The 53,418-nt window shown below is 55.9% G+C and carries 47 protein-coding genes, 1 tRNA gene and 1 riboswitch; of the genes, 16 read left to right on the top strand and 32 right to left on the bottom strand.

Annotation, left to right across the window (positions count from 1 at the left end):
• Positions 1–169 precede the first annotated feature (169 nt).
• The 7 genes from Abci_RS07990 to Abci_RS07960 form a co-directional block, all read right to left on the bottom strand.
• Positions 170–1,429 carry an NAD(P)/FAD-dependent oxidoreductase gene (locus Abci_RS07990; RefSeq protein WP_048838638.1) on the bottom strand — a complete coding sequence of 420 codons (1,260 nt, stop codon included), beginning with the start codon at positions 1,427–1,429 and terminating at the stop codon, positions 170–172.
• A gap of 100 nt (positions 1,430–1,529) precedes the next feature.
• Positions 1,530–1,778 (bottom strand): DUF3297 family protein, encoded by a 249-nt coding sequence (locus Abci_RS07985; RefSeq protein ID WP_048838637.1) that lies wholly within the window; start codon positions 1,776–1,778, stop codon positions 1,530–1,532.
• A gap of 134 nt (positions 1,779–1,912) precedes the next feature.
• The gene (locus Abci_RS07980; RefSeq protein WP_048838636.1) at positions 1,913–5,254 is read right to left on the bottom strand and encodes an efflux RND transporter permease subunit; all 3,342 of its coding nucleotides are present in this window, start codon (positions 5,252–5,254) and stop codon (positions 1,913–1,915) included.
• A gap of 168 nt (positions 5,255–5,422) precedes the next feature.
• On the bottom strand, positions 5,423–6,247 hold the full coding sequence (locus tag Abci_RS07975; RefSeq protein WP_146806979.1) for a hypothetical protein: 825 nt from the start codon (positions 6,245–6,247) through the stop codon (positions 5,423–5,425).
• 80 nt (positions 6,248–6,327) lie between these two features.
• On the bottom strand, positions 6,328–7,290 hold the full coding sequence (locus Abci_RS07970; RefSeq protein WP_048838634.1) for an efflux RND transporter periplasmic adaptor subunit: 963 nt from the start codon (positions 7,288–7,290) through the stop codon (positions 6,328–6,330).
• A 15-nt stretch (positions 7,291–7,305) separates the two neighbouring features.
• Complete coding sequence (locus Abci_RS07965; protein WP_048838633.1) at positions 7,306–7,512, bottom strand: DUF1656 domain-containing protein; 207 nt, start codon at positions 7,510–7,512, stop codon at positions 7,306–7,308.
• Positions 7,512–9,596 (bottom strand): FUSC family protein, encoded by a 2,085-nt coding sequence (locus tag Abci_RS07960; RefSeq protein WP_048838632.1) that lies wholly within the window; start codon positions 9,594–9,596, stop codon positions 7,512–7,514. Before Abci_RS07960 ends, Abci_RS07965 begins: the two co-directional genes overlap by 1 nt.
• A 315-nt stretch (positions 9,597–9,911) precedes the next feature.
• Between Abci_RS07960 and Abci_RS07955 the strand changes: the two genes are divergently transcribed.
• Positions 9,912–11,060, top strand: a complete 1,149-nt coding sequence (locus tag Abci_RS07955; protein WP_048838645.1) for a metallophosphoesterase family protein — start codon at positions 9,912–9,914, stop codon at positions 11,058–11,060.
• Complete coding sequence (locus Abci_RS07950) at positions 11,057–13,750, top strand: AAA family ATPase (protein WP_048838631.1); 2,694 nt, start codon at positions 11,057–11,059, stop codon at positions 13,748–13,750. The genes Abci_RS07955 and Abci_RS07950 overlap by 4 nt, the downstream gene beginning before the upstream one ends.
• Here Abci_RS07950 and Abci_RS07945 read toward each other — a convergent pair.
• Positions 13,734–15,194: a carbohydrate porin gene (locus Abci_RS07945; protein WP_048838630.1), complete on the bottom strand. Its 1,461-nt coding sequence runs from the start codon at positions 15,192–15,194 to the stop codon at positions 13,734–13,736. The two genes, Abci_RS07950 and Abci_RS07945, sit on opposite strands and share 17 nt — an antisense overlap.
• A gap of 193 nt (positions 15,195–15,387) precedes the next feature.
• Here Abci_RS07945 and moaB point away from each other — a divergent pair, with 193 nt between their 5' ends.
• From moaB to Abci_RS07930, 3 genes are all read left to right on the top strand, one after another.
• Positions 15,388–15,942: a molybdenum cofactor biosynthesis protein B gene (gene moaB / locus Abci_RS07940; protein ID WP_048838629.1), complete on the top strand. Its 555-nt coding sequence runs from the start codon at positions 15,388–15,390 to the stop codon at positions 15,940–15,942.
• The gene (locus tag Abci_RS07935) at positions 15,935–16,513 is read left to right on the top strand and encodes a DJ-1/PfpI family protein (protein WP_048838628.1); all 579 of its coding nucleotides are present in this window, start codon (positions 15,935–15,937) and stop codon (positions 16,511–16,513) included. Before moaB ends, Abci_RS07935 begins: the two co-directional genes overlap by 8 nt.
• 65 nt (positions 16,514–16,578) lie before the next feature.
• A complete protein-coding gene (locus Abci_RS07930; RefSeq protein ID WP_048838627.1) occupies positions 16,579–17,235 on the top strand; it encodes a POTRA domain-containing protein in 657 nt (218 codons plus the stop codon).
• A 587-nt stretch (positions 17,236–17,822) separates the two neighbouring features.
• Here the strand turns inward: Abci_RS07930 and folE are convergent.
• The 8 genes from folE to Abci_RS07890 form a co-directional block, all read right to left on the bottom strand.
• Positions 17,823–18,437 carry a GTP cyclohydrolase I FolE gene (folE, locus tag Abci_RS07925; RefSeq protein WP_048838626.1) on the bottom strand — a complete coding sequence of 205 codons (615 nt, stop codon included), beginning with the start codon at positions 18,435–18,437 and terminating at the stop codon, positions 17,823–17,825.
• Positions 18,438–18,471: 34 nt separating this feature from the next.
• Positions 18,472–18,945: a Co2+/Mg2+ efflux protein ApaG gene (gene apaG, locus Abci_RS07920; protein ID WP_048838625.1), complete on the bottom strand. Its 474-nt coding sequence runs from the start codon at positions 18,943–18,945 to the stop codon at positions 18,472–18,474.
• Positions 18,946–19,118: 173 nt separating this feature from the next.
• The gene (metZ, locus tag Abci_RS07915; RefSeq protein WP_048838624.1) at positions 19,119–20,321 is read right to left on the bottom strand and encodes an O-succinylhomoserine sulfhydrylase; all 1,203 of its coding nucleotides are present in this window, start codon (positions 20,319–20,321) and stop codon (positions 19,119–19,121) included.
• A gap of 109 nt (positions 20,322–20,430) precedes the next feature.
• Positions 20,431–20,510, bottom strand: a riboswitch (SAM riboswitch).
• A 112-nt stretch (positions 20,511–20,622) separates the two neighbouring features.
• Positions 20,623–21,597: a hypothetical protein gene (locus tag Abci_RS07910; protein WP_048838623.1), complete on the bottom strand. Its 975-nt coding sequence runs from the start codon at positions 21,595–21,597 to the stop codon at positions 20,623–20,625.
• A gap of 68 nt (positions 21,598–21,665) precedes the next feature.
• Positions 21,666–22,640: a bifunctional GNAT family N-acetyltransferase/(deoxy)nucleoside triphosphate pyrophosphohydrolase gene (locus Abci_RS07905; protein WP_048838622.1), complete on the bottom strand. Its 975-nt coding sequence runs from the start codon at positions 22,638–22,640 to the stop codon at positions 21,666–21,668.
• Complete coding sequence (locus Abci_RS07900; RefSeq protein WP_048838621.1) at positions 22,633–23,736, bottom strand: aromatic ring-hydroxylating oxygenase subunit alpha; 1,104 nt, start codon at positions 23,734–23,736, stop codon at positions 22,633–22,635. The genes Abci_RS07905 and Abci_RS07900 overlap by 8 nt, the downstream gene beginning before the upstream one ends.
• A 115-nt stretch (positions 23,737–23,851) precedes the next feature.
• A complete protein-coding gene (locus Abci_RS07895) occupies positions 23,852–24,346 on the bottom strand; it encodes a DUF2721 domain-containing protein (protein ID WP_048838620.1) in 495 nt (164 codons plus the stop codon).
• A gap of 41 nt (positions 24,347–24,387) precedes the next feature.
• Positions 24,388–25,272, bottom strand: coding sequence for an ATP-binding protein (locus tag Abci_RS07890; protein WP_048838619.1), 885 nt, complete (start codon positions 25,270–25,272; stop codon positions 24,388–24,390).
• Positions 25,273–25,389: 117 nt separating this feature from the next.
• Between Abci_RS07890 and yajC the strand changes: the two genes are divergently transcribed.
• Positions 25,390–25,746 carry a preprotein translocase subunit YajC gene (gene yajC / locus Abci_RS07885; protein ID WP_048838644.1) on the top strand — a complete coding sequence of 119 codons (357 nt, stop codon included), beginning with the start codon at positions 25,390–25,392 and terminating at the stop codon, positions 25,744–25,746.
• A gap of 97 nt (positions 25,747–25,843) precedes the next feature.
• Here yajC and Abci_RS07880 read toward each other — a convergent pair whose 3' ends face one another.
• Positions 25,844–28,108: a primosomal protein N' gene (locus tag Abci_RS07880; RefSeq protein WP_084597583.1), complete on the bottom strand. Its 2,265-nt coding sequence runs from the start codon at positions 28,106–28,108 to the stop codon at positions 25,844–25,846.
• A 121-nt stretch (positions 28,109–28,229) separates the two neighbouring features.
• Here Abci_RS07880 and Abci_RS07875 point away from each other — a divergent pair, with 121 nt between their 5' ends.
• The 3 genes from Abci_RS07875 to Abci_RS07865 are packed head-to-tail and all read left to right on the top strand — an operon-like array spanning position 28,230 to position 31,141.
• Positions 28,230–29,192 (top strand): tyrosine recombinase XerC, encoded by a 963-nt coding sequence (locus Abci_RS07875; RefSeq protein WP_048838618.1) that lies wholly within the window; start codon positions 28,230–28,232, stop codon positions 29,190–29,192.
• 29 nt (positions 29,193–29,221) lie between these two features.
• Positions 29,222–30,184 carry a prolyl aminopeptidase gene (pip, locus tag Abci_RS07870; protein WP_048838617.1) on the top strand — a complete coding sequence of 321 codons (963 nt, stop codon included), beginning with the start codon at positions 29,222–29,224 and terminating at the stop codon, positions 30,182–30,184.
• A gap of 3 nt (positions 30,185–30,187) precedes the next feature.
• Entirely contained in the window at positions 30,188–31,141 is a 954-nt protein-coding gene (locus tag Abci_RS07865) for a retroviral-like aspartic protease family protein (RefSeq protein ID WP_084597582.1), read from the top strand.
• A gap of 27 nt (positions 31,142–31,168) precedes the next feature.
• On the opposite strand, the gene Abci_RS07860 is transcribed toward Abci_RS07865, so the two are convergent.
• The 3 genes from Abci_RS07860 to Abci_RS07850 form a co-directional block, all read right to left on the bottom strand.
• Positions 31,169–31,690 (bottom strand): hypothetical protein, encoded by a 522-nt coding sequence (locus tag Abci_RS07860; protein ID WP_084597581.1) that lies wholly within the window; start codon positions 31,688–31,690, stop codon positions 31,169–31,171.
• Between the two features lie 132 nt (positions 31,691–31,822).
• Complete coding sequence (locus tag Abci_RS07855) at positions 31,823–32,209, bottom strand: ribosomal maturation YjgA family protein (RefSeq protein ID WP_048838615.1); 387 nt, start codon at positions 32,207–32,209, stop codon at positions 31,823–31,825.
• Positions 32,206–33,099 carry a LysR family transcriptional regulator gene (locus Abci_RS07850; protein ID WP_048838614.1) on the bottom strand — a complete coding sequence of 298 codons (894 nt, stop codon included), beginning with the start codon at positions 33,097–33,099 and terminating at the stop codon, positions 32,206–32,208. The genes Abci_RS07855 and Abci_RS07850 overlap by 4 nt, the downstream gene beginning before the upstream one ends.
• A 100-nt stretch (positions 33,100–33,199) precedes the next feature.
• Between Abci_RS07850 and Abci_RS07845 the strand changes: the two genes are divergently transcribed.
• Positions 33,200–34,303: a YeiH family protein gene (locus tag Abci_RS07845; RefSeq protein ID WP_084597580.1), complete on the top strand. Its 1,104-nt coding sequence runs from the start codon at positions 33,200–33,202 to the stop codon at positions 34,301–34,303.
• A 56-nt stretch (positions 34,304–34,359) separates the two neighbouring features.
• Here the strand turns inward: Abci_RS07845 and Abci_RS07840 are convergent, their stop codons facing one another.
• From Abci_RS07840 to Abci_RS07825, 4 genes are all read right to left on the bottom strand, one after another.
• Positions 34,360–35,754 (bottom strand): ammonium transporter, encoded by a 1,395-nt coding sequence (locus tag Abci_RS07840; protein ID WP_084597579.1) that lies wholly within the window; start codon positions 35,752–35,754, stop codon positions 34,360–34,362.
• Positions 35,755–35,891: 137 nt separating this feature from the next.
• Positions 35,892–37,304, bottom strand: a complete 1,413-nt coding sequence (locus Abci_RS07835) for an O-fucosyltransferase family protein (protein ID WP_133058363.1) — start codon at positions 37,302–37,304, stop codon at positions 35,892–35,894.
• 20 nt (positions 37,305–37,324) lie between these two features.
• Positions 37,325–38,131: a glycosyltransferase family 2 protein gene (locus Abci_RS07830; protein WP_048838611.1), complete on the bottom strand. Its 807-nt coding sequence runs from the start codon at positions 38,129–38,131 to the stop codon at positions 37,325–37,327.
• A gap of 189 nt (positions 38,132–38,320) precedes the next feature.
• Positions 38,321–38,659, bottom strand: coding sequence for a P-II family nitrogen regulator (locus Abci_RS07825; protein ID WP_048838610.1), 339 nt, complete (start codon positions 38,657–38,659; stop codon positions 38,321–38,323).
• 217 nt (positions 38,660–38,876) lie between these two features.
• On the opposite strand from Abci_RS07825, the gene Abci_RS07820 reads away from it, so the two are divergent.
• Both Abci_RS07820 and cysE read left to right on the top strand, forming a co-directional pair.
• Entirely contained in the window at positions 38,877–40,127 is a 1,251-nt protein-coding gene (locus Abci_RS07820; RefSeq protein WP_084597585.1) for a UbiH/UbiF/VisC/COQ6 family ubiquinone biosynthesis hydroxylase, read from the top strand.
• Between the two features lie 40 nt (positions 40,128–40,167).
• Entirely contained in the window at positions 40,168–41,022 is an 855-nt protein-coding gene (cysE, locus tag Abci_RS07815) for a serine O-acetyltransferase (RefSeq protein ID WP_048838609.1), read from the top strand.
• A 170-nt stretch (positions 41,023–41,192) separates the two neighbouring features.
• Here cysE and groL read toward each other — a convergent pair whose 3' ends face one another.
• Complete coding sequence (gene groL / locus Abci_RS07810) at positions 41,193–42,833, bottom strand: chaperonin GroEL (RefSeq protein ID WP_048838608.1); 1,641 nt, start codon at positions 42,831–42,833, stop codon at positions 41,193–41,195.
• Between the two features lie 54 nt (positions 42,834–42,887).
• On the bottom strand, positions 42,888–43,181 hold the full coding sequence (groES, locus tag Abci_RS07805; protein WP_048838607.1) for a co-chaperone GroES: 294 nt from the start codon (positions 43,179–43,181) through the stop codon (positions 42,888–42,890).
• 212 nt (positions 43,182–43,393) lie between these two features.
• Between groES and Abci_RS07800 the strand changes: the two genes are divergently transcribed.
• Together Abci_RS07800 and Abci_RS07795 are read left to right on the top strand one after the other, a co-directional pair.
• Positions 43,394–44,059, top strand: a complete 666-nt coding sequence (locus tag Abci_RS07800) for a dienelactone hydrolase family protein (protein WP_048838606.1) — start codon at positions 43,394–43,396, stop codon at positions 44,057–44,059.
• A 126-nt stretch (positions 44,060–44,185) separates the two neighbouring features.
• A complete protein-coding gene (locus Abci_RS07795; RefSeq protein ID WP_048838605.1) occupies positions 44,186–44,389 on the top strand; it encodes a cold-shock protein in 204 nt (67 codons plus the stop codon).
• Positions 44,390–44,489: 100 nt separating this feature from the next.
• Here Abci_RS07795 and Abci_RS07790 read toward each other — a convergent pair whose 3' ends face one another.
• A complete protein-coding gene (locus tag Abci_RS07790) occupies positions 44,490–47,489 on the bottom strand; it encodes an ATP-dependent DNA helicase (protein ID WP_048838604.1) in 3,000 nt (999 codons plus the stop codon).
• A gap of 153 nt (positions 47,490–47,642) precedes the next feature.
• On the opposite strand from Abci_RS07790, the gene Abci_RS07785 reads away from it, so the two are divergent.
• Complete coding sequence (locus Abci_RS07785) at positions 47,643–48,707, top strand: NAD(P)-dependent alcohol dehydrogenase (protein WP_048838603.1); 1,065 nt, start codon at positions 47,643–47,645, stop codon at positions 48,705–48,707.
• Between the two features lie 81 nt (positions 48,708–48,788).
• Here the strand turns inward: Abci_RS07785 and Abci_RS07780 are convergent, their stop codons facing one another.
• A complete protein-coding gene (locus Abci_RS07780; protein WP_084597584.1) occupies positions 48,789–49,616 on the bottom strand; it encodes an inositol monophosphatase family protein in 828 nt (275 codons plus the stop codon).
• A 40-nt stretch (positions 49,617–49,656) separates the two neighbouring features.
• Positions 49,657–50,223: an elongation factor P gene (efp, locus tag Abci_RS07775; RefSeq protein WP_048838601.1), complete on the bottom strand. Its 567-nt coding sequence runs from the start codon at positions 50,221–50,223 to the stop codon at positions 49,657–49,659.
• Positions 50,224–50,380: 157 nt separating this feature from the next.
• Here efp and Abci_RS07770 point away from each other — a divergent pair.
• Positions 50,381–50,470 (top strand) — tRNA-Ser (locus Abci_RS07770).
• A 279-nt stretch (positions 50,471–50,749) separates the two neighbouring features.
• Here the strand turns inward: Abci_RS07770 and Abci_RS07765 are convergent.
• The 3 genes from Abci_RS07765 to Abci_RS07755 all read right to left on the bottom strand — a co-directional run.
• Positions 50,750–51,562 (bottom strand): hypothetical protein, encoded by an 813-nt coding sequence (locus Abci_RS07765; RefSeq protein WP_048838600.1) that lies wholly within the window; start codon positions 51,560–51,562, stop codon positions 50,750–50,752.
• Complete coding sequence (locus Abci_RS07760; RefSeq protein WP_146806977.1) at positions 51,559–52,257, bottom strand: hypothetical protein; 699 nt, start codon at positions 52,255–52,257, stop codon at positions 51,559–51,561. The genes Abci_RS07765 and Abci_RS07760 overlap by 4 nt, the downstream gene beginning before the upstream one ends.
• Before the next feature lie 174 nt (positions 52,258–52,431).
• A partial coding sequence (locus Abci_RS07755) for a DUF927 domain-containing protein (protein ID WP_048838599.1) occupies positions 52,432–53,418 on the bottom strand: 987 nt, incomplete at its 5' end.

Raw genomic sequence — 53,418 nt, 5'->3', positions numbered from 1 at the left:
CGACAGTTTACTGCCGCACAGGCAGCTCAGAAAATCCCATCCAGGTTTCCCCTCTGAGACTCTTGGTTCACTGCCGCACAGGCAGAAGGCATCCGTACTCACCCAAAAACCCCCAGCCCGGAAAGGCTGGGGGTTTTATTGTCGCTACTCACCATAGAGTATTGAAAAATCAGGATTTAGACCATTCCGGGTGGTGTGGCACGGTAATGTCCCGGCCTTTCAGCATCATGTCCCAATAAACGCGGGGGAAGACTGTTGTCTTCAGGAACCATGCAAAGCGGCTTGGCTTACGCTGGTCATAGGGGAAGCTGGGGGCTGGTTTGCCACCGTAAAGGAATTCAGCCAGAACAATTTTGCCATAACCAACCGTAAGCGGGCAGGCGCCGTAACCATCATAAGCACCGCTGAATGGTTTGCCATCAAGGGACGCCAGCAGGTTGGCCACAACAATAGGGGTCTGGGCACGGGCGGCGGCCATGGTTTTGGCATTGGATGTGCCAATAACGTCCCCCAGCCCAAATACCAGCGGATATTGCGTGTGCTGGAGCGTTGCCGGGTCTACAGCCAGCCATCCGCCCTCGTTCGCCAGTGGGCTTTGCTTGATAAAGTCTGGCGCACTCTGGGGTGGGGTCACGTGCAGCATGTCAAAGTCTTTGACAACATGCTCCGTCTTGCCTTCGGGGTTGGTGACGGCAAATGTGGCTTTGCGTTCCGGGCCGTTCACGGCAACCAGTGTGTGCTTATATTGCAGGTTGATGCCGTAGTAATCGACAGCCTCCTGCAAAGCCGGGCGGAAATACGCCACGCCAAACAGGGCGTCACCCGCAAGGCAGAATTCTACATTCGTGCGGAACAGCGTTCCGTGCTTGCGCCAGTAATCAGAAGCCAGATACGCAATTTTCTGGGGAGCACCAGCGCATTTGATCGGCATGGGCGGTTGGGTAAACAGCGCTGTACCACCAGAGAGGGACTGGATGCACGTCCAAGTATAGTCCACCGTATCTTTGGAGTAATTGCTGCACACGCCATTGCGGCCCAGCGTTTCCTTCAGGCCTTCAATCTTGTCCCAATCCAGTTGCAGGCCGGGGCAGACAACAAGGCGGTGGTACGCAACGGTACGGCCATCAGCAAGTGTTACGGTGTTATCGTCCGGCTGGAATGTGGCTGCTGCCGCACGGATCCATGTGCACCCTTTGGGAATAAGCCCGCCTTCCTGCCGGAGCGTGCTTTTAAGGGACATGGCACCCGCACCAACCAGTGTCCAACCGGGCTGGTAGGCATGGGTGGTTGAGGGTTCAATCAGCGCAACATCAAGGGAGGGGCGCTCATGCAGCAACCGTGCGGCAACGGCAATGCCAGCGGCACCACCCCCTACAATAACAACAGTGTAGCGGAGGCCCGGCGTTTTGCCGGGTTCTGGCTGGGCCATGTGCGGTCTCCCTTGAATGGTGCTTTAATAGTTAATGATTCAACCTAACACACCTCATCAGTTAATGTAATTCGTTAATTGATGGGGTGCCCTGCGTTTATCAGGCTTCGTCTTTAACCCAAACTTCAACCGGGCCTTGAAGTTTCATGGTCAGGGGGTTGCCTTTGCGGTCAACAGTCTTGCCAACGGCAACACGCACCCAGCCTTCGCTGATGCAATATTCTTCAACATTGGTTTTTTCTACGCCTTTGAAGCGTACACCAATGCCGCGTTCCAGCAGCTTTTCATTATAAAAAGGGCTTTCCGGATTAACGGACAGACGGTCTGGCATTGTTGGGGTGTCTGACATGGTAGGCTCCTGATCTCTGCACTGCCTGAGGGCAGTTTGATATGGTGTTCAGACTGTCCGGCATGGACCATGCCCCGCCGGACTGCTGCACTGCCTTTAGCCGTTTTTGAACGGAAACACCAATGCCCCGGCGGCTAAGCGCGCGGAAGAGGCTTGGCCCCGGTCATACGCCCAAAAAGCCGCCCAATACGGTGCAGTGTGCGGCTAAACCAGGCGCTCAGCCTATGCATGAGCAGATAGACCACCGGTGTGGAATACAGCGTAAGCAACTGGCTGGTAGCCAGCCCGCCAATAACGGCAATACCTAAGGGGCGGCGCAACTCCGCCCCGTACCCGTGCCCAAACACCAGAGGAACCGCCCCAAAAGCGGCGGCCAGAGTGGTCATCAGGATAGGGCGGAAGCGCGTCAGGCAGGCGGAGTAAATTGCCTCATACGGCGGCAGACCCTGGTCGCGCTCAACATGCAGGGCAAAATCGATCATCAGAATGGCGTTTTTCTTCACAATACCAATCAGAAGAATAACGCCAATCATGGCGATCAGGGAGAAAGGTTGACCGCAAACCCAAAGGGTCAGCATGGCTCCCACTGCGGCAGACGGCAGGGTGGAGAGAATGGTAAGGGGCTGAATGTAGCTTTCGTACAGCACACCCAGTGTAACATACATGGTGACCAGTGCGGCCACAAAAACCAGCAACTCGTTAATCAGGTTTTTCTTCATGTCACCGGCCTGGCCGGTAAACCCGCCATGCAAGGCCAGTGGCGTGTGCAGCGAGACCATGACCTTCTGGATCTCCTTTTCTGCCTCATCCACAGTTTTTTTGTTGGCAAGGTCAAAGGAGATACTGCCGGAAATAAAGCCGTTTTCATGGCTGACTTCCAGCGGGGTAGGGGTTGTAACCAGCCGGGCAATTGTGGGCAGCGGCACCATTGTCTCTGATGAGGAAGACACGGCAGACCCGTTAGAGGCACCAGCACCGCCGCCAGCCAGCCGGTTGGCAATGGAGTTGCGGAAAGACTGCTCGCTCAGCGTTGTCGCGCGGGATGCAGATGCCCCGGTGGGCATTTTTACCCGCACGGTGTTGGAGGCTATTGCCCCGGACGCTGTGCCCCCAGCCGTTGAAACCCAGAGCGTTTTGAGAATTTCCGGGTTTTCACGGAAGGCTTTTTCTACCTCCATGACCACATAATATGTGGTCAGCGGGGTGGAGATGGCCGATGCTGTTCTCTGGCCGTATGCATCATACAGCGCGTTGCCAATCAACTGTGGGGTTATCATGTAGCGGGCGGCTGTATCACGCTGGATCAGCACATGCATGGCCGCACCTTTGCTGGATAGGTGGCTGCTTACCCCAACAAGCACAGGGTTTTTGCGTAGCGCCTCTGTAATGCGGGGCACCCAAGTATAAATATCGTCATCATTATCGCTCTGAAACACATAGCTATATGTGCCTTCATGCTGGCGCTGGCCGCCCCCATTGATATCGCCCGAGTTGGAGATGCTGGCTGTAAGCCCCGGCACATCCTTAACGCGGTTACGAACACGGGCCGCAATTTGCTCCGGGGTGGAAGAGCGGGAGGCCTTATCGGTCAGCTGCGCAAAAACCTGCGCATTGTTGGCAGCATCTTCCCCCGCAAACCCCAGAACGGCTTCCACATCCGGGTCCACCATCATGGCGTCAATCACTTTGCGCGCCTTGCCGGATGTTGCGGTGAAGGAACTGGTCTGGTCCGTACTCAAAAAGCTTTCAATCAGCGAGATATCTTCAGCCGGAAGAAGGGTTTTTGGCATAATGACCAGAATGGCAATGGTCGCAAAAAAGCTGAGCGGCAGGGTGGAAAGCGTAATCCATGGGTGGCGCAAGGCCCAGCGTAGGGAGGACCTGTAGCCGCGCAAGACCCATTCAAGGCCTGCATCTGTAGCATCTGCCAACCCATGCGCGGCACGGACCATAACGTTGGGGCGGGCAGGCTGTGCGGCTGCCTCTGCGTCCTCATGATGCACGGTGAGCATATAGGCGCACATCATTGGCGTGAGGGAGATGGACAGAAAAAAAGACACAGACACAGCCGTTGTCAGCGTCATGGCGAATTCAAAAAAGATTTTCCCCGGCACCCCTCCCAACAGCAGGAGCGGCAGAAAGACCGCAATAAGTGAAATGGTGATGGACAGAATGGTAAATGCAATCTCGCGCGAGCCAAGAAGCGTGGCTTCCATCCGGCCCATGCCCTGCTCCATGTGACGGGCAATATTTTCCACCACCACAATGGCATCATCCACCACAAAGCCTGTGGCGATGGTCAGCGCCATCAGGGACAGAGTATCCAGCGAGAACCCCAGCAGGTGCATGATGGCAAGGGAACCCGCCAGAGAAATAGGCACCGTAATGGCCGGAATAAGAGTGGAACGCCAACTGCGGAGGAACGCCAGCACCACCACAACCACCAGCAGGACGGAGATAAGCAGCGTATATTGCGTATCCTCCAGTGCCCCACGAATGGAGACCGATCGGTCGGACACCAGTTTGAAGCTGACATCGGCTGGCAGGGCATTGCTCAAAAGGGCTGCGCGGGCACGGATGGCATCTGTCACCTCAATGACATTCGCGCCGGGTTGCGGGCGAATGACGGTAATGATGGCGGGCTTGTTATCGTACCACCCCGCCTTCCGCTCATCCTGCGGGCCATCCCGTATTGTGGCTACATCGGTCAATCGCACCGGGCGGGCATTGCGGTAACCAATCACCAGTTCCCGGTACTGCTCGGCTGTCCGTGCCTGGTCATTGGTGTCCAGCGTAAAACGCTGCCCGCCGGATTCAATAAACCCTTTGGGCGTGTTGGCATTGGCAGATGCCAAGGCGGACCGGACGTCTTCAAACCCAATACCGTATTTATACAGCATGGCGGGGTTCATTTCCACGCGCACGGCGGGTTTGGATGCACCGACCAGCTCTACCCAGCCAACGCCTTTAACCCCGGCCAACAGGGGTTTCAGCCGTGTTTCCGCAAGGTCTCTCAAGGCTGTGGGGGAGCGTGTGTCGGACGTCATGGCGGCCAGCATGATGGGGCTGTCAGACGGGTTGGCCTTGAAGTATTGCGGCGTCATCAGCAACGTGTTGGGCATATCCCGTCGGGCGGCCTGCAAGGCGGCCTCAACATCACGCGCGGCACCGTTAATGTCCCGGCTATCATCAAAAAACAGCAGGACGAAGGAGTCTTTGTCTGTCGACTCAGAGCGCATGCTGCTCAGGCCCGCTATCTGGCCAAGGTGGCGTTCCAGCGGTGTGGTGAGGGAACTGGCCATTTGCTGCGGAGAACTGCCGGGCTGGGTGGCCACAACATAGATAACCGGCACGGAAATATTGGGCAGGTCAGCAACCGGCATGGCCCTGTAAGCAAAAGCCCCTGCCAATACAAAGGCCATAGCCATAAGAATGGTGCCGACGGGGCGCATGATGAAAAGCCGGCAAAGAGACAAGCCTGAGTTTCCTTGGATAGAAAAAAAGCCACCCCACAAGGCGCAGCACAAAACACCCCATGTGAGAATATGGGGAGGTCTGCGCTTATCTCACACTCTGCCTAATGTTGTCATTCAGGAACAATAAAAACGTGGCCGCCGTGCTAAAAACACCACATGGCCAATGGCTTACTGGGATGCAGGAATAACCGTAACATGCGTGGAGCGCGCAGGGGACGGAGGGGCGGCGGCATCAGGAATAATCTTGCCGCTCCCGTCCCGTTGTGTCGCCAGTGTGTCTCCCACCTTGTCCACAATAATATTGCCGCTGGACATAATGTGGAACACGCCAACATCCGTCTCACCATGCATCACGGCATCTCCCGTGCTGTCGGACGTAATTTCCAGTGCCTGTAGATGGCCTGCCTGTCCGTCAAATGTGGCGGAACCTCCCAGATAGAGGGCAATGGCGGGTGCCGTTATTTTCCGGATTGTAACGGGCGCTGCTTTTTCTGAGCGAATGCGGGCGGAGTCAGAAAGGGTGCGGATGGTCAGTGGGCCTGTGGAGGCTGACACCAGCCCCAGTTCTCCTGCCTTACCCATTTCAACAGGCCCTGAGCCTGCACGGATAAAAACGGTTCCGGTTCGGTCGTCCAGCAGAACAGCAGAACGCCCAGCCTCTGCTATGGTTAGGGGGAGGTCCGGGCGCGTGGTGATGGTCAGACCCGTGGTAAGGGGGGCTGTCGCTGTGCAGCCATTCTGGGCAACGGTGATTGTGCCATCTTGCCCCACAGTCGCACTGATACCATGGGGGAGGGGCTGATCAATCAGCACAGCCCCAGACAGGGTATCGGACGTAGTGATATGCAGCTTGCTCAGGCAGGGGGCGGTGATGACCAGCGCCCGCCCCTTAAGGGGTGTGGCGGCCTGAGTGGGGACGCTGAACGTTAGGAGCATGGCCACACCACACAAGCCCCATGAGGCTGACCAGAAACGCGAAAATGAGCACATCATGACAGTCTCCGTGCCAGCCCCGTTCTGCATTGTCCAGAGGCTGCAAGACGTGTCATGCGGCCATGTCATGGAGCAGCGGGTTAATTCCTGTTACCGCTGCCTCCGGTGCCACCCAGCAATGTGTCATGCAGGCGGTCAAAGACTTCGGTCAGGGTATCGTGCGCGCGTTTGCCTTTGCTGCCAACCACAGTCACGGTGGTCGTCATGCCTGCGGCTAACTGGGTGCCGGGAGGAATGCTGTCTATATGCACACGCACAGGAATACGCTGCGCCAGCCGGACCCACGTGTACACAGGGTCAACCGATGGCAAGCCCTGAGTAGAGGGCGTGGCGTTAGGTGTAGCAATACCACGGGTGATACTAACCACGTGGCCCCACATGGGAGCGCGGTAGCCCATCAGGTCCATACGGACCCGATCACCAATATGAATGGCCCGTATTTTTGTTTCTTCAAAATAGCCATCCACCCAGTAGGAGGACGCATCAATCACCTGCACGTTGGGTTTGCCAGCGGTTGCAAAGTCACCCACACGCATAATCAGGTTGTTCACATACCCAGTAACGGTGCTGCGCACTTCCGTACGGTCAAGGTTGATTTTGGCTTGGGATAAAGCTGCCATGGCATCCGCATATTGGGCCTTGGCCATATCGGCGGTGGCTTGAAAAACCTGCTTTTCCTCGCGGGAGGCAGCAACTTCCGTCAGCCTGTCACGGCGGTTCTGCTGGGCGTCTTTCAGCACCATATCTGCCTGCCGCTCATTCACTTTGGCTGTGGCGGTGGCAACGGCTACTTTGAAGTCGAACGGGTCAATTTCATACAGAATATCACCCGCGTGAACGAACTGGTTATCCTTCACGCGTACGGCAATAATCTGGCCGGACACACGCGGGGCAATATCCGCCACCTGTACGCGCACCTGCCCGTTACGGGTCCAGGGGGCAGCGGTATAGTAGTCCCATAAAACAAGGCCAACAACGGCAGCTACAGCAAGGATTGTCCCGGTCGTAACAAATTGCAGGGCGCGGCGGGCGCGTTCAAACACGGTCGGAAAATCCTCTCACAAGACAAGCGTATAAAAGCCGATCAGGCACACAAGCAGCCCGAATTCAGCCAAAGGCACATTCCAGATCACCCGCCGTGCCCCCACTTTGGCCAGCAGGGGGTTAAGCACCAGCAGCGTGACAATAGCCAGCCCGGCATGCACCACAAAAGACGAGACAAGCAGCCCCCCGATATCCAGAACAGGTCTCAGACTGTCTTCCATCAGAAGGCTTTCCAGCGTTGATCAGGCACAGGGAGCAGATCATACAGGTGTATGGCCGAGCGATTGTGTTCCAGCAGACGAATGGCCCCCACCATGGCGGATACGGCAGCAAGTGCTGTAGCCATCTGCCCATGTGGCAGGTCAACACTGTGGTCCAGCAGTAACCGTGCCTTGTGGCGCATACGGTAGAGTGCGGCATCAATATTGTAGATAACGGTTGACCGGTACGCAGCCTCCGCGTCCGCACGAATGGCGGGAATGGTGGCGGCACGCTGAAGGTGTCGGCGTGCCCGCGCTAGTTCCACATTCAACTCATCAAGGCTGGAGAGGCGTGTGAAGACGCGGGTTTTTGCGGCATTGGAGGGGAGGTAGCTGTTCCATTCCAGAATACGGCAGAGGCGATGATAATGGCGGCTGATCAGGGCGGACCCAGCCTGTTCTCCTTGGCCTTCAAACTGTTTGCGCAGATCATGCCCGATTGTGATGGCTACCCGGAAGCGCCGCTTGTTGGCGGAGGGGGGCAGCAGCAACACGAGAGCAATAAAAATAACAATGGCTGAAAACAGATAGAGCACATTGCGGTCAATAAAACCGGCGGGTTCGTAATTCTGTTCGTTGGCAATGCCGAGAATAACAAAAAAGAACACCCCGGCGTTAAAGCCTACCGTTGCGGTCTTGGGGTTCATCATCAACAGGCAACCGCCGAAAATAACGGGGATGATGGCCATGGCCAGAAACGGCATGTCCGCCCCGTGTGGCAGCACCGCAAAGTTCAGGACTGCGGCGACCGCAATTGCCAACGGGGTGCCAATAAGAGCCCCCATGCCATACCCCCGCGCATTGTAGGTGGTTGCCGCGAGCGTGAGGATAATTGCGACCTGGGAAAGCGCCGTGAAGGTGCTGGGAATGTTGGAAATAATGCATAGGCCTGCGGCAACACTAAAGCCAACCAGGGTGCGCAGCCCGGCCAGAAGCCCGGCTATCACGTCCTGATGCTGCTCAATCTTGAGGTCAGGGGCGGTAGTGCGGGCACGGCGGCCATTTTCAAATGCGTCAATGCCATCCACGGCCCAGCGCGTGTCAGACAGGAGTGCCATGGAGCGTTCAATCAGCCAGGCCTCATCCAGCGTGGGGCCACGGCCGCCTTCAGTGGCGTGCGCTTCCCGTGCCAGATCCTCAAGGTCTCTGACGGCCTGGCGCGTGGTGGTGGTAGGCGTGCCGTCCCCATACGCCGTGCGGATATGGTTCAGCACCGGGCCGGAAATTTCGCCGCCCCGCAGCACATAGGCAATGGCCCGGCTACAGCTTAACATTTCCAGCAGGGCCACCATGGCGGAGCGGGCACCCGCAAGCCTTATGTTGGCGTCCGGCAGTTCCGTCTTGGCGTAGGAGACCTGAGTGGTCAGGGCAATAATTTCGCCGGCCAGCCCGGCGCAGGCGGCTTCGTCCGGTATGCCGTGGCCAGCTATGGCCTCCTGCGCAATACGGCGGACCATGCTGGCGGTGCGGTTAAGGTTTGCAGCCAGCTTTTCCCATGCGGTCGGGGAGCCGAAAAAGTCATTCACGGCAGCAGTGGCTGCAATGCCCACAACAATGGCGGACACACGGTTAATGGTGACGTCAAAAGCATTTTGGGGGCTGTCTATGCAGCTAATGGCCACAATGGCAACCGTATAGCCGGACAGCATGGCAGCGTAAGCCCGGAAGTCTTTTTCCAAGGTGCCCACAATGGTGCAGAAGGCCAGCCATAGCCCCACGCCACCCAACAGCACTCCTCGTTCCTGATTAAAGCAGGCGGTCAGAAACAGCGCGACAAATGCCCCGACAAATGTGCCAACCAGCCGATACACGGCTTTGGAGAGCACCTGCCCACGGAGTGGTTGCGCCAGAATCATGACCGTTACAGCAGCGGAGCCGGGCGAGGAAAGCTGTAGCCAGAACGCAGTGGCCAGAGCGAGCACCACGGAAAGCCATGTCCGCAGGCAAAACTGAAACCAGCCGGGCGGAAATACCCCGCGCGGCAGGCGCATGCCCACACCACTCCAGAAGCCGACTGTTGATGCGGCTGGGTGTCGTATTGTCATCCTCTCCCCGCCCGTACCGCTTGCAGTGGCATGATCTGTAAAAACAGCCTGCCATGTGCCTTCTGCTCCGCAAAGGATGCCGAATCCATGAAAGGTCTTAACTTCTTAAAATAAAATATAATGTTCTGCGTGTCGTATCTGGTGCGTGGCAGCCTTGCAATGGTTGCAAGGGATCACTGTTCTGATCGTTTGCAAAGGGCGGTTGAGTGGGCCTGCGGCCTGCTTTCCACTATGCCGTTCCGGGCATGGCCGCATGGCCTTTGTCCTGAAAATGTGATGTTCCTGATAGGCTTAGGCAGCAGCAGGACACAGGGCATGAAGTTCGTTCACACCTCAGACTGGCAGATTGGCCGTACTTTCCGTTTTGTGGATGATGAAACACAGGGAGCACTTCAGGCTCAACGTGTGGATGTTATCCGCAGGCTCGGTCTGCTGGCCCGTGCGCAGGGGGCTGCGCATGTTCTGGTTGCTGGTGATATTTACGAGCACGAAACCCCCACTGAGCGCACACTGTACCAGCCTATGGAGCGGATGCGTGATTTTGGAGACCTGCACTGGCACCTGATACCGGGCAATCATGATGCCCATACCCCCGATGGTGTGTGGCACCGTTTGATGCGGGATGGCGGTGTGCCTGAGAACGTAACAGTCCATTGCCAGCCCGGCGCGGTACAAATCGATAGTGCTGAAAATGTCTGGTTGCTGCCCGCCGTGCTGGAACGCCGCCATGTGCTGACAGACCTTACGGCTTATATGAATGACGCCCCGACCCCGCCCGGTGCCGTCCGTATTGGTCTGGCGCATGGGTCTGTTACGGGTTTTGGGAATGGGGAAGAAGCACAGCATAACCCTTTGGCACTGGACCGCGCAAAGCAGGCGGGGCTGGCTTATCTGGGGCTAGGGGACTGGCATGGCTTCTGCCAGATTGATGCCCGAACCTGTTACGCCGGAACCCCTGAAACAGACCGTTTTACAACCGGTGGTGGTGGAGGCGGTGAGGCTCTGGTCGTGACCGTGCAGGGAGCACATGCGGTGCCAGACATTCAACGGCATCGTACCGGGCATTATATCTGGAAAAAGCTGGATGCTGTTACGCTCACAACGGCGGAAGACATTCAGGCGCTGGAAGCCCGCGTGCGGAGCATAGCGCCGGATAATCCCGGTGCCGTACTGGCGTGGCTTACAGTGACGGGCCTGCTGAGTGTGGATGATCTGGCACTCTATGAAAGCACGATTACGCGCAGGCTGCGTGCAGCCGTTGCGTGCCTGCGGGTTGCGGGTTCCCCTCAACTCTCGGCCGGGTTGGATGATCTGGACCGCTTCGGCTCCTCCGGGGCAATACGGAGTGCCGCGCAAACGTTGTTGAAACAGGCCGAGGGCGGAGGGGAGGAAGGAGCAATTGCAGCAGATGCCCTGCAACGCCTGTTCCTGCTCTGGAATGACGGGAAAGGAGCGGCAGCATGATTCTGACCGAATTACAGGTTGAAGGGTTCCGCCGTTTTACAGCTCCGGTCACGTTGGGTGGGCTGAAGCCCGGCCTGAATGTGCTGGCCGCCCCGAACGAGGCCGGAAAATCCACCCTCCTTATGGCGCTTCGCGCCGCCCTGACCCTGCGCCATACCTCCAAAAGCCAACCGATCAAGGATCTAGCTAGTTATGGCGGGAGCGCCCCGCATGTTCTGCTACGTTTCACATGGAACGGCGTACCGTGTGCCCTTGAAAAACGCTTTCTGGCCAGAAGCTGTATGCGGCTGACGCGCGGCCCGGACCGCTATGAGGGAGACGAGGCAGAAGAGCAGCTTCGCCTTATGCTGGGGCTGACGGAAGCAGGCCGTGGAGAGGCCGCCGGGTTATGGAATGCCCTGCTTGTTGGGCAGGGCGAAAGTTTTGCATTGCCCGCGTTGAGTGAGGCCGGACACGCCAGTATTCGCTCCTGCCTGTCACAAGGGGTAGAGGTTGTAACCGGGGGCGCTGCGGCCTCAGCCGTGTTGGGAAGAGTTAAGGAGCAGCTTGGTTTGTTGCAAACGGCCACTGGCCGTCCAACAGGTCTTTATAAAAAAGCCATGGAGCAGGAAGCCGAAGCGGAAAACCTGCTGGCGCAGCTTGAAGCCCGCAAAAACAGGCTGGAAGAAGACCTTGTTGCTCTGGCACAGGCACGCCGTCTTTTGCAGGAGCAGGCCAACCCGGACCGGAAAATGCAGGACGAGGCCGCTTTGGCCGCCCTCCGCGTGGAACGGGACAAAGCGACCAAACTTGAAGCAGAAGAACAGGCAGCCCGCGCCACGGTCAATGTGGCTCAGGTTCACTCCACTAACCTGAAGCAGGAGCAGCAGAGCCGCCAGGAAAACAGGGAGCGCATACAACAGCTGACTAAAAGCCAGACAGCAGCGCAACAGGCGTTGGACGCGCTAGAACCGCGTATGCAACAGGCCCAGCAGCGTGTGGAACAGGCGCGTCAGGCGCGGGAGGCTGCGGAGGCAGCTCAGGAGTTGGCCCGCAGGCAGCGTGCCCTGTCTGCCCAGCAAGCAGGGCTTGCACACCAACAGCAGCGTTTGGGGCAGGAGCAGGCTTCCTTACGCCGGGTTGAAGCTGCTTACACACAGCTTGAACAGGCAGAAGCCGTGCTGGCTGCTCTGCGCTGCGTTGACGATGCCTGTATGGACCGTTTGCACAAGGCGGACCGCCTGTGTGCCCAGTTGCAGGCCCAGAGGGAGGCTCAAGCCCCAACGCTCACGCTCACCTTGCTGCCAGAGGCTGCCGAGCAGGTTAAGATTAACGGAGCCGCCTGTAAGGAAACGTCCCAGCAGGTCTTGCAGGAAACCGTGTTGGAAATAGCCGGGGTAGGCACGGTAACCATCAGCCCAGCCCAGCAGGACCAGACCGGGCTTGCTGGCAAGTGGGAGCAGGCGGCAGCACAGAGAGCTCTGTTGTTACAGCAAATGGGCTGCCAGACCATGGCAGATGCGGCAACGCATTATGCCCGCTACAGGCAGGCACAAACGCGGGTGACCGAGGCGCGCGCAACCTACCACGCCAGCTTGCCGCACGGGCAGGCAGGGAAAGAGCAGGGGGCCGCGCATCTGGTTGCCTTGCGTAAAGCGGTGGCGGAACAGGAGGCTCAGTGTGCGCTGTCGGAACAGGCTGTAGCCGCACTTCAAGTCTCCGGTGTGGCGCAGGATGCAGTGAGCCCGGAGGCCGCAGCAGAGGCGGAAGATCAGGCTGCGCGTCAGGCAGAGGCCGCAAGGCAGGCGGAGCGGGAGGCGCAAACGGTTTTTAGCACAGCGCACACGCAGCAGCAGGCAGCCCTTGTTGCTGTGCGGGAAGTAGGACAGGCACTTCAGCAAGCCCAGCGTGAGGAAACCGTTTATCTGAGCCACAAAACAGATGATGCCTTGGCCGCAGACCTGACGCAGGCCCGGGAAGATCTGGCCGTTGCCACGGCCAGACTGGAGCAGCTTGAGCAGCACCGTGCAGAGGCCAGACCGCTTGCAACACTTGAAAGTGGCATTGCCCGGTACGAGCAGAAATTGGAAGCCAGCCGTACCCGTATCAGCCAGTTGCAGATTGAGATTCGGGAACGGGAGGCGCATGTGCGCTTTGCCGAAGGTGACGGGCTGGATGAACAGATAGCCGCCACGGAGCGGACGGTCGAGCGCCTTAAACAGGACCGCGAGGGGTATGAGCGGAGCCGCGCAGCACTGGCCTTGCTTCAGCAGACGGTGAGTGCGGCAGAGCAGGAACAAACGGAGCGTTATCTTGCGCCGCTTGTCAAAACCATGCAGCCCGCATTTAGCAGTCTGTTCCCCGGTGGGGCGTTGACCCTGAACACGCAGTTTGGGGTGGAAGCCATTACGCGGCGGCAGACAGAAGAGTTTTCAAAACTGTCTGACGGCACGCGTGAGCAGATTGCCGTGCTGGTCAGGCTGGGCTTTGCGGAACTGCTGCAAAGCCAGACTGGCAACAGCCTGCTTGTGCTGGATGATGCCTTGAGTTTTTCAGATTCCCAAAGGCTGGAGCGGCTGTTTGATGTGCTGACTGACGCAGCCAGCCGTTTCCAGATTCTGGTTCTGACCTGCCACGCAGAAAGCTTTGCAGCGCTTGGGGGTAACCTCCTAAGCCTGCAATCGCTGGAAAGTTTTACAGAACTACGTTGAGCTGAAGCGCCATCACTGCTGCATCATGGAAGGTGGTGGTGGCGCCGGGGCGGTTGATGTACTGAAAGTCTGGCTGGAGTGTCAGGCCATTGGCAACATGAGCATTATAGAAACATTCGTATATGGACTCATGCGTCTGAATACCCCAGGCCGTGCCCCACTGGTTGCCCTGAAACGGCAGACCTGCGGCAAGAGAGGCCTCCTGCTGCAAGGCAACAGTACGGCTCATTTTTAGCCACTGGTACATGACACCAATACTATCCAGCGGGCGGCCCCACACGGCTCCGGTTTCCAGAAAACCACCCCAGATATGGTGAGACATGGCCGTGGTGCGGCCATCGGTCCACATATAGCCAGCATGGGCTATCAGGCCATTGGTCGGTCCCTCACCATTGCGGGCAAGCATCTGGTCAGCATGTACCCAGGCGCTGGAACGGCCCGCATGGTAACGGGCAGGTTGCCCACTGGTCACCCATGGGTCACCATTCTTGTCAGCATACAGGTCAATATATTTGGAGTTATCGTAGCTGTAGCCAGCCTTGTAATGGCCTACGAGGTGATTTTTCCCGAAAGAAGGCATCCACCCCACTTCAACGGGGGATGAAAATTTGCCCAAGCCATCCTGTGCCCATGCCCACCCCGAAATACCGCCGTTGAAGGCGTGAGGGGAGACGGCAAAAAGACCTCCCATGATGTAGGTCTCGTTCGTAGGCATGACCCGCACAACAGCCCCGAGGTTTCCTGATGGCCAGTCGCGGTTGCCTTCCGTGTATTTGTTAGGGGCGGGGTTACCGCACACGGCTACGTTCATATACATGCAGTAGAGGGGGGATGCCGCAAAGAAGCTTCCTACCGGAATCCAGCCTGCACTAACGTCAACATGGTTGTTCAGCAGAGCCTTTTCACCATACAGGTAAACAAGATGGGCCACCACGTTGCCGCGGGCGCCGTAAATCTGCTGCACACCGCCCAGTGAGTCGCCAATATAGTCGGTACTCAGGTTGCGGCCATGCCCGTTCACAACCATCATGTGGCTCCAGAAGCCCTGCATGAAGCTGGTGCGTGTCAGCTTGCCCCAATCCACATCCAGCTCCACCCCAACCTGACCGGCATTGGTAACACCTTGCCTGCGGCCTCCCCGGAAGTTGCCTGCCAGCTCTTCATGAACGTCGGCCAGAATGTGAATACCGTGATCCAGCAGCCACGGCTGGGCACCCCACCAGTCACCAAAAAAATGGTTGTGCCCGTAGGGCGCAGAAAATAGCGGGCCGGGATCTTCCACCGGGTTTGCTTCATTATTCGCCTCCAGGCTGGGCCACAGCCCTGCAGCGCTATTGCCCCCAGCCAGTAACTGGGCATGGGCCTGAGTCGAGAAGCCAGCAGCCAGTAGGCAGGCAAGAGGTAGAGAGCGGAATAAAGAAAAGCCGGGAGAAGATGTGTGCATGATCTCTGTATTGGTTCTAGTGGTATCTGAATAACGGAAAGGTGTAGGGGCCGAGTATAAAAATATTAAAACATTTTTATGTCACCTGGTTCCGTAAAGAGACGTTTTCATAGTGATTTTGTAGCCTTACCCTGTATTTTAATAAAAGAGTGATGCCTCAAAGCATCAGAAAACGAGGTAGTAAAAGCGTTCCATGAGCAAAATAGATACAAACCGTCCTTTTCTGCCCGTGCGTATTGCCGTGATGACTGTATCAGACACACGCACACTGGAGACGGATACGTCTGGTCAGGCGCTGGTGTCTCGCCTGGAGGCTGCGGGGCACATTCTGGCTGACAGGGCCATTGTGTCAGATGATGTGGCCAAGATTGCCGCCAAGCTGAAGAGCTGGATTGCCGACCCTACAGTTGACGTTGTTATAACCAGTGGCGGAACCGGGGTGACTGGCCGCGATGTGACCCCTGAAGCATTCGATACCGTTTTAGAAAAACGGATTGAAGGCTTTGGTGAGCTCTTCCGGATGCTGTCCTACAAGAAAATCGGCACATCCACAATCCAGTCCCGGGCTTTGGCTGGTGTTGCGCAGGGAACCTACCTGTTTGCGCTGCCAGGCTCAACCGGCGCTGTAAAAGACGGCTGGGACGACATTTTGCTCTTCCAGCTTGATAGCCGCCACCGGCCCTGCAATTTTGTTGAACTCATGCCCCGCCTGCGTGAAGGGCTGAAGGAAGGAGGTCACCATGACTGAAGATGTCAAACTGCTGATGCTGGCAGGTGATTATGTTGAAGATTACGAAATTATGGTGCCGTATCAGGCTTTGCTGATGCTGGGATACAAGATTGACGTTGTAAGCCCCGGTAAAAAAGCTGGCGATACGGTTATTACCGCTATTCATGACTTTGAAGGCGCGCAGACATACAGCGAAAAACGGGGTCATAATTTTACGCTGAATGCCACGTTTGAAGACATTGATACGGATGACTATATCGGCCTGATTATCCCCGGTGGTCGTGCGCCGGAGCATTTGAGCATGCACAAGCGTGTGATCGAGATTGTGCAGGCGTTTGCTGACCGGCCCCTGGCCGCAATCTGTCATGGTGCGCAGCTTCTTGCCGCAGCCAATATCATCAAGGGGCGCAAGGTCTCAGCGTATCCGGCCTGTCGGGCGGAAGTTGAGCTTGCAGGCGCAACCTATGCAGACATTGCAGTAGATGCCGCCATAACCGATGGTGAGTTGGTGACAGCTCCAGCATGGCCCGCGCACCCGGCGTGGCTGGCGCAGTTTTTGAATGTTCTGGGGGCAACCGTCTCCATTTAAGGCATTGGCCTTCAGCGTCCTGTTGTGCATCATGCGGATGATGTTCAACAGGATGGAACCGTTTTATGCGTCAACACCTTTTCTGCGCCGCGCTCGGGTTTGCTCTTATAGGGGGCAGTGTTACGGCGCATGCACAAGTGCCGACGTCCGTTCCACCTTCTGATGCCCCAACACAAACGCCGGGCAATGTTGCTGCCAAACCCTTTGAGCCCGTTTCCGCTCCTTTGAAAATTGAAAGCCTGACCCTTACGGGTAACCAGCGCATTCCGACCGCCACGCTGCTGGCGGCTGTGCCGTTCAAAGTAGGGGATAAGGTGCCGCAGGCCCGTATTACGGAAGGCCTGCAGGCAATCATGAAAGTTTATCAACAGCATCACCTGACGGGTGATGTGCATCAGCAATTATCGCTCAATGGTCAGTCCGTGAAGGTAACATGGCAGATCAAAGAGGCAGCGGCAGATGCGGCTGAGCAACAGCTTGTGCTGGATAGTGTGTCGTTTGACGGGAATTTGCATGTTTCTAAAACTGCACTTCATGACGCAACGCGTCTGCGCCCTGGTCAGACAGTAACACCCGTGGCTATGCTTGCAGATGAAAAAGCCATGCAATTACTCTACACCAAGAAGAATATTGGCATCAGCATCAAACCTGAAGTCACGCATCCCCATCACGATAACCGCGTAAAAATTATTTACCATCTGGATGAGAAAGCACCTGACTGAAGAGAAGTTAGGTCAGAGTGTGCGGCATAAGGAAAAAAACGACTGCTTAAGGTGGGACTGGTAAAAATTCTTACTTAAACAGAAGTGTTGGAGGTTAAATCAGAAGAGCATATTACCTATAGAAATGTAGGGTATAAATTGCCTTCTGATATAAAAAATTCTCTTGTAGTCAGTGGTTGTCCCATAAAAGGGAAGAGTGATTTTACTGGGCATAGAGATCATCAGTGCACTTTAGGACTTCCCAGAAATAGACTTTGGTTTTGTGGGGTGTTCTGTGTGTGATTAGATGGTCTCTGGTACGATCAATAAATTATCTCTTGAAATAAAGATGTGACAGGATAGAGCTGGATAACTTTGGAAAAAGCATGATTTGAAATATAGTTTTATGTTTTGGTCTTATTTTTGCAGAGCCCGGTTCAAATTCTCCACACCAAATCTGGTGTGTACGGACTAGCATTTTAAGCAGCACATGCGGGCTGACAGGTGAATTTATCACCGCAATGACTAAGGCGTCCTGAAAGATAAAGCATTAAAAGGCGATAGTCTGGTATTTTGCAGCCGGTTAGACCACCGGCTGCAAAGCTATATTATACGCCGCAGGCAGAAGGGCGGTTAAGTAGGGCCAGAAGTTCCTGACGTGTGTCAGAGTTATCGCGGAACACACCCAGCATGGTGCTTGTAACCATAGACACACCGGGGCGGTGTACGCCGCGTGTGGTCATGCACTCATGGGCAGACTCAATCAGAACTGCCACCCCTTTTGGCTCCAGCACGTCATTAATTGTGTTGGCAATCTGGGCTGTCAGGCGTTCCTGAATTTGCAGGCGGCGGGCGTAGGCATCTACCACGCGTGCCAGCTTGGAAATTCCAACTACTCGTTTGTTGGGCAGATACGCCACATGGGCACGCCCAATAATCGGGGCAAGGTGGTGCTCGCAATGGCTTTCAAAACGAATGTCACGCAACAGAACAATTTCGTCATACCCTTCCACTTCAGAGAAGGTGCGTTCCAGCAGGGTATGGGGGTCTGTGTTGTACCCTTCAAAAAACTCTTCGTAAGCCCGTACCACACGTGCGGGTGTGTCCAGTAGGCCTTCACGGTCCGGGCTGTCACCTGCCCAGCGGAGCAGGGTGCGTACGGCACGTTCTGCGTCCTGACGAGAGGGACGGTCGGTGTTGTCGGGCAGAGGGTCTTTGCTCATGCCATTCTCCTGCGTGGGCTGATCGTCAAGTAGTTCAGTGGATCTGTCTGATCTGGAAAGGGCTGTCCAGACTGAAAGCGGGAATAGCAATGTCAAACCGGCGGCCAGTCTTGAAGTCCCGCATCTGATAAGAACCGGACATGAAGCCGCTGGCCGTTGTGAGGGAGACGCCCGATGTATAGTCAAAACCGGACTGGGGGCGGATCACGGGCAGTTCACCCACCACGCCTTCACCATGCACGTATTCTGTGCGGCCGCCTGCGTCCGTAATGTGCCAGGTCCGCTCCATGAGCTGTACCGTGGCAGGCCCCGCATTTTCTATACGGATGCGGTAAACCCAGCAGTAGATATTATCATCAGGTTCAGACTGGTCAGGAAGCCAGAACACCTGCACCATAACGCGCACACCATCCGTCTCGGCCTCATACGCCGGAACGGAGGCAAACAGTTCGTTGAGTGCATCTTCCGGGTCCTGAGACATGGGCGGAGAAGCCGACCAATCGGGCATAAGGCGCTCGTGCTCCTGCATGATGGAAACTGTGTTGCTGCACAGGGAAAAGTCAGTGTGTGCAAACACAATGGGCAGTTGGACCCTAGCCCCTATCATGAAGTGGAAAGCCAGAAAAGCCGTCCGCGCCCTTTCTACCTTACGAGCGTGGCAGAAAGGGCACGGAAAACGGTTTAGCCCTGCGGGAGTGCCGCAATGCCGCGTGCCAGATCGTCGATCAGGTCAGCGCTATCTTCCAAGCCGACTGAGAAGCGGATGGCCCCATCGGAAATACCAAGGCGTGCGCGCTCTTCCGCCCCAATTTTCATGTGGGTGGTGGTGGCGGGATGGGTAACCAGAGAGCGGGCATCACCCAGATTATTGGAAATTGCGATCAGTTGCAGAGCGTTCATAAAGGCAAATGCGCCTTCCTGGCCGCCAGCCACTTCAAAGGCGATCATGCTGCTGCCACCGCTCATCTGCTTCTGGGCCAGAGCGTATTGCGGGTGGTCTTTGCGGCCTGGGTACCGCACGCTGAGAATGCCCGGAGCATCCGCCAGATAATCCGCAACAGTTGCAGCATTGCGGGCCATGGCATCTACACGCAGGGAGAGGGTTTCAAGCCCTTTCAGCATGACCCATGCGTTGAAGGGGGAGAGCGCATTGCCGGTATTGCGGGTAAACGGCTGGAGTGTTTCCGTAATCCAGTCTTTCCGGCCCAGTACAGCACCCCCAAGCACGCGGCCCTGACCGTCAATGTGCTTGGTACAGGAATACACAACAACGTCTGCGCCCAGTTCCAATGGCTTCTGATAAAGTGGAGACGCAAAAACGTTATCAACCACAACCAGCGCACCAGCCTTATGGGCCAGATCAGAAATAGCCTGAAGGTCCAGCACATCCAGCATGGGGTTGGACGGGCTTTCCAGCAGTACCGCTGCGGTGGGTTGGGAGAGGGCTTCAGCCCAAGCGTTCAGGTCTCCGCCATCTACAAATACGGTTTCTACACCATATTGCGGGAGCAGGTTGGCAACAATCCAGTGGCAGGAGCCAAAAAGCGCGCGGGATGCAACAACGCGCTGGCCAGCCCGCACATGGGAAAGGAGTGCGGAGGACACAGCGCCCATGCCTGTAGAGGTTGCAACGCACGCTTCTGCCCCTTCAAGGTCAGCAAGGCGGCGTTCAAGGGCGGTGACGGTCGGGTTGGCAAAGCGGCTGTACTGGTAATGCTCTACTTCGCCCGTAAAGGTTTTGGCCGCCTGTTCGGCGTTGTCATAAACAAAGCCAGAGGTCAGAAAGAGGGCCTCGCTGGTTTCCCCAAACTCGGTACGTTCCAGTCCAGCATGGAGCAGGCGGGTGGCGGGGCGCCATGCAGAAGGTGTTTTATGGTCGCTCATAACGAAATATCCGGTTCTTTCCTGCGCATAATGGGCCGAAGAGAGACACGGAGGGGTGTGTTTCCGCTTCAGTCATTATGCTCACCTGACCGTGGAAACAATGGGCAGAATACCGCTGCCCAAAGCCTCTTTAGCGCGCTTGTTTAACCTCGCCGCAAGCCGGCCTTACAAATCACGAGGGCGGGGTGCAGAAAATTCAAAGCACCAAACTGAACTGTTTATGCGAAAGCGGCCCTGTTTCGTCAAGAGTGGATTGTTTCTCATCTGGTGCGCTTGGTGTGCAGGACCAAGATGCTTGCCGTCAGTTGTCCAATAGGAAGCGCATTTTAAAGATGTGAGCCAGATTAGGTGGGAGAGAGGCGTCCGATGCTGGCGGCTTCACCTTATCACTTTCCAAATACGTTACGACCGAGAGAGCAAAATCCTGGCCGCCAATGGTCTTGGTGGCCTTGCAGTGCCACGTTTTGTCTGTGGGATTAAGGAACTGGCATGAGACGGAAACAAGCCCTTCACGTCCATCCTGAAGTGCTGCGAACGGGTAGAGATGCTGATTACCGCGAGCGCGCAGGAAGTCCATCATATTCTCTGTTTTAACAGGGTAGGCGAGTTTGTTTTTGCCATAGAACTCTGCATCGTCCTTGGCTTCCGCCTGGAGCAGCCACGCGCGGAAGAGTTTTATGCGTTGGCGCAGACTTTCGGTCATAAAGGGGACGATGTAAGGCGCATGCCCCGGAGATGTAATCTGGAAACTGAAGGTAGGTTTTTTGGCGAGGGTATAGCCATCATCAAAAGAAACAAGCAGAGGGTTTGCCGCCGGAAAAGGCGGATAGATAAGAGTGGAGTTATTATTTTTTCCGGCAGGCAGAAAAGCAAGTGTCTCTTCTTTTTGTCGTGCTGGTGTGTCCGTGTTGGTTGCTGAAAGAACCAGACGGTTAAAGAGAAGGGAGTTCACGGCAATAGCGCTTTCCCGCCCAGCGCCTGTTTCCGGCACATGAATGGCAGACACAGAAAGTTTGTAGCGCGATACGGCAACAAACCCTGAAGGCAAGGCTGTTGCCTGAAACGTCATGGCCGTTGCTTCAGGTAGGTCAGGCGGAAGCTGAAGGTTAAGCTGCGCAAACAGGGTTTCAAGTTTTGCACGTGGATAGGGAGCAATTGTAGCGGGCGCATTCCATGTTGAGGATTGGTTGCCGTATAAGGCCCGTTCTGTTGAGTCGGGCAGTTTACAAGCACTCAGCAGCAGGAGGGGTAAGAGAAGACGATAATATGCAGTCATGAAAAAGATCTTGTCTGAACTGGTGTTATAAAAAGAGGCCAAGCAGAAAATATTGTGACAAAACTATTTTATAGCAGTTCCTGCAACAGGGGCACAAAAGGCAGGTCCGCCTCTGGCATGGGATAGTTGCGTAAGTCGCTGGTTGGCACCCACGCCAGTTCCTGCCCTTCACGCCCCGTAGGGGTGCCGCTCCAGCGGCGGCACAGGTACAAGGGCATTAAAAGATCAAAGGTGGCGTAGCTGTGCGATGCAAACGTGAACGGCGCAAGGCAGGAGCGGGAAATATCAACCCCAAGTTCTTCCTCCAATTCCCGAATGAGAGCCGCTTCCGGAGATTCCCCAGGTTCAATTTTGCCACCGGGAAACTCCCATAAGCCAGCAAGGCTTTTCCCCTCCGGCCGACGGGCCAGCAGAATACGGCCATCCTTATCCACCAGAGCAGCGGCAGAAACGAGCACCAGCTTGCGGGTAGGGGGGGCGGATGCGGGTAAGTCCGTTTCTGCGCGTGTCATTTCAAAAACCTTGACGGGGTGGTCTGTGCCACGGGCAACAAACATCTGACGGTCTGTGCCAATGGGCTTGAAGCCTGCATGCTCCAGCACACGGGCGGAAGCCTGGTTATCCTCAGCCACTATCCCGCGCAGGCAGGTAATATCCAGGTTGGCTAAGGCCCACCGTGCAAGGCGGGAAGCTGCTTTTGTGGCAATACCTTGCCCCCAGTACGCCCGCCCCACCCAGTAGCCGAGCAGGCCAATGCGGCCCATCTGCGGTTTATCTTCCACACGCAGACCCACGCAGCCGACAAACTGCCCTTCTGCATCCAGAATGGCAAAATGATAGCCCTGTTTGGCCCGATGCATGGTGATGGTCGCGGCAATCCAGTCATCAGCCAGATCACGCGGGTAGGGGAAGGGGAGGCGGCTGAGCATACGCACCACTTCCCAGTCGTTCACCAGATTGTGGAGGGTTGCAGCATCGTCGGGTAACAGCGGACGCAGCCGATAAGGGGCTGCGTCCAGAACCAGCGTTGTCAGTTCAGGCATTTTTGGCAGGAGCAGGCGGCACGCCACATTCTGCTAACAGACCACGTAGCGCGTTAATAACCGGGAAGACTTCCACATTGTGGTCTCCACCCAGTTCACGCCATGCTTTCTGCTCAAGTTCCACAATCTCGCGGTCTTCGGCAAAAATCCGCTCGGTAAAGGCCACAAGGAAAGGCCATGCCAGTTCCAGAACACCGGGAATTTTGGGGCGCTTGACCGAAAGCAGACCAAAGGTGCGGTTGGTGAGTTCTGCTTCATCCTGTGGCGTATAGACAATCCATAAATCCATCACAGGGTCTTCATCCCCAGTCTGGATGCGGAGGGTCTGGTAGGGATATTCCGTCCGGATGGTCATGACATCCCGATGCTGGAATTTTTCGGAAGCATCTCGGCGTTCCCCAAAAATCAGGGCTTCCCCAAGTGGCTGCTTGCCGCTTGTGCGCGCAAAGGAATAGCGGGCCTCAACCAGTCCGGCTTCCCGTTTCTGACCTAGAAAACGCGGGCGCATCTGGCCCATTTGCTTCATGTGCATGAACTGATGGTTCATATCCATCAGGTTCTCATGCATGAAGCTGTAATGGCAGCCCACTTCCTGCCCGAAGGACCGGGTTTTGTAAGCAGGGTCTCCCACACGGGCCAAACGAGGTGCTAGTGGCGTTGTGTCAGCCTTGTCCGGATCTCCGGGGAAAATGAAAATTAGGCCATCCTGTTCGCGGCACGGATAGGTCCGCACACCGTTAGGCAGCTTTCCCTTGCCCAGATAAGGCACATCAATGCAACGGCCGGAGCGACCATAGGCCCAGCCATGGTAGCAGCACTGTACGGCGTGGCCGGTTACCTTGCCTTTACTCAGTGGGACCTGACGGTGCGCACAACGGTCTTCCAGCGCAAAAACAGACCCTTCTTCCGGGCGTACCAGCGCTATGGGCTGGCCAGCATAACGGGTGCCAATGGTCTTGCCGGGTTTCAGTTCCTTGGACCAGGCAACAGGGTACCAGAAGTCCGGGTTGGATCTGACGCGCCGCAAGTCAACCTTGGGTGGCACCGCGTCTGACGGGTGCGTCTGGGCTTGGGTGTCAGTCTGCGTCTGGTCCATCTCGCCTCGATTGCTCTGCCTGCCTGATGGTATGCCACACCGGCACACCATTAATAGGAGCTATGCAACCCTATATTAGGGAAAGAGGCAAGGCGCACGCAAAAGGAATGCGTGCTCAGACCGCCTTGGGCATGGGGCGCGGGAGCGGGCCTTCGCGTTTGAGGCCGTGCCAGGAAATAAGGCTATCCCCCAAAAACAGGGCCAAGGCACCCACTGTGCAGCTAAGCGCCAGACCAAACATGACAACCAGCCAGGTAGCGACGGAAGAATCGCGTACACTCCCCAGAAACAGCACAAAAGCCGCACCGCAGGAGGAAGCGCCCCCAAGGCCACCTGCCAGAATGGCAGCATCAAGCATCAACGTGCGCCGGTGCAGGCGGACAAGGTGGCGCTCAAGCGTTTTGTTGCGTTCCACGTCGTCATTATCGTCGATCAGCAGAGCATTCGCCTGCTCAATATGGTCAGACACCCGCGCCAGACGCGTGTTGAAGAGGTTCAATAACGTCCCGATACCCGACAGCATAAAAACGGGCGTAAGAGCAACTTGGATGATGTGAGCGACACTATCAACTGGTTCACCAGAAATGCCTCCAAAAATGGGGAGGGCCATAAGCAAGACGTCCTTGGTCAGTGTTTAAAGCGAGGAAGGCATCACAGTGAGCGGCCTTGGGCGAGTTGGGCGGTCAGGTCTTCAATGAACTGAAAAGCAACACGCCCTGAACGGCTGCCACGGGTAATAGCCCATGTATTGGCGCGTGCCGTCAGCTCTGCATCATCCAGAGGCAGGGTGCGTTCTTTTGCGTAAGTGCGGACCATATCCAGAAATACGTCTTGCGGGCAGGCATGAAAGCCAAGCCAGAGACCAAAACGGTCTGAAAGAGAGACTTTTTCTTCTGTGGCTTCAGAGGGATTAATGGCTGAGGCGCGTTCGTTCTCAATCATGTCACGCGGCATCAGGTGTCTGCGGTTGGATGTGGCGTAAAACAGCACATTGTCTGGCCGACCAGCAATGCCACCATCCAGCACGGACTTGAGGGCTTTGTAGTCCCGGTCCTCTTTTTCAAAAGACAGGTCATCACAGAAGATAATGAAGCGGCGCGGGCTTTCGCGCAGCAGAGCCAGCAGTTCCGGCAGAGTGGCGAGGTCTTCGCGCTGGATTTCGAGGAGAACAATGCGTCCCTGACCCGGTTGGCAGGCTTTGCCGCCAATTTGGTTAACAAGGGCATGCGCCCCTTTGACCAGGGACGACTTGCCCATGCCGCGTGCGCCCCAGAGCATGGCATTATTGGCAGGCAGGCCGCGGGCAAAATTCTCCGTATTGTCCAGCAGGGTCTGGCGCTGGTGATCTACACCTTGCAACAGGCTGGCTTCTACATGGGCAACATGGGGCACAGGCAGCAGGCGGCCTTGCTCGGGTAGCCACACAAAAGCGTCTGCCTTGTCCACTCCGTTCAGGGTAGGGGCGGGGGGTGACAGGCGTTCAAGGGCTGCGGCAATGCGGTCCAGCACAGAAAGTTCTGTTGGGTCTGTTACCATGAAACATTGCTCCTGCTGGCTGTTTTGCTTGGTGTGGACGCGAAAACTAAACCAGATGGCAGCCAGAAGAAAGGGCTGGACAACAGACAGGCGCTTGACGCACCTGTAGCTAAAATTATGGTCTGCCCGTTTGTTGGTGCAACCAGTGTTAGTTTGAAAGCCGTTCCCATGTCCGACGTTATGTCATTTTTGCCATTTGTTGGCGTTTTCGCCATCATGTATTTTCTGCTTATCCGTCCGCAGCAGCAGCGCCAGAAGCAACTGCGGAACGAGCTGAAATCCCTTCGCCGGGGTGACCGCATTGTAACAGCAGGCGGTGTTATTGGTGTGGTGCAGAAAAGCCGCGAAGACACGAACGAAGTGGAAGTGGAAATTGCTCCCAACGTGCGGGTCATGGTTCTGCGTGACACCATCACAACCGTTCTGACCAGCACGGCAAAACCGGCGAACGATATAGAAAAAGCCAAGAAATAAGAGTGTTGTTCCACAGGCCTCCTGTGCCGCCAGTTTAACACTCAAAGAGAAGGAGCCAGATTGGCTCCTTTTTTATAATGCCAGCACAACCCAGCCGTTACAGGAACGAGATCGGGTCTATATCCACATCTATGCGCACGGTTCTGCCGGGTTTAACCATGCCAAGCCACCGCCGAAGAATAGGCTGTACGGCAATGGTGCGCACAGTCCTTAACAACAGACGGCGGCGGTGTCTGTTACGGAGCACGGCAATGGGGGCAGGAACAGGGCCGAGAACTTGTATTCCCTCACCATAAGGGGCCACGCGGGCTAGCGCTGCGGCTGTGGCATCAGCCTCTTTTGCATCATCCGCACTGATAATCAGGGCAGCCAGTCTGCCATAAGGGGGCCAGAAACCCGGCCGCCGCTGTTCGGCCTCCTGCGCCATGAAGGCATCAAAATCACCTGAAACAAGGGCCTGCATGACAGGGTGCATGGGGGTATAGCTTTGCAGCAACACGCGCCCCGGCGTGCTGGCCCGCCCCGCACGGCCTGCAACCTGATGCAGGAGCTGGATGGTGCGCTCCCCTGCGCGCAGGTCTGCGCCCCCGAGGCCCAGATCAGCATCCACAATGCCAACAAGGGTCAGGTGCGGAAAATGCCAGCCTTTGGCCACAACCTGCGTGCCAATAATCAGGTCAACCTCTCGGCGGGAAATTTTGGCCACGGCTTCTGCCGTGGTCGCCGGGCCGCCCAGCGTATCACTGGCCATGACCAGAATACGGGCATCAGGGAAAAGCTGTCTGGCTTCTTCGGTAATACGTTCAATGCCGGGGCCAATGGCCGTCAGGCTGTCGTCTGACCCACAGGTGGGGCAGGCTGCGGGCATGGGTTCCGTATGGTCGCAATAATGGCAGGAGAGAAGCTTTTTGGCCCTATGTTCAACCAGCCATGCGGTGCAGTGTGGGCACTCCATACGGTGCCCGCAGGTGCGGCAAAGGGTTAAAGGCGCATAACCTCTCCTGTTCAGGAACAGCATGGCCTGTTCCTGCCGCGCAAAAGTGGCTGATAATTCTTCTGTCAAAGCAGGAGATAAAAATAGCCCGCGCGGTGGAGGGTGCTCGCGCATGTCCAGAATCTGTGTGTCCGGCAGGGACGCTCCGCCATGGCGGGACGGGAGTATCAGGTGCCGGTAACGTCCCGCTTCCGCATTAGCCAGCGTTTCCAGGCTGGGCGTGGCAGAGACCAGCGCCATGGGAAAGCCGGAAAGCCTTGCCCGTACCACGGCCATGTCCCGTGCGTTGTAAATGACACCTTCTTCCTGCTTGAACAGGCTTTCGTGCTCCTCATCCACAATAATAAGGCCAAGATTGGCAAAGGGTAGAAAGAGAGCAGAGCGTGCGCCGACAACAACAGTCGCACTGCCGTTGGCCGTGCTGTGCCACGTCAGACGGCGGGCCCGCTGGCCGATTTCCGAGTGCCAGACGGCAGGTTCTGCCCCAAAGCGGCGTACAAAGCGCTGCATCCATTGGGCGGAAAGAGCAATTTCCGGCAACAGCACCAAAGCCTGTTTGCCCTGCTCCAGACACGCGGCAATGGCTTCCAGATAAATTTCTGTTTTGCCGGAGCCTGTTACCCCTTCCAGCAACGTGACGGAAAAGCCCCCATCGCGCACGGTCTGACGCAACGCTGCGGTTGCAGTCTGCTGCTCGCCTTCCAGAACGGGTGGGTTATGGTGTGGGTCTGGTGCCGCAAATATCCGTTCGGGCCCAAGCTTCACGCTTTGCAGGGCCTTGGCATCAGCCAGACCCTTTACCACGCCGGGACCAACGCCCGCCGCAGAGGCTAGGTCTGTTGTGGTGCGGGCAATACCATCTTTTAAGCGATCAAGAATTTTCTGGCGGGCAGGGGTGATGCGGAGTGTTGCCGGTAAAGGGTCTGCCAGTAGCCAGCCCATACTGGGTACTGGTACGCCACGCATGTGCAGCCGCAGGGTCATGGCCAGCACCATGCCGGGCGGAGACAGCGTATAGGCTGCCACCCAGTCAATAAAGTGCCGTAATTCCGCAGGCAGAGGCGGCAGGTCCAGCAGTTCGGCCACTGGCCGTAGGCGGTTGGCGTCTACACTGCGTTGCGGGGGCGGCGCAAAGTCAGCCGGTAGAGAGGGGCTGCTTTCCCACACCACGCCGGTTTCCTGCCTGCGGCCAAGGGGCACCACCACAATATCGCCCGGCTGCAAGGGCATGTCAGCAGGTGCTGCATAGTCAAACGGGCCGGGGAAAGGCATTGGCAATAGCACAGCCACACGTTGCCGCACCTGCTTTGGGGCGGGCGGCGGGGGCGCATCATCATGCAGGAGAGATGAGAACGAGGCAGGCTCCATACCTCTCTTTGTAAGCGGGTGAGGTCTTAAAGAACAGTGCTTGCGTATTCAGAAAAACTCTGAACAACTAAAGCGCTGTTCGTGGTAGATGACCGGCAGAAGGTGAGTGGGAGAAGTGAGCATGACAGCGGAGCAGGCAGTTCAGGCCTTTCTGGCATGGATGACCGCTGAGCGCAGAGCTTCCCCACTGACTATTGAGGCTTATCAGAATGATCTGGCCCGCTTTATGGCGTTTATGAGCGAGCATCTGGGCGGCCTCCCGGATATGGCAGGGTTGGCCAAGATAAGCCTGCGGGATATGCGGGCATGGCTTGCACATGAGCAAACATGGGCCATGAGCACTACTGTCCGTAAAACCACACCGGACCGCGCAGCCCGTACCCGCTCCCGCCGCGTGTCTGCTGTACGGTCATTTTTCCGGTATCTGGCACGGCGGCAGGGGGTGGAAAATGCCGCCGTGAGCCTGTTGGCCACACCACGGACCAAAAAGCCGCTCCCAAGGCCTTTGAGTGTGCCGGACGCCAAAGCTGTGCCGCAGGATATAGGGGATGTTGCCCACACCGAAATGGCACGCAGGCGGGATGCCGCCCTGTTTCTGCTTTTATACGGGTGTGGACTGCGTATTTCTGAGGCCTTGAACCTGAACGTGGCTGATCTTGCCACCATGCGCGGGAGTGGGGTGCTGAGAATTACAGGAAAAGGCAACAAGGAGCGTCTGGTGCCGGTTCTGCCGCAGGTGCAGCAGGGGCTGGAGGGTTGGCTCAAGCACCATCCGTCCCCTCATGCGGCTGACCCTTTGTTTCCCGGTGTGCGCGGCAAGCGCTTACAGGCCGGGGTAGCCCAAAAAGCCATGCGAGAGTGGCGGGCGTTGGCCGGGTTGCCAGATACCGCAACGCCCCATTCCCTCCGCCATTCTTTCGCAACGCACTTGATGGAGGGTGGCGCAGACCTGCGTGTTATTCAGGAACTATTGGGTCACGCCAGTCTGTCCACAACCCAGCGTTATACCTTGGCGGATGAAGCACGCTTGCTGGACGTATGGGTGCGGGCCCACCCACGGGCCCAAAGCGGCAGCAAACCCTAATCTGGTGACTATAAAAAGGAGCACGCCCTATGTCTTTTCCTTACCGCGACCCATGGCCAGCCATTCAGCCTTACGCCTATGGGTACCTTGATACCGGAGAAGGACACCAGGTTTACTGGGAGGAATGTGGCAACCCGGATGGTATTCCAGTCGTGTTTCTGCATGGTGGGCCGGGCGGCGGGTGTAACCCTGCACAGCGGCGGCTGTTTAACCCGTCTCTGTATCGCATTGTTCTGTTTGACCAGCGCGGATGTGGGCGCTCCAAACCGCATGCGTCTCTGGAAAACAATACCACATGGCATCTGGTTGCCGATATTGAGCGACTGCGGGTGCAGCGCGGTGTAGAGCAATGGGCGGTCTTTGGTGGGTCATGGGGGTCCACTCTGGCACTGGCTTATGCTCAGTCCCATCCTGATCGTGTGACTGCCCTTATGTTGCGTGGTATTTTCACGCTGCGCCGCGCAGAACTGCTCTGGTATTATCAGGAAGGCGCATCGTGGCTCTTTCCGGACAAGTGGGAGGAGTTTCTGGCCCCCATTCCGGTGGAAGAGCGGGGAGACCTTATGGCAGCCTACCGCAAACGCCTGACGTCTGAGGACAAAGAGGTCCAGCATGAGGCAGCGGTAGCATGGAGTATGTGGGAAGGCCGTACCCTGACTCTGCTGCCTGCTCCGGAAATTGAGAGCCAGCATGAGGAGGCAGGATATGCCCTCGCATTCTCACGCATTGAAAACCATTATTTTGTCCATGCGGGATGGCTGGAAGAAGGGCAGCTTATCCGGAATGTGGACCGTATCCGTCATATTCCAACCGTTATCGTGCAAGGGCGGTACGATATGGCAACACCTGTACGGACGGCATGGGACCTGCATAAGGCATGGCCTGAAGCAGAGTTTCACATTATTGATGCCGCAGGCCATGCCCTGTTCGAACCCGGTATTCTTGCGGCCCTGCTTGCCACAACAGACCGCTTTGCGCGTGAGTTAGCGTAAGCCATGCGCCTTATACGCCTGATGCAGGCTGTCGGACTGCTGGCGGGTGCTGTAATGGTGCCCATAGCAGGGTATGCAGCGGAGGGCGTATGCAAGCGCCAACTTCTGGCACATATCCCCCTGCGGAATGATGCAGGGTTTTTGAGTAGCCCGGTCCAGCTGAATGGCCATGCTGCCAGCATGATTATAGATACCGGGTCCGAAGGCAGCCTGATTTCCCCTGAAGGCGCAGATGCCTTTGGCCTGCCGCTAGACCCTGCAAGGCACACAGTGGTGCAGGGGACAGGCGGGAATGGGCGATTGGTCCCCAATGTTCTGGTTAGATCGTTTGTTATGGGGGGCGTAGAAAACGGCCCGGTGTCAGTGCCTGTTGGGTATCTGCCCAGCAAACCGCCCGTGCAGCCGCCTATTGAAGGTCTGGTTGGGGGAGATCTGCTCTCCCGTTACGATGTGGAATTTAACGTGGCGGAGGGATGGCTCAATTTCTGGGCTCCCGATACCGCATCACCTCTGTGTGCAGGGCCACAAAACTGGCATGTGATCTATCGCGCTCTGCCCATGCAGTTTGATGGCCGCCGTGTTTCCATTCAGGTCGAGTTGGATGGGCACCCGCTCAAAGCCCTTGTGGATAGCGGTGCGCGTTCCCGTATTGTGTCAGAAGCTGCTGTAAAACGGCTTGGGGTGTCCGCAGCAACGCTGGCGGCGGACCCAGGCGGTGTGACCAGCGGCCTGGATGGGCGCGGGCAGGTGTACCACTGGCACAAATTTGAAACCCTGAAATATGGTCTGGAAGAAGAAAAACAGCCAGTTCTGACTGTGGTCAGTATTCATGACGCAGCAGACATGCTGCTGGGGGCAGACTGGTTTGCAGCTCATAGGGTCTGGATTTCTTATCGCACAGGCAAGCTGTATGTCATGCCATCCGCTGTGCGTTTGAAAAAACCGGAGCACCCGTAAAGGTACTCCGGAAAAACACAGTGTATTTTATTCGCCTTTAAGACGTGTATTGCACTGGCTGTAGTAGCCGCCGCCTTTCTGAATCCATTTCAAAGACCCGTTGCCGCCTTTTTCCTTGTTGGCATTATACTGGTCCAGACAGGTTTTCATGCGGGCCTTGCCGGCTGACAGTTTTGAATACTGGTCAGCAACAGCGCTGGGGAACACAACGCCAGCGGTAGAAGCAGCCGGGGCAGCAGATTTAGGTGCTGCGGCAGGTGCTGTAGCAGCAGGTGTGGTGGCAACTGTTGGCTTTTCAGCTTTCGGCGCAGTGGCTGGGGTGTCTGCTGCCGGCGCTTTGGTAGCGGCATCAGTCGTGGCAGCAGCCGCGTCACAGCTTGCAGCTTTGTATTCTTTGTAGCTCTGGCCAGTTACCGTGCCCGCTTTGCGTGCAGCGGTATAGTTCTGGTGGCATTCTTTGGATGTCAGAGCATGGGCAGCAGGCGCTGAAAGGGCGGTTGCACAGCTAAGGGCCAGAGTGGCCAGCATAATGCGAGTAGAAGAGGTCATACTCATAATACCTTGTTGCGTATCAGGCTATTCGGGCGGCCCCATGCCGCCATAACCTGCTACATAGTTCTTAAATCATAAGCCTATGCCTGTAGATGGAAAAGGGGAGAAAGAAAATTAAGATTTAAAGTATTATAGACGCCCTAACAGACAAGAAAAAACAAGAATTGCGGCTGTATAAACACCAATATTAGCCCAGGCAAAATGATGGCCGAGCAGAAAACCGCCCAGAGCGGTCATACGAACATGGTCTAAGGCGGGTGTGTGCAGTAGCTTAAGCCCTTCTGTCAGCGCGGCACATAGGCACGCAGTCACGGCAATAAACCATCGCGGTTTGGCGGGGATACAGAACGCGACACAGCACCAGATCATGCCGCCCCATAACGCAGAACCACCCCACTTTGTGACAAAGAATGGCAGCCCGAGCGGTATCTTGCGCAGGATAACGCCCGCCAGAATACAGCCCACCAACCACAGCAGAAGCGTTAGGCGTGGGGGAGGGCGCGAAAGGAGCGTCATGCGTTTGTCCGCCCGGTTTGTAAAAGGGCCAGAAAAGCCTGAGCTGTGCGAGTATGGTAACGTTCCCGGTGGCGGAGGCTTTGAAAAAAACGGGGTGCCAGAGGCACATCAAGCGCCACGACCTGTCCGGCAGCCAAAGCTGTCCGCACGACGTATTCCGATAATCCTGCAAGACCTACGCCGTTCTGTGTAGCGTTCAAAACAGCCTCGTTAGAAGGAAGGGTCATGCCAACGTTCAGGCTGGCAGCGCAACACCCTGCCTGCATAAGAGCATCTTCAAAGCTCGAGCGGGTTCCGGACCCTTGTTCACGCATCACCCAGACTGCCTGTGAAAGATCATCTGCTGTTATAGAGGTTTTATGCACCAGAGGGTGCGTGGGATACGCAATAATTGTCAGATGGTCTTGCCCTATACACTCCTGTTGCAGTAGCGGGTGAGAAACAACGCCTTCTACCAGCCCCACTTCGCACTGGCCCTGAATAACGGCCTCTGCGACCTCATGCGAGTTGCCGATCTGCACATCCAGCGTAATCGCAGGATAGAGCAGACGGAACTGTGCCAACCGTTCTGGCAGCCAATAGCTGGCAATTGTCTGGCTGGCGTAAATACTCAAATGGCCGGTTTTGAGTGTGCCCAGATCGGCAAGCAAAGCCTCTGCCTGACCTGCTCGCGCCATGACGGCACGCGCTTCTGCCAGAAACAGCCGTCCATATTCGTTCAGCACTATACCTCTTCCCACGCGGTCAAACAGCTTCAGGCCGTAGCGCTCTTCCAATGCCGCAATGGCATTGCTGACGGCAGACTGCGTGAGGTTAAGGGCCTGACTTGCCGCGGTAACATGCTCTCGCTCCGCAACGGCAATAAAAATACGGAGTTGTTCAAGGGTCATAATATCAATCTCAAAATCAGATTGTTTCCATAGATATAATCCGTTGGAATTATCAATACCAAAAATTCAGTGTGCTGCCAGTATCAGGAGGCGAGGCAGCATGAACATCACCAACCAGTTTTTTACACCCGTCATGGTGCAGAGCCGCACAATAGCAAGCCATGCTGGAAGGCTTATGCCCGGCATTATGTTGTGCCTTGGGGTGACGGCGGTGGCTGTTGTGGGAGCGTGGGCGCAACGTGCCGCGTTTGGTACTGTCTGGCTGGAAGAACTGGTGCTGGCAATTCTACTGGGCATAGTGGTGCGGGCGCTATACGCCCCCACCGCCGCCATGCTGGTCGGTATTCGTTTTTGTGCCAAGCAAATGCTGGATGTGGCGGTTATGGTGCTGGGGCTTTCCATCAGCACACATATGCTGTTTGGCAAAGGGGTAGCGTTACCTCTGGGCATTGCTCTGTTTGTTGTTATGGCTATTGCCACATCTTACGCTATTGGCAGGCTCTTCGGGCTGCCGTCCCGTATGGCAACCCTGATTGCTTGTGGGAATGCCATTTGCGGAAACTCCGCCATTGCGGCCATTGCACCCGTTATTCATGCAGAGGGGGAGGATGTCGCCGCGTCCATCTCGTTTACGGCCGTGTTGGGCGTAGCACTGGTTCTGCTGTTGCCGTTGTCTGTCACGCTTCTTCATATGCAGGCGCTGCAATATGGGGCATTGGCCGGTTTAACGGTGTATGCCGTACCACAAGTATTGGCCGCCACAGCGCCCGCAGGCGCTAGCGCTGTTCAGTTCGGGACGTTGATCAAACTGACACGTGTTTTCATGCTAGGGCCTGTAGTCATTTTTCTTGCCTGTCTTGTGCAGACAACAGCAAAAAACAGGACGGACGTCATAAGCGCCTCACGCACTAGCGCAGATTTGCCAGCAAAAACTTTCCTGCTGCATCAGTGCGTGCCGTGGTTTATCCTTGGTTTTCTGGGCTTGGCGCTCATGCGGTCCATGCATCTGGTGCCACTTATTGCCATTCAGCCAGCTTTGCAGGTGAGTAGTGCTCTGACCGTTGTGTCCATGGCTGGTTTGGGGCTGAGCACAGACCTACAAAGCCTTGCCGGGTGCGGCTTGCGTGTGAGCATAACCGTACTGCTGTCCCTTCTTCTGCTGCTTTTAGCGGGACTAGGACTTATCTGGATTTTGGGGGTGTAATACGCAAGAGCCATATGCCGCTCATAGATAAGAGCGGCATATGGCGAATGATAGTCTTAGTTAATACGTTCGCCGTGCAAGGACATATCCAGCCCTTCCAGTTCCTGATCCTGCGTGACGCGCAGACCGATTGTCATGTCGATCACCTTCAGAAGCACGAAGGAGACGGCACCACACCAAAGAATAGTCACCAGCACGGCTTCACTCTGCACCATAAGTTGGTGAAGCGACCCGACAACGCCGGTTGGGTTTGCGTCTGTCGCAGAGAGCGGGCCATAGGCGAAAATACCAGTAAGAAGCGCCCCGACAATACCGCCTACGCCATGCACCCCGAAGGCATCAAGGCTATCGTCATAGCCCAGCAGGTGTTTGAGAGACGTTGCACTCCAGTAGCAGATGACGCCGGTAATCAACCCGATAATCAGGGCACTGCCCGGCAGAACAAAACCGGCAGCAGGTGTTATGGCAACCAACCCGCCAACAGCACCTGAAATCACACCCAGTACGGTTGGTTTGCCAGAGCGTAGCCACTCAACCAGCATCCAGGCCACGCCGGCACCAGCAGCGGCAATCTGGGTTGTGGCCATGGCCATGCCAGCACGGCCATTGGCCCCGACCGCAGACCCGGCATTGAAGCCAAACCAGCCTACCCACAGGAGAGACGCACCAATAATTGCATATGTCAGGTTGAACGGGGCCAGATCATCCTGCCCGAAGCCTTTGCGGCGGCCCAGTACCAAGGCGCACACTAAGCCCGCGATACCTGCATTGATATGCACAACGGTGCCACCGGCAAAATCAGCAGTACCCAAACCTGCCAGCCAGCCGATAGGGCTCCATACCCAGTGGGCAATAGGGGCATAAACGGTCAGTGACCAGATAATGGAAAAAACGCACATGGCGCTGAACTTCATACGTTCAGCATAGGCACCCGAAATAAGTGCAGGCGTAATGATGGCAAAGGTCATCTGGAACATCATGAAGATGCTCTCAGGAATAGTCATGGTCGTAGCGTTGGGGGAATCTGCCCCCAGCGTAAAGCCAATATCCGCCCCATTATGAATATGCGCACCCAAGCCGTTCAAAAACAGCCGCGAGAGCCCACCAATCCAGGGAGACCCAGTGGTAAAGGCAAGAGAATAGCCCGCAACCATCCACACAATGGACATGATGCAGCAGAGGGCAAAAGACTGCATAAGGGTTGCAAGAACGTTTTTCTTGCGCACCATGCCAGCATAAAACAGGGCAAGGCCAGGTATGGTCATCATGAGCACAAGCGCCGTGCTCATCAACATCCAAGCTGTGTCACCACTATCAATGGCGGGGGCGGCATCGGCCGCGTGGGCCAGTCCGGACGGCAGAAGTAGCACTGTGCCAGCCAGCACTGCGCCTACTGCCTGCCTGTTCAAACCGCCCTTTGCAGACGGAACCATGCAAGACCGTGAGGTCATGGATTCGTATTCTCCCCTGTTACACTGCCGCTTTTGTGGCAGAAACATCTACATTGGGAAGGGAATACCACGTTTTCAGTTCTGTTCGTAGCCTTTGCGCAACGAATATCTCAAGATCTCACAAATAATGGTTTTTGTCAGGTCAATCCTTTGGGGCGGAACAGTATGTGCATTCCAACTAGTTTCTGCCCGTATCCAGCGCTACACCAAGCTCCGTTCTCCGCCGTCAGCGCATCCCGCTGCCCTTCAAATCGTCCTGCGTAAAAACAGTCGGTGGTAAGAAAAGCAGGCCCGGTTAAACGGACAGCAAAACCCGTTAAAGGACGGCTCTGGCCTTTGGAACCGCAAAAATGATCATGTGGCATCCACGATGTTTGGTGGCCATCCACATCTCTTGCTCGGTATTCAAAGGGAAGAGGCAGGCCTGCGCTAGTGATCTGGAAGCCTTCCACACATCTCCCGCCAATCCCTGCTGTGTCAAAGGCAAGGTCTCCAGATGGTATGCCGTGCAGCATTTGGGTTTCACTCGTAAAGTCACCCAGGCACGCTATGTGCGCTGTCAGGCTGAGAGGCCACTGTAAATCCCCCCGATGCACAGGGATAAGCGGTTCATGCCCATAAAGGCGGTCTGTTGCCTGTTCAGGTACCATCATGGCACCGTTGTCGTGGCGTAAGCCTAAACCTTGGCCGGGAATATTATAAATATAATGATGCTTGGGCATCTGGCCAGTCCGGCAGAATTTTTCAAACGAAACGAAACCAGCAAAAGTGGAGCGGCTGTTCCCTGCAAAAAATGGCGCATGCACGGCAATTTCAAAGTCTAGCATGGAAGACACAAGATTAGACTTGAAAGTTTCTTGTGGGAGAAAATCTGATTTCCAAAAAAGCTCGACACCTAGCTCTTTAAAAGTATGCTCGCGGATTGTCTCTTTAGGAACAGGTAGACAAGTCTCATCACTCAGAACATAAGCTTTTTTAAAGTCGGCACCCCATGTGGTTTGAGCTTTTCTGACAATGTCCAGAAAAGGCGGGCAATACTCTTCATTCTGCCCTGCAAAAGTTGGAAGTACGTCACGCGAGTATCCTTGCCAGTCGTTTTCTATACGTAACTGCAGCACGTGGCGAATATTGTTGTTGTCTAATTTAGCTCGTAAAAGGTCCGCAAAATCCGCTAGCATAGGTACCGGGCGCAGATGCCTTATAATCTGTGCAGTCAGGTTGGTCCATGATGCCTTGCCCGCTCGTCCGGCCTCTCCCCAGCGGTCCGCTCCCTCCCAAAAACATTGCCACCCATCAACCAGTGTTGCGTCTGCCTGAGCAGGACCAGGTGTGTAAGGAATAGAAAAAGCTTTCAGGAGAGCCTCAAAGACAGATTTCTGGTATACTTGAGCGAAGTCGCAGACTTCGTGTTGACCGTCCTGTGGTCGGAAAGAAACCATGTCAGGCAGAGAAAAGGGTGTGTTCTCACGCTGCGCCTTGAAGACGAGGCCGATCAAAGCAATCTTCTGATTTGTCAGGCCGACTTGGAGGGCAGGGTAGGTAATTGTCACGGATGCATCCTTTGAAGCCGTCATAGACATTGTAAGAACATGTCTGGAATACGTCTGAGTTTACTGGTCTCACCATGAGCAAGCATATGTGTAAGAGGTAGCGTGCCCAGGGTATCGCGTTCCTGCTGCTCTATAAGCGTCTGCATAAGCTGCAACATATCCTCGTCCCGGTAGCGCTGATGGTGTCCAAAGGCCGCACCTTGTTCGCTCCAGGTCATTGAACGTGTCAAATTAAGGCGGGAGAGGGCGCGCTTCTGATCACAATGCTTGAGATGAAAAAGCCACAAGTCCTCATCTAGAATAGAGGGTGCGTCACAGTTGTGAAAGCCAGGGGTCCAGTGCGGGGGTGTTTTAGCCACCAGAGGCTTAGACTCCCATGGAGTAATAAAGCCATGTGGACGCTGAGGTAGAATGTCGTGTGAAAAATTGACAGGGGGAAGGCCTAGCGCGTGGGGCATGACGTCCACTCCCACAGCACGCACCACGTTACCATGAGGTTGGTGCTTGAGGTATGACGCTAGGCTATTATAGCGGTCGGGGCGCGGAACGAGATATTCATCACAATCTGTGTAAATAACGCAGTCAAAATAATTTAAGAGTGACGTATGTAAGTTATTAATAAAAGAAGTCCGTATAACATCATCAAAGTTATCTCGAGGTATTTTTATGATATTTCCCGGGATCCTAACGGTCGATCCGTCATCTGAACCATGGTCTATTATGTAGAGATTGTCATAACCTAGGTTTTTGCCGTAATAATCTAACCATACTGGTAAAAATACGCTCTCATTATAAACCATTGTAATTGCAGCAGAACGGAAAGTCATTTTATGCCCTCAAATCCATACGGAGTGAGATTAGCATAGAGGAAAGATTTTGCCGAATAGCGCAGATATCAAGGCTAATTCTCTCTTTTTAAAAGGAAAAGCCTTGAATAGATCGAGATAGTTAAAAAAGCCTTTAATAAGCTGCAAGCTCATGGGAAATAGAGCGCAGAGACAAGAGGTGCTTTACCTTTAAAGCGCCTCGTCCCCCGTCTCGCGCGTACGAATACGGATAACGCGTGTCAGTTCGCTCACAAAAATCTTGCCATCGCCAATTTTGCCCGTGTGTGCGGCGTTCAGCATGGCTTCAATGACCTGATCCACCAGCGCGTCAGACACAGCAACCTCAACCTTGATTTTAGGGAGAAAGCTGATGCGGTATTCTGCGCCACGGTAAATTTCAGTCTGCCCTTTCTGACGACCAAAACCTTTGACCTCGGATACGGTAAGCCCCTGAATACCAAGCGGTGCCAGAGCCTCACGCACGTCGTCAAGCTTGAAGGGTTTTATAATAGCGGTCACCAGCTGCATCTGGGCTGTGTTCCTTCTGCCTGTCGCATACGGCATGGGTCAGAGAGACCAGCCGCATGAACTGTAATTCATTTCGATATCAATATGCCAGACTTTTCAGGCGTTGACGAGCCTCCTTCTCTGGGCTTTCTGGAGAGATAAGATAAAAGAACATCTCTTTCTGGCCCAGTGCAGACAATCCCGCCTGCCGGACCGTGTGCATAAAGGAATGAAAACCATGGTTGCTTCTCCTGCATCCACCGTGTCGGACAGCATGTCTGCAAGCTCGCAGGTGCCGGATGTTGATGTCTGCGTTATCGGGGCGGGCCCTGTTGGCGCAACGCTTGCTTGCCGCTTGGCCAGAGAAGGTATTCGCGTTGCTATTGTGGACAAGGCCCCCCTTGCTCCCATGGAGCATCCGGATTTTGACGGCAGGGCCTATGCTATTGCAGCAGGCCCAAAAACCCTTCTGGAAGAAGCAGGGGTGTGGGAGTTGCTCCCGCTGGAGTCCTGCCCGATTGAAGAAATTCTGGTAACAGACGGGCGACCAGGCGAGCCTGCGTCTTCGCTCTTTCTTGAGTTTACCCGTGAAGATGCCAGCCAGCCTTTTGGGTGGATGGCTGAAGCCCGTGCCTTGCGTGTAGCCTTGAACGAAGCGCTGCATATGTACCCAACCCTGAGCGTGCTTTCCCCTGCTGAAGCCAAGGTGGAGCGCAAAGCAGAGGGTGCAACTATCCGCCTGAACGATGGCCGTGTCTTTAACGCGGCTCTGGTTGTGGCGGCAGACGGCAGAAAAAGTAAGCTTCGGTCAGAGGCTGGTATTCCCCTGACCAAGCTCTCTTATGGCCAGACTGCCATTGTTTGCGCCATTGCTCATGAATTTCCGCACGATAACGGTGCTCTGGAGCACTTTTTGCCCGCAGGTCCCTTCGCCCAACTTCCCATGACAGGCACGGAGAATCACCCCTATCTGTCTGCTATCGTCTGGAGCGACAAGGACGGCACCGCAGAGCGTTTTGCCGCGCTGCCAGATGATGTTTTTGCGCGTGAGATAGAGCGCCGCATGGGTAACACCCGTCTGGGTAAAGTAACCCCTGTTGGCCGCCGCTGGACGTATCCGCTCTCAGCTCAATATGCCCAGCGCTACACCGATACGCGCCTGTTGCTGGTTGGGGATGCGGCTCATGGTATTCACCCCATAGCAGGGCAGGGGCTCAACCTTGGGTTTCGGGATATCATTGCGTTAAGTGAGATCCTGATTGCAGCACACCATAAAGGCGAAGATTTCGGGTCACCCGCACTGCTCGCGCGGTATCAGGCCCGGTGCCGCCCGGCCAATATGTTGATGCTCGCTGCCACGGACACCCTTGATAGACTATTCAGTAACAATAACCCCGTGATCCGCCTTGCGCGGGATCTGGGTATTGCCAGTGTTCATCGTCTACCTGCTTTGCGCAAAGCCTTTGTACGCCACGCTATGGGGCTGTAACCGGCCCGTTTTAATCCGTATTTTTCAAAGAGGGTTGCTTATGCAAAAAGCACAAACGCTCCCGGTGCAATCACGCCATTTCGATGCAGATAGTGCTTTGTGCGCCTCACAACTTTCCGTGTTGTGGGAGCAAATGGCCACTCAGGCCTGCGTTTGTCATGACCCTCTTGTGAAAGGGCTACTGGCAACCGGTATTCGTAGCCATTCTGACTTTGCATCTGCGTTGGCGGCGCTGATCGGCCGCAAACTTGGTGATCGCTCTGTGGCGGCAGATGCCCTGACGGAACTGGTGTCTGAAGGGTTCGAGGCACAACCGGAAATAGTCTATGCTTCGGCAGCAGATATGGTGGCCATTCGTGAGCGTGACCCTGCCTGCCCAGACTATGTTACGCCGTTTTTGTTCTTTAAAGGCTTTCACGCTGTGCAAAGCTACCGCGTAGCGCACTGGTTATGGAAAGCCGGACGGCGACACCTGGCCCTGCATTTGCAGAGCCGTGCATCAGAACTCTTTGGCGTTGATATTCACCCCGCAGCCCGGTTGGGCCGGAGAATCCTGTTTGACCACGGGACCGGCATTGTGGTGGGTGAGACGTGTATTATTGAGGATGATGTGTCCATTCTGCAGGGTGTTACCCTGGGCGGGACAGGCAAGCATACCGGAGACCGTCACCCCAAAGTTTGCAGAGGGGTGTTGATTGGTGCCGGAGCCAAGGTTCTGGGCAACATTACCTTGGGCGAGGGCGCTAAAGTGGGGGCGGGCTCTATTGTGCTGGAAGCCGTGCCTCCCTTTACAACGGTCGTCGGTAACCCAGCCCGAAAGGTTGGCACACGGCACACGGGAATGCCCGCTTTGACCATGGACCAGATGCTGCCGCCAATAGATTACATTATTTGACGAATAAAGGGGTGAAAGAGAGGCTCTCTCCTCTTTAATTCTGTCAGAGCCGTTCTATCCCACAAACAAAAAAGGCGAGGCTCCCGAAGGAGCACTCGCCTTTTTTGCGCTTCCCGCCTGCAAGGAAAGGCCACCGTAATGGCCCCTCCCGGCAGGGTAGGGAAATGGACTTAGAAGTCCATGCCGCCCATGCCACCCATGTCTGGGCCACCAGCAGGAGCTGCTTTCTTTTCAGGACGTTCAGCAACCATGGCTTCGGTCGTGATCAGCAGGCCAGCAACAGAAGCTGCGTCCTGCAGAGCCGTACGGACAACCTTGGTCGGGTCGATAATACCAGCATCAACCAGGTTTTTGTATTCGCCAGCCTGTGCATCGAAACCGAATGCATAGTCTTTGGATTCAAGAACCTTGTTAGCGATAACCGCACCGTCTTCACCAGCATTGTGTGCAATCTGGCGCAGCGGAGCCTGAAGAGCCTTGCGGATGATGTCACCACCAACGCGCTGGTCATCGTTAGCAAATTCAAGACCGCTAAGGTTTGCAGAAGCGCGGGCAAGAGCCGTACCACCGCCAGGAACAATGCCTTCTTCAACAGCAGCGCGGGTAGCGTGCAGGGCATCGTCAACGCGGTCTTTGCGTTCTTTCACTTCAACTTCCGTAGAACCACCAACGCGGATCACGGCAACACCGCCAGCCAGTTTGGCCAGACGTTCCTGCAGTTTTTCGCGGTCGTAGTCAGACGTTGTTTCTTCGATCTGAGCGCGGATCTGCTTGCAACGACCTTTAATGTCATCGCCTTCACCAGCACCGTCAACAATGGTGGTGTTTTCTTTGTCGATACGGACTTTTTTAGCCGTGCCGAGCATTGGCAGCGTAACGGTTTCCAGTTTGATGCCCAGATCTTCGCTGATAACCTGACCACCGGTCAGGATAGCGATGTCTTCCAGCATGGCTTTACGACGGTCACCAAAGCCAGGAGCCTTAACAGCAGCAATTTTCAGGCCACCGCGCAGTTTGTTGACAACCAGAGTTGCCAGCGCTTCGCCATCAACGTCTTCTGCAATGATCAGCAGCGGACGACCGGACTGAACAACAGATTCCAGCAGAGGCAGCATGGGCTGAAGAGAAGACAGCTTCTTTTCATGGATCAGGATGTAAGGGTTTTCCAGATCAGCCGTCATCTTCTCCGTGTTGGTCACGAAGTAAGGAGAGATGTAGCCACGGTCGAACTGCATGCCTTCAACCACGTCCAGCTCGGTCTGGAAGTGCTTGGCTTCTTCAACGGTGATTACGCCTTCGGAGCCAACTTTCTGCATGGCTTCGGAGATCATCTGGCCGATTTCGGCTTCACCGTTAGCAGAGATCGTACCAACCTGAGCTGTTTCAGCAGGTGTGGTGATCTTTTTGGTGTTTTTTTTCAGCTCTTCGACAACAGCAGCGACAGCTTTGTCGATACCGCGTTTCAGGTCCATCGGGTTCATGCCAGCAGCAACGGCCTTGTGGCCTTCGCGTACGATAGCCTGAGCCAGAACGGTTGCAGTGGTCGTGCCGTCACCAGCGATATCGTTGGTTTTGGAAGCCACTTCGCGCAGCATCTGTGCGCCCATGTTTTCGAACTTGTCAGCCAGTTCGATTTCTTTGGCAACAGAAACGCCGTCTTTGGTGATGCGAGGCGCACCAAAGCTCTTGTCGAGCACCACGTTACGGCCTTTAGGGCCGAGCGTTACTTTTACAGCGTCAGCCAGAATGTCGACACCGCGCAGCATACGCTGGCGAGCGTCACCACCAAATTTTACGTCCTTGGCAGCCATGGAATTTCTCCTGAAAGGATCAGTTAAGTATGGAAAAGCGGATCAGCGCGTCACTCAGGCAGAAATAATGCCCAGAATGTCGCTTTCTTTCATGATCAGCAGGTCTTCACCGTCGATCTTCACTTCCGTGCCGGACCATTTGCCGAACAGGATGGTGTCGCCAGCTTTAACGTCCAGGGCAACAATCTGGCCCTGTTCGTTGCGCGCACCCGGACCAACAGCAACCACTTTGCCTTCCATAGGCTTTTCTTTGGCTGTGTCAGGAATAATGATGCCGCCGATTGTCTTTTCTTCGCTTTCGAGACGACGAACGACTACTCGGTCGTGTAAAGGACGAAACTTCGTCATTATGGATCGCTCCACATTTCTTTTGCTGCGGTGGCGCCCTTGTATTGGAAGCGACACCACCTGCTTTTACCGCGCGTCACAAACGCCGCGTTGCGTTAGCACTCCCACCCCGGGAGTGCTAGAATAGGAGATAGGTTTGTCCTCCCGCAGTGTCAAGAAACGTGGAAAACTTTCTTTAAGGTGTCATTTTTCCGCAGAAGGAGTCGCAGAACATGGGCCAGATTATTACCCTGACCGCACAGGATGGTCATCGCTTCTCAGCATATGAAGCAGGGCAGCAAAACCCCTACGCTCTTGTGGTGCTACAGGAGATATTTGGCGTAAATGACCATATCCGCGCTGTGTGCGATGAGTTTGCTGCGCAGGGTTTTCATGTCATTGCGCCGGCGCTCTTTGACCGTGCCGCACCAGATACCGTTTTAGGGTACGATAGAGCCGGTGTTGACGCAGGGATTGCCCTCCGCGCCCAGATCCCGCTTGAAAAAACTTTGCTCGATCTGACGGCATCAGCCTTGGCCCTGAAGCATAAAAAAATAGGCATTATTGGTTACTGCTGGGGCGGAACGCTCGCGTGGGAAGCTGCATGTAAACTAGACATATTTACCGCTGCTGTTGGGTGGTACGGGGCAGGCATTGCGGCCGCCCGCAACCAGACTCCCAACTGCCCGGTAGAGCTGCATTTTGGCGGGGAAGACCATAGTATTCCTCATATGGACGTGACCGCCATACGGGACGCCCAGCCAGGTATTGAAATTTTTGTGTATGATGACGCCCAGCACGGATTTGGTTGTGCTGCCCGGCCGTCTTTCAACCCGGATGCCTATGCTCTTGCGCAGCAGCGCAGCATTGCGTTTTTGGAGTCCCATTTACGGGTTTGAAATTTTTTAATCCGGCCTCACGATGGCATTTTGATTGACATTCACTCTGCATCGTGACCGGATAGGGTGTCCTGTAGCCGGTCATATGGTTGTCCGGCAGGAGATTATCAGGGAAGTTACCCGCCTATGCCTACCGGTACAGTCAAATGGTTTAATGCCACCAAAGGTTTTGGTTTCATCGCTCCGGACGATGGTGGTAAAGATGTTTTCGTGCATATCACAGCTGTGCAAGCCGCAGGCCTGCGTGGACTGAACGAAAACGAAAAGATTGCTTACGAGCTCGTGACAGAGCGCGGTAAAGTTGCCGCTACAGAACTCAAACCTCTGTAAGGTTTGCTGCGGAAACAGGGTTCTGTAAGCGCCCTGTTCATGCATAAAAAGGCGCTGTTGGCTCATGCACGGGTTGGCTAGCGCTCTTTTTTAGTGTGACCTACTCAGACGTGCCGGGTGGTCTTAGAAAATTTTCTATTTCTTTTGCTGTGTCCGCCAAGCCAAGACGCCGCACCTCTGCCCCCGGTGGAAATGCCGAGAGCAACCGTGATGGTGTGCGCCGGTCCAGCAGCACAAAAACGCCCCGGTCAGATTGACTACGGATCAGGCGTCCAAAAGCCTGCCGCAATTTAAGACGTGCTATCCGGTCATCATAACCCGTTGTATCTCCACCAGACAGGTGAATGCGCCGCTCCCGGTGTAGAATGTCCGGCCGAGGCCATGGCACCCTTTCAAACACCACTAGTCTAAGCGCATTACCGGGTACATCCACACCATCCCGCATGGCATCTGTGCCAAGCAGGCAGGCATGTTCCTCTGTCCGGAAAATATCGACCAGTGTCGTGTTGTCCATGGCATCAACATGCTGGGCATACAGGGGCAGGCCGCTCTCCTCCAAGGCGGGAGCAATGCGCTGATGCACCCCGCGCAGGCGCGAAATAGCAGTAAACAGCCCCAATGCTCCCCCACCGGATGCCTGAAACAGGGTACGGTAGGCTGCCGCCAGATCCGTTATGCTGTTATGGTCCAGATCATTCACAATAAAGGTGCGTGTCTGGCTAGCATAGTCAAACGGGCTGGTCAGGCTTGCCCTGAGTGCTGGCACGGGAAAATGGCACACGCCTGTTCGGGCTTCAGCCGCTTCCCACGCACGCTCAGAGTCTTCAGCCGCCTGTTCTTGCTGTGTTGTATCTGGGCTTACTGGTCCGGGCGCCGAGTCCGACCTATCGCGCAGGGTGGCGGATGTAATCAGCATTCCTTGCGCAGGCATGGCCATAACGCTTGCAAAGGGGACGGTCGGGTCCAGCCAGTGCCGGTGCAGCCCTACATCATATTCCCCCATTTTTTGCCGCTCGCGTCGGTCAAGGCGTAGAAAATGAATGTGGGTTGGGGTTGTGCCAGGTTCCGGGGGCTGCTCCAGCGCTTCCAGCATTGAAATCCAGGCGTCCAGACGGGTGATGGCACGGCGGCGCAAGGCGCGGACCATGGCTTCAATCCGCCCGCGGGTGACACTGTCCAACGCTTCGGCTTCGTCCTGCAAGCGCGCATGGAGCCGCTCGGCCAATGTGCGTAATGGGTCTGCAAGGCGGTGCAGGGCACGGGCCAGCGCGAGCCCTGAGGCAGGCAGATCCGGCAATAACGGGTGGAGGTCACATTCCAGCGCGCCATACACATGGTCAGCGCGGCTGCGTTCGTGACTGCGTGCCAGAATTTGTTGGCGCAATAGTTTAAGGAAGTCTTCGGTCGGGTTGGTCAGGACCGGTTCTATGGCAGGTGTGACATGGGGGAACAACGCGTTCTCTTCGGCCTCATCTGGAGGGGGAGGAGGTGCGTGTTCTTCTTCCTCTTCCGCAGCAAGGCGGCTGGACCAGCCAGGAGCTGGTAAGGCATGCGCCGCCATAAGCGCTGCATCCAGCGGGGTTTCCAGTTTGGGTATCCCCACAACCAGATCATCCAAGCGCCGTTTCAGTCCGCGCGCGCGGGAGCGGCGTCCTTCTGCACCCAAAAGCCACCGGCGCAGTTCCGCCGCTTCCAACCCGGATAATTCAGCAGAAAATGCCCCATCGGCGGCATCAGCCAGATGGTGGCCTTCATCAAACACATAACGGGATGGGGTGCTGTCTTCCTCTGTATCGTCAGGTGTGTCGCCCATGGCACTTTGTGCGTAGGCGGCCTGAGCCATCACAAGAGCATGGTTGGCAATGACCAGATCAGCCTCGCGGGCCCTGCGGATGGTATGCTCCACAAAGCAGCGCTGATAATGCGGGCAGGCTCCGTGAATACATTCGCCACGGCGGTCCGCAACGCCTGCAATATTCCCCTGACCAAACAGGTCTCCAAACCAGCCCGGAAGGTCTCCGCCAGTCAGGTCTCCATCAGCGGTGCTGCGTGCCCAATGGGCAAGCATGGCCAGAGCTATCGTAACCCCTGCGGGGCGGGAGCCTGATGTGTTGACGGCCTCCTCCATATTCAGGAGGCACATGTAATTTTCGCGCCCTTTGCGCAGCACGACATGGCGGCGGCGTATGGCGTCATCTGGAAACAGTCTATGAGTTTCCTGCTCAATCTGGCGTTGCAGGTGCCGTGTATAGGTGCTGACCCACACACTGCCACCATTGCGCTCCGCCCATACACTGGCGGGGGCAATATAGCCCAGTGTTTTACCGGTTCCGGTTCCGGCTTCAGCAAGGACGATGGCGGGGTTGCCGCGCATGGAGCGGGGTTCGAAGGCAGCGGTGGACACACTGGCAAAATCGGCCTGACCAGCCCGACTTTCTGCACCATCGCCCAACATTTGTGTCAGCCGGGTACGCGCTTCCGCTGCTGTAATGGGGTGAGAGGCCGGGGCCGGGCGCGGCGCCACATCTTCCCACTTTGGCAAAATGCGCCATATCCTTAGCGCATCACCCGGCTGCATGGCCTCCTCCGGTAGTCTCCCTTGCGGGTTGAGCTTTTCATGCAGGCTCAGGGTTTCCGCTACCGTGCCTGCCCATGGCCAACCTGCCTGCCCAAGACGTATGGTCAAGGCGGCCAGAAATTCTGCTTGGGGTAAAGTTTTCTGGCGGGCCAGTTCTGCCAACATAAGCGAGACAAGCAGGGGCAGCAGGTCGGCTTCCGCAGCGCCTATGCGGTCTTCTTCAACCCCAAGTGCAAGCGCTAACCCTCTTGGTGTAGGGGCGACCGTGCGGGCCGGGTAGACGAACGCAAACAGTTCCAGCACATCCAGCCAAGGGCACGGCTGGCCCGGTGGCGACAGGCCAAGGCGGCGAGCAAAGGCGGGGGCATGAACCACCAGCGGGACTGGCATGGTGTGCAGGCGCTCACGCACATCCGCCGCTGAGAGGGTTAGAAATTCACCGTCCTCTGTCAGCAGGGAAAACCCGCGATGATGCGCGGTAAGAGCGGGCGCATCATGCGCAGAAGGGAAGGTGGACTGCATTGAACCATCACCTTACGCAACTTGATGCCCCGGAGCCAGAGGCTAATCTGGCGGGCAGGGAAGGGTTGCTGCCAGAAAACATCATTGGTTCTGACGCGCAGGGCAGGTTACGAAAGAGGAAATCCTGAGCAAAGAGCTATATAAGGAGTCTTCATGTTTTCTTGCGTAGGCTATGGGGCAGCAAGTGCTACAGCCCCTCTCAAACCACTCACATTTGAGCGGCGTGAATGTGGCCCTGACGATGTGCAGATTGACATTACACATTGCGGGGTTTGTCATTCTGACATCCACACAGTGCGGAGCGAGTGGGGGGAAAGCCTGTATCCCTGCGTGCCGGGGCACGAAATTATAGGACGCGTGGTTAAAACAGGAGCCGCCGTTACCCGGTTCAAGGTTGGCGACTGTGTGGGTGTTGGCTGCATGGTTGATTCGTGCCGCCACTGTGACTCCTGCACGGCAGGGCTTGAGCAGTATTGTGATGCTAATCCAGTATGGACTTACAATAGCCCGGATGCTGCGTTCCCCAAGGAAGGCGCATACACATTCGGGGGCTATTCTCGCAGCATAGTGGTGACGGAACACTTCGTTCTTAAAGTGCCGGAAACATTGGACCCTGCTGCTGCAGCGCCCTTGCTGTGTGCAGGTATTACAACATGGTCACCCCTTGCACATTGGAAGGTGGGCAAAGGCCACAAGGTTGGCGTGGTTGGGTTGGGCGGCCTTGGCCATATGGCTGTGAAATTTGCGGTGGCATTAGGGGCGGAGGTCACACTCTTTACAACCTCCCCCAGCAAGGTGGAGGACGGAAAACGTCTGGGAGCCCATCGTGTTGTTATTTCCAAAAATGCAGAAGCCATGGCGGCGGAAAGCAACCGTTTTGACTTTATTCTTGATGCTGTCTCGGCAGATCATGATGTGAATGCCTATCTGGCGTTGCTACGGCAGGATGGGCACATGGTTCTAGTCGGTTTGCCAGAAAAGCCCATGTCAGTGGGCGCATTTGCTCTGGTTGGCAAGCGGCGCAGCCTTGCTGGGTCTGCCATCGGGGGTATTAAGGAAACACAGGAGATGCTGGATTTCTGTGGCGAGCATAATATTACCGCAGACATTGAAATGATCCGCATGGACCAGATTAACGAGGCTTACGAACGTGTCCTTCGGTCAGATGTCAAATATCGTTTTGTGATTGATATGGAGAGCCTGCCCAAGGCCGTATAAGGGCAACAAATTTCACTAAAAAAGACCGCCCTTTTGTGCAAAGGGGCGGCCTTTTTCATAGTCAGTCAGAAGGGCGTAAAATTACGCTTCCTTGCTGCTTTCTGCGACAATTTCCAGCAGCTTGCTGTACTGGTGCCCGTTCCCGGCAACAATCACAACATCATCTGGCAGATCATCAAGGTCCTGGCCGTCAGGGTCTGTTGCCTGACCACCTGCTTCACGCAGGATTAGGATGCCAGCGGCACAATCCCACGGTTTGATGCCAAATTCCCAGTATCCTTCGTAACGGCCAGCAGCAACCCAAGCCAGATCGAGTGCGGCAGAGCCAAAACGGCGGATGCCAGCAACCTTGGGCATCAGGTTGCCCATAACGCGGGCGAAGGGCAGGCGCTGACGGGCCGGAACTTTTGCAAACGGAATGCCGGTTGCAAAAACAGACTCGTGCATGTCCCGCCGGGCGGAAACACGAATACGGCGTTCGTTCAGAAATGCGCCGGTCCCTTTTTCAGCCCAGAACATTTCACCTGCAGCCGGGTTATAGACAACGGCAGCCGCAAGTTCGATCTTGCCATCCGGCAGCCGACGCTGAAGACCAATGGAAATGGCCCAGTGCGGAATGCCATGCAGGAAGTTGGTTGTGCCGTCCAGCGGGTCTACAATCCAGCGCCAGGTCCAGTTATCGCCCCCAGAGGCACCGGACTCTTCCATCAGGAAGGCGTAACCGGGGCGCGCGCGCTCCAGTTCTTCACGCAGGGTTTGTTCTGCGCGAAGGTCTGCCTGAGAGACAAAGTCACCTGGCCCTTTGATGCTTACCTGAAGCTGCTCGACTTCATTAAAATCGCGCAGGAGACGCTTGGCTGCCTTCTGGGCGGCGCTTTGCATCACCATCATGACGGGGGAGAGTCGAATGGCCACTGTGTTTTGTCCTGTCTGGAAAGCTTGGTAAAAATTAGTCTTTGGCGCGTTCTACGTAAGAGCCGTCTTCTGTTCTGACGACAATCCGTTCGCCCGCTTCAACAAACGGGGGCACCATGGTTTTTACACCATTGGAGAGCTTTGCTGGCTTGTAGGAGGAGCTGGCGGTCTGGCCTTTTACCACCGGGTCAGCCTCAACAACTTCCAGGGTAACATGCGGCGGCAGGTCCACGCCTACCGGGTCGCCTTCAACCAGATGAAGGTTGATGGTCATGTTGTCCTGAATGAACGGTGCCTGATCGCCCAACAGATCAACAGGGATCATGCGCTGTTCAAACGTTTCCGGGTCCATCAGCACAAGGGACTCACCGTCAGTGTAGGAATACAGGTATTCCTTGTCTTCGGTCATCAGTCGCTCAACGCTGTCGGCCGTACGCCACCGCTCGTTGGTTTTGTTGCCGGTCTTGAGGTCACGCATTTCAACTTGAATGAATGCGCCGCCCTTGCCTGGGGTGATAATCTGCTGTTTCAGCACCGTCCAGCGACGGCCATCATGCTCGATAACCTGCCCGGCCCGGATCAGGTTTGCCTGCTGTTTCATAACGCGTCCCTGAATGGATGGATGTTAGAGACCGGGGTTCTACAACTCCAACCCCACAAGAGCAAGCGCAACGGGCCGGAAATAGAGAATCACTTTTCTGTCTTGCCCCGCTAGACAGACGATAAAAGGCGTGGTTATAAGGCCTCAACCTGATGCAGGAAGGGTGGCCGAGTGGTTGAAGGCTCCAGTCTTGAAAACTGGCGTGCGGGGAACCGTACCGTGGGTTCGAATCCCACCCCTTCCGCCATCAGGTGATAAATTCCCCAATAAAAACAATTAGTTATCTATAAAGATAAAATACTTACCCCCCTTATTACCCCTCTTAAAGTTATTGCTAGGCTTTTAGGGGATAGAATGGAGGGAAGGGCACTTGGCGCATATTCTCTATATTGATATAGAAAAAACGAATAAATGCGGACGCCTATCCAATCGCCTTTTTAGGTCGGGACACTCTTATTCATAGACACATAAAAAAAAGGGGCCTTCCTTGTGAGAAGACCCCATCATATTTAGTTGTGGTTTCTATTCAGTCTCCCAAGACTTTCCGGCCCGTCAGCCTGAACCAGTGCCGTATGCCAGCATCCAGAACGGCCCCTGTCTTCTGCTCTATTTCTGCGGGGCTGCTCTTTTGCTCCGTCCACGCTTCCGTTCCGGCCTCAAGGGCTGCGGTCAGGCCCCGCTGGAATATTTCGTCAGTGCTACCTTTCGCGCTGTGGTAATCCGCCACTATCACGCCTAGGCGCTCGGGTGTGACCTCAGATGCTCCGGGTCCGCGCTGTTCCCCGGCATAAAGTTCTGTCAGCTTGGCGCAAGCGGCTTCTGTGGCTGCGCGTAGGTGCTTTTTCACATCCTGTGGTTGCATTGCTGTCTGCTCTCGCATCTTGGCAAATAGCATGGCCAGCCTGCCTGTCACGCCTTCAATGGCAATGCCAAGAGGTAGTCCCGCCTCATGGGCGAGTATGGCGGCCGCGCGGCCCATACCCGGCACGTTCACCCAGCCTTGCCCGTCTTTCTCCATCCGGTCGCCTTCATCCAAAGCGGCATAAGCGCGGTCGGCGGCAACCTCGGCATTACCCTCCAGCACGCGCCCATCCTTTACCGGCCAATCGTATATGGCTGATAGGCGCTGGCAGAACTGGCGGCCGTGAAGGTCCGACATTTCACACGCAAGCGGGCAATCCGTACCATCCTTAAATACAACGGAGGGCAGGAAGGCGGCTTGGTTGTCTTTGTCCAGAACTGGGCGCATCCACAGGCAGCGCACGGCCTGTGGGGCCAGCGTGGCTGGGTCAGCGATGATGCCAGGAATGGCAGAGGCGGTGGTGTAAGGAGTGCTCATGCTGTGGCGTCCAATGTGTTCTGGGAGTGCGGTGTGATGGTAGCTATGCCATTAGGCGCGGGGTGACAGACTGAGCACGTCCACCCTTCTGATGTGTCGCCAACCTTCCGCCACCAATGCGTGAAGCCGCACAGGGAGCAGGGGCCGCCGCCTGTCATCCGGTTGTCTTTTTTTGCAGGTCTTGCGCTTACAAAGTAACGCGGGTGCGGGTCGCTCCGGTCATGGGGATATGGCGCCATAAAACGACACTGCTTCTCGTTCCATTCCCATCCCCGCTCTTTAAGCCAGCGTGGATCTGGGTCTCCGAAGATGTACAGTTTGCCGGTTTCTGGGTCGCGCCGTATTCCTGACTGCTCGCAATGCTTGGCAGGTAATGACTCCGGTTGTGGTGGCCCTAAGGTTACTTCCTGCTCGCAGTCTGCGCTAGCTTGTGCGGTCAGATGCTCAATGATCTGCTCACGGCCAGCTTTCAGCAGTTCCAGAAGGTCTGGCGTGATTGCTGCCTTATTGCCCCGTATGACTGGCTGGCTGTCCTTCAAGACAATCTCGCATTCCAGCCACTCCAATTCCTTAATCAGAGCGGCGGCATTTATGCCTGCGGATGGATGGTTGCTCGGTGCTGATGGTAAGCCAGAAGCATCTGCCTGCTTGTCTTCGGCCCATTCCATCAATGTGGATATAGCCTTACTCACCATGCTCAGGCCCTCCGGGTATTGTAAAAAATGGTCGTGACAGTCGTGACGGTCGTGACGGGCACGAAAAATGGCGGTTCCCCAACCTTTTCTGAGGTGTCATGCTGTCACGACCTGTCATGAGTGAAGTCGTGACGGTCGTGACACTTGGGGGTAATGCCGCCTTTGAGGGGCGCTTCATGCTGCTTCCCCCTCCATTATGGACCCAGAGACAACCAGCACGCGGAGCCTCCCTTCTTTGGGTATCCTTCGCACAACGGACTGGTTTTTTCCGTCTCCGGGTAAAAGATACCCAGCCTCAAGAAGAACCTTGGCCACGCGGGTTGGATCAATCCCTTTGCAAACCTCTTGCCGCCACGTCTTGGGAAGGAACAGATATTCCCACTGATTGCCTTCTGGTGTGTCTGCCAGACGCCGGAAACCAGCGCGGAGGTTGGTGCGGACGTGTGGGTTTTCCACATCTCCACTTTCCCCACCCAGAAGGGTAAACCGGCTTTCCCCATGCTGTTCTATGAAGGCCCGGACTTGCTCTATCGCTTCCCGGTCCTCTGCAGCATCGGTTCCCCCGCGCTCGCTCAACCATGACTGGAAGCAGGTCTTTGCCGCTTGTGTCGCTTCGCCATGGCCCCATGGTAGCACGCCATAGGCCGTGGCCAGTTCACCAGCAGCGGACACCAGGCCGAAGCGGCGCACGACCGAGCGTACTTGCCCGGCTACAGGGGCAGAAGAGGGCAGGCAGTCTTTTTCAAAACTATCCACCAGCCTTTTTATACTCTCGGTCAGTCCGGCCTCATCTTCGTCCCGGTCTTTGACCAGATCATCCAGATAGGCACGGCTTGCTGTTCCGTAGTAGGTACGGGCCGCCCTGCGGATATGGTCAGCCAGCTCGCCACCGGAAGAAAAGCCATGCAGGGCTTCAAACATTCCCAGCCCAGCCCCGGCATCAGCCTGCACACTAACAAGGCGAACCTCCTGTCCCGCCATGGCGCGGCGGCCAGCTTCCCCCATTTTTGTCGCAAGTGTCACCTCGCCAGTGGAGATAAACGAGGAACGCCACGTCTTGGCGGGGCGGGCCTCGCCATTGCGGCCCGCCCGTTGCTTGCCGGTATTGTTGGCGAGCATGTAGGTGATATTGAACTGCCCCGGGTTTACCGGAGAGTAAAA

This window comes from Acetobacter cibinongensis, assembly GCF_000963925.1.
Taxonomy (GTDB): domain Bacteria; phylum Pseudomonadota; class Alphaproteobacteria; order Acetobacterales; family Acetobacteraceae; genus Acetobacter; species Acetobacter cibinongensis.
Note: the sequence above shows the minus strand (reverse complement) of the source record. Positions and strands in the feature narration are given on the sequence as shown.

What these genes read in the sequence shown, in the direction of transcription:
- Abci_RS07990 (WP_048838638.1), bottom strand. Translation starts at nt 1,429, where the DNA reads ATGGCCCAGCCAGAACCCGGCAAAACGCCGGGCCTCCGCTACACTGTT.
- Abci_RS07985 (WP_048838637.1), bottom strand. Translation starts at nt 1,778, where the DNA reads ATGTCAGACACCCCAACAATGCCAGACCGTCTGTCCGTTAATCCGGAA.
- Abci_RS07975 (WP_146806979.1), bottom strand. Translation starts at nt 6,247, where the DNA reads ATGATGTGCTCATTTTCGCGTTTCTGGTCAGCCTCATGGGGCTTGTGT.
- Abci_RS07965 (WP_048838633.1), bottom strand. Translation starts at nt 7,512, where the DNA reads ATGGAAGACAGTCTGAGACCTGTTCTGGATATCGGGGGGCTGCTTGTC.
- Abci_RS07960 (WP_048838632.1), bottom strand. Translation starts at nt 9,596, where the DNA reads ATGACAATACGACACCCAGCCGCATCAACAGTCGGCTTCTGGAGTGGT.
- Abci_RS07955 (WP_048838645.1), top strand. Translation starts at nt 9,912, where the DNA reads ATGAAGTTCGTTCACACCTCAGACTGGCAGATTGGCCGTACTTTCCGT.
- Abci_RS07950 (WP_048838631.1), top strand. Translation starts at nt 11,057, where the DNA reads ATGATTCTGACCGAATTACAGGTTGAAGGGTTCCGCCGTTTTACAGCT.
- Abci_RS07945 (WP_048838630.1), bottom strand. Translation starts at nt 15,194, where the DNA reads ATGCACACATCTTCTCCCGGCTTTTCTTTATTCCGCTCTCTACCTCTT.
- moaB (WP_048838629.1), top strand. Translation starts at nt 15,388, where the DNA reads ATGAGCAAAATAGATACAAACCGTCCTTTTCTGCCCGTGCGTATTGCC.
- Abci_RS07935 (WP_048838628.1), top strand. Translation starts at nt 15,935, where the DNA reads ATGACTGAAGATGTCAAACTGCTGATGCTGGCAGGTGATTATGTTGAA.
- Abci_RS07930 (WP_048838627.1), top strand. Translation starts at nt 16,579, where the DNA reads ATGCGTCAACACCTTTTCTGCGCCGCGCTCGGGTTTGCTCTTATAGGG.
- folE (WP_048838626.1), bottom strand. Translation starts at nt 18,437, where the DNA reads ATGAGCAAAGACCCTCTGCCCGACAACACCGACCGTCCCTCTCGTCAG.
- apaG (WP_048838625.1), bottom strand. Translation starts at nt 18,945, where the DNA reads ATGCCCGATTGGTCGGCTTCTCCGCCCATGTCTCAGGACCCGGAAGAT.
- metZ (WP_048838624.1), bottom strand. Translation starts at nt 20,321, where the DNA reads ATGAGCGACCATAAAACACCTTCTGCATGGCGCCCCGCCACCCGCCTG.
- Abci_RS07910 (WP_048838623.1), bottom strand. Translation starts at nt 21,597, where the DNA reads ATGACTGCATATTATCGTCTTCTCTTACCCCTCCTGCTGCTGAGTGCT.
- Abci_RS07905 (WP_048838622.1), bottom strand. Translation starts at nt 22,640, where the DNA reads ATGCCTGAACTGACAACGCTGGTTCTGGACGCAGCCCCTTATCGGCTG.
- Abci_RS07900 (WP_048838621.1), bottom strand. Translation starts at nt 23,736, where the DNA reads ATGGACCAGACGCAGACTGACACCCAAGCCCAGACGCACCCGTCAGAC.
- Abci_RS07895 (WP_048838620.1), bottom strand. Translation starts at nt 24,346, where the DNA reads ATGGCCCTCCCCATTTTTGGAGGCATTTCTGGTGAACCAGTTGATAGT.
- Abci_RS07890 (WP_048838619.1), bottom strand. Translation starts at nt 25,272, where the DNA reads ATGGTAACAGACCCAACAGAACTTTCTGTGCTGGACCGCATTGCCGCA.
- yajC (WP_048838644.1), top strand. Translation starts at nt 25,390, where the DNA reads ATGGTCTGCCCGTTTGTTGGTGCAACCAGTGTTAGTTTGAAAGCCGTT.
- Abci_RS07880 (WP_084597583.1), bottom strand. Translation starts at nt 28,108, where the DNA reads ATGGAGCCTGCCTCGTTCTCATCTCTCCTGCATGATGATGCGCCCCCG.
- Abci_RS07875 (WP_048838618.1), top strand. Translation starts at nt 28,230, where the DNA reads ATGACAGCGGAGCAGGCAGTTCAGGCCTTTCTGGCATGGATGACCGCT.
- pip (WP_048838617.1), top strand. Translation starts at nt 29,222, where the DNA reads ATGTCTTTTCCTTACCGCGACCCATGGCCAGCCATTCAGCCTTACGCC.
- Abci_RS07865 (WP_084597582.1), top strand. Translation starts at nt 30,188, where the DNA reads ATGCGCCTTATACGCCTGATGCAGGCTGTCGGACTGCTGGCGGGTGCT.
- Abci_RS07860 (WP_084597581.1), bottom strand. Translation starts at nt 31,690, where the DNA reads ATGACCTCTTCTACTCGCATTATGCTGGCCACTCTGGCCCTTAGCTGT.
- Abci_RS07855 (WP_048838615.1), bottom strand. Translation starts at nt 32,209, where the DNA reads ATGACGCTCCTTTCGCGCCCTCCCCCACGCCTAACGCTTCTGCTGTGG.
- Abci_RS07850 (WP_048838614.1), bottom strand. Translation starts at nt 33,099, where the DNA reads ATGACCCTTGAACAACTCCGTATTTTTATTGCCGTTGCGGAGCGAGAG.
- Abci_RS07845 (WP_084597580.1), top strand. Translation starts at nt 33,200, where the DNA reads ATGAACATCACCAACCAGTTTTTTACACCCGTCATGGTGCAGAGCCGC.
- Abci_RS07840 (WP_084597579.1), bottom strand. Translation starts at nt 35,754, where the DNA reads ATGACCTCACGGTCTTGCATGGTTCCGTCTGCAAAGGGCGGTTTGAAC.
- Abci_RS07830 (WP_048838611.1), bottom strand. Translation starts at nt 38,131, where the DNA reads ATGACTTTCCGTTCTGCTGCAATTACAATGGTTTATAATGAGAGCGTA.
- Abci_RS07825 (WP_048838610.1), bottom strand. Translation starts at nt 38,659, where the DNA reads ATGCAGCTGGTGACCGCTATTATAAAACCCTTCAAGCTTGACGACGTG.
- Abci_RS07820 (WP_084597585.1), top strand. Translation starts at nt 38,877, where the DNA reads ATGGTTGCTTCTCCTGCATCCACCGTGTCGGACAGCATGTCTGCAAGC.
- cysE (WP_048838609.1), top strand. Translation starts at nt 40,168, where the DNA reads ATGCAAAAAGCACAAACGCTCCCGGTGCAATCACGCCATTTCGATGCA.
- groL (WP_048838608.1), bottom strand. Translation starts at nt 42,833, where the DNA reads ATGGCTGCCAAGGACGTAAAATTTGGTGGTGACGCTCGCCAGCGTATG.
- groES (WP_048838607.1), bottom strand. Translation starts at nt 43,181, where the DNA reads ATGACGAAGTTTCGTCCTTTACACGACCGAGTAGTCGTTCGTCGTCTC.
- Abci_RS07800 (WP_048838606.1), top strand. Translation starts at nt 43,394, where the DNA reads ATGGGCCAGATTATTACCCTGACCGCACAGGATGGTCATCGCTTCTCA.
- Abci_RS07795 (WP_048838605.1), top strand. Translation starts at nt 44,186, where the DNA reads ATGCCTACCGGTACAGTCAAATGGTTTAATGCCACCAAAGGTTTTGGT.
- Abci_RS07790 (WP_048838604.1), bottom strand. Translation starts at nt 47,489, where the DNA reads ATGCAGTCCACCTTCCCTTCTGCGCATGATGCGCCCGCTCTTACCGCG.
- Abci_RS07785 (WP_048838603.1), top strand. Translation starts at nt 47,643, where the DNA reads ATGTTTTCTTGCGTAGGCTATGGGGCAGCAAGTGCTACAGCCCCTCTC.
- efp (WP_048838601.1), bottom strand. Translation starts at nt 50,223, where the DNA reads ATGAAACAGCAGGCAAACCTGATCCGGGCCGGGCAGGTTATCGAGCAT.
- Abci_RS07765 (WP_048838600.1), bottom strand. Translation starts at nt 51,562, where the DNA reads ATGAGCACTCCTTACACCACCGCCTCTGCCATTCCTGGCATCATCGCT.
- Abci_RS07760 (WP_146806977.1), bottom strand. Translation starts at nt 52,257, where the DNA reads ATGGTGAGTAAGGCTATATCCACATTGATGGAATGGGCCGAAGACAAG.